The sequence below is a fragment of the Streptomyces sp. NPDC006385 genome (assembly GCF_040612485.1).
GTDB lineage: Bacteria > Actinomycetota > Actinomycetes > Streptomycetales > Streptomycetaceae > Streptomyces.
On the sequence record NZ_JBEXQG010000014.1, the window covers coordinates 1 to 57,671 of the forward strand.

The 57,671-nt window shown below is 71.1% G+C and carries 44 protein-coding genes and 2 pseudogenes (1 of these 46 running past the window's edge); 28 read left to right on the forward strand and 18 right to left on the reverse strand.

Features of this window, described 5'->3' with window-relative positions; translation table 11 throughout:
- Positions 1-804: 804 nt before the first annotated feature.
- The 4 genes from ABZ078_RS13605 to ABZ078_RS13620 form a co-directional block, all read right to left on the reverse strand.
- Positions 805-1,275 carry a DUF6099 family protein gene (locus ABZ078_RS13605; protein ID WP_356574789.1) on the reverse strand — a complete coding sequence of 157 codons (471 nt, stop codon included), beginning with the start codon at positions 1,273-1,275 and terminating at the stop codon, positions 805-807.
- Between the two features lie 208 nt (positions 1,276-1,483).
- Positions 1,484-1,810, reverse strand: a complete 327-nt coding sequence (locus ABZ078_RS13610; protein WP_356574791.1) for a nucleotide pyrophosphohydrolase — start codon at positions 1,808-1,810, stop codon at positions 1,484-1,486.
- Entirely contained in the window at positions 1,807-2,967 is a 1,161-nt protein-coding gene (locus ABZ078_RS13615) for an ATP-binding protein (RefSeq protein WP_356574793.1), read from the reverse strand. The genes ABZ078_RS13610 and ABZ078_RS13615 overlap by 4 nt, the downstream gene beginning before the upstream one ends.
- A gap of 359 nt (positions 2,968-3,326) precedes the next feature.
- The gene (locus tag ABZ078_RS13620; protein ID WP_356574795.1) at positions 3,327-3,716 is read right to left on the reverse strand and encodes a cell division protein SepF; all 390 of its coding nucleotides are present in this window, start codon (positions 3,714-3,716) and stop codon (positions 3,327-3,329) included.
- 231 nt (positions 3,717-3,947) lie between these two features.
- On the opposite strand from ABZ078_RS13620, the gene ABZ078_RS13625 reads away from it, so the two are divergent.
- Together ABZ078_RS13625 and ABZ078_RS13630 are read left to right on the forward strand one after the other, a co-directional pair.
- Positions 3,948-7,982 carry a bifunctional nitrate reductase/sulfite reductase flavoprotein subunit alpha gene (locus tag ABZ078_RS13625; RefSeq protein WP_356574797.1) on the forward strand — a complete coding sequence of 1,345 codons (4,035 nt, stop codon included), beginning with the start codon at positions 3,948-3,950 and terminating at the stop codon, positions 7,980-7,982.
- A gap of 154 nt (positions 7,983-8,136) precedes the next feature.
- Positions 8,137-9,801, forward strand: a complete 1,665-nt coding sequence (locus ABZ078_RS13630) for a hypothetical protein (RefSeq protein ID WP_356575010.1) — start codon at positions 8,137-8,139, stop codon at positions 9,799-9,801.
- 673 nt (positions 9,802-10,474) lie between these two features.
- On the opposite strand, the gene ABZ078_RS13635 is transcribed toward ABZ078_RS13630, so the two are convergent.
- Complete coding sequence (locus ABZ078_RS13635) at positions 10,475-11,248, reverse strand: carbonic anhydrase (RefSeq protein WP_356574799.1); 774 nt, start codon at positions 11,246-11,248, stop codon at positions 10,475-10,477.
- A 232-nt stretch (positions 11,249-11,480) separates the two neighbouring features.
- On the opposite strand from ABZ078_RS13635, the gene ABZ078_RS13640 reads away from it, so the two are divergent.
- Positions 11,481-11,945, forward strand: a complete 465-nt coding sequence (locus tag ABZ078_RS13640) for a DUF6174 domain-containing protein (protein WP_356574801.1) — start codon at positions 11,481-11,483, stop codon at positions 11,943-11,945.
- On the opposite strand, the gene ABZ078_RS13645 is transcribed toward ABZ078_RS13640, so the two are convergent.
- The 5 genes from ABZ078_RS13645 to ABZ078_RS13665 form a co-directional block, all read right to left on the reverse strand.
- Positions 11,942-12,973 (reverse strand): hemolysin family protein, encoded by a 1,032-nt coding sequence (locus tag ABZ078_RS13645; protein ID WP_356574803.1) that lies wholly within the window; start codon positions 12,971-12,973, stop codon positions 11,942-11,944. The genes ABZ078_RS13640 and ABZ078_RS13645 overlap by 4 nt on opposite strands.
- Positions 12,970-14,310 carry a hemolysin family protein gene (locus ABZ078_RS13650; protein ID WP_356574805.1) on the reverse strand — a complete coding sequence of 447 codons (1,341 nt, stop codon included), beginning with the start codon at positions 14,308-14,310 and terminating at the stop codon, positions 12,970-12,972. Before ABZ078_RS13650 ends, ABZ078_RS13645 begins: the two co-directional genes overlap by 4 nt.
- A gap of 137 nt (positions 14,311-14,447) precedes the next feature.
- Positions 14,448-15,581, reverse strand: coding sequence for an acyltransferase family protein (locus tag ABZ078_RS13655; RefSeq protein WP_356574807.1), 1,134 nt, complete (start codon positions 15,579-15,581; stop codon positions 14,448-14,450).
- A gap of 203 nt (positions 15,582-15,784) precedes the next feature.
- Positions 15,785-16,807, reverse strand: coding sequence for a hemolysin family protein (locus tag ABZ078_RS13660; protein WP_356574809.1), 1,023 nt, complete (start codon positions 16,805-16,807; stop codon positions 15,785-15,787).
- Positions 16,804-18,141 (reverse strand): hemolysin family protein, encoded by a 1,338-nt coding sequence (locus ABZ078_RS13665; RefSeq protein WP_356574811.1) that lies wholly within the window; start codon positions 18,139-18,141, stop codon positions 16,804-16,806. The genes ABZ078_RS13660 and ABZ078_RS13665 overlap by 4 nt, the downstream gene beginning before the upstream one ends.
- A gap of 309 nt (positions 18,142-18,450) precedes the next feature.
- Between ABZ078_RS13665 and ABZ078_RS13670 the strand changes: the two genes are divergently transcribed.
- Positions 18,451-18,906 carry a tellurite resistance TerB family protein gene (locus ABZ078_RS13670; protein ID WP_356574813.1) on the forward strand — a complete coding sequence of 152 codons (456 nt, stop codon included), beginning with the start codon at positions 18,451-18,453 and terminating at the stop codon, positions 18,904-18,906.
- Positions 18,907-18,961: 55 nt separating this feature from the next.
- Here ABZ078_RS13670 and ABZ078_RS13675 read toward each other — a convergent pair whose 3' ends face one another.
- From ABZ078_RS13675 to ABZ078_RS13685, 3 genes are all read right to left on the reverse strand, one after another.
- On the reverse strand, positions 18,962-20,347 hold the full coding sequence (locus ABZ078_RS13675) for an LCP family protein (RefSeq protein WP_356574815.1): 1,386 nt from the start codon (positions 20,345-20,347) through the stop codon (positions 18,962-18,964).
- Between the two features lie 210 nt (positions 20,348-20,557).
- Positions 20,558-21,514 (reverse strand): M56 family metallopeptidase, encoded by a 957-nt coding sequence (locus ABZ078_RS13680; protein WP_356574817.1) that lies wholly within the window; start codon positions 21,512-21,514, stop codon positions 20,558-20,560.
- A 6-nt stretch (positions 21,515-21,520) separates the two neighbouring features.
- Entirely contained in the window at positions 21,521-21,910 is a 390-nt protein-coding gene (locus tag ABZ078_RS13685) for a BlaI/MecI/CopY family transcriptional regulator (RefSeq protein WP_356574819.1), read from the reverse strand.
- Positions 21,911-22,070: 160 nt separating this feature from the next.
- Between ABZ078_RS13685 and ABZ078_RS13690 the strand changes: the two genes are divergently transcribed.
- A complete protein-coding gene (locus ABZ078_RS13690; protein ID WP_356574821.1) occupies positions 22,071-22,301 on the forward strand; it encodes a twin-arginine translocase TatA/TatE family subunit in 231 nt (76 codons plus the stop codon).
- A gap of 111 nt (positions 22,302-22,412) precedes the next feature.
- On the opposite strand, the pseudogene ABZ078_RS13695 reads toward ABZ078_RS13690, so the two are convergent.
- A pseudogene (locus tag ABZ078_RS13695) lies at positions 22,413-23,513 on the reverse strand (pectate lyase); the annotation flags it as partial.
- A 251-nt stretch (positions 23,514-23,764) separates the two neighbouring features.
- Positions 23,765-24,274: a MarR family transcriptional regulator gene (locus tag ABZ078_RS13700; RefSeq protein WP_356574823.1), complete on the reverse strand. Its 510-nt coding sequence runs from the start codon at positions 24,272-24,274 to the stop codon at positions 23,765-23,767.
- Between the two features lie 140 nt (positions 24,275-24,414).
- Here ABZ078_RS13700 and ABZ078_RS13705 point away from each other — a divergent pair, with 140 nt between their 5' ends.
- Both ABZ078_RS13705 and ABZ078_RS13710 read left to right on the forward strand, forming a co-directional pair.
- On the forward strand, positions 24,415-24,864 hold the full coding sequence (locus ABZ078_RS13705; protein WP_356574825.1) for a DUF6069 family protein: 450 nt from the start codon (positions 24,415-24,417) through the stop codon (positions 24,862-24,864).
- 656 nt (positions 24,865-25,520) lie between these two features.
- On the forward strand, positions 25,521-26,798 hold the full coding sequence (locus ABZ078_RS13710) for an MFS transporter (protein WP_356574826.1): 1,278 nt from the start codon (positions 25,521-25,523) through the stop codon (positions 26,796-26,798).
- 392 nt (positions 26,799-27,190) lie between these two features.
- Here the strand turns inward: ABZ078_RS13710 and ABZ078_RS13715 are convergent, their stop codons facing one another.
- Entirely contained in the window at positions 27,191-28,111 is a 921-nt protein-coding gene (locus ABZ078_RS13715) for a LysR family transcriptional regulator (protein ID WP_356574828.1), read from the reverse strand.
- A gap of 123 nt (positions 28,112-28,234) precedes the next feature.
- Between ABZ078_RS13715 and ABZ078_RS13720 the strand changes: the two genes are divergently transcribed.
- From ABZ078_RS13720 to ABZ078_RS13765, 10 genes are all read left to right on the forward strand, one after another.
- Positions 28,235-29,221, forward strand: a complete 987-nt coding sequence (locus ABZ078_RS13720; RefSeq protein ID WP_356574830.1) for a fumarylacetoacetate hydrolase family protein — start codon at positions 28,235-28,237, stop codon at positions 29,219-29,221.
- A complete protein-coding gene (locus ABZ078_RS13725; RefSeq protein WP_356574832.1) occupies positions 29,218-30,189 on the forward strand; it encodes a cyclase family protein in 972 nt (323 codons plus the stop codon). The genes ABZ078_RS13720 and ABZ078_RS13725 overlap by 4 nt, the downstream gene beginning before the upstream one ends.
- A gap of 600 nt (positions 30,190-30,789) precedes the next feature.
- Positions 30,790-31,953: an FAD-dependent oxidoreductase gene (locus tag ABZ078_RS13730; protein ID WP_356574834.1), complete on the forward strand. Its 1,164-nt coding sequence runs from the start codon at positions 30,790-30,792 to the stop codon at positions 31,951-31,953.
- A 2-nt stretch (positions 31,954-31,955) separates the two neighbouring features.
- A complete protein-coding gene (locus tag ABZ078_RS13735; RefSeq protein WP_356574836.1) occupies positions 31,956-33,023 on the forward strand; it encodes an amidohydrolase family protein in 1,068 nt (355 codons plus the stop codon).
- A gap of 13 nt (positions 33,024-33,036) precedes the next feature.
- Positions 33,037-33,975, forward strand: coding sequence for a VOC family protein (locus tag ABZ078_RS13740; protein WP_356574837.1), 939 nt, complete (start codon positions 33,037-33,039; stop codon positions 33,973-33,975).
- 105 nt (positions 33,976-34,080) lie between these two features.
- Positions 34,081-35,055 carry a fumarylacetoacetate hydrolase family protein gene (locus tag ABZ078_RS13745; protein ID WP_356574839.1) on the forward strand — a complete coding sequence of 325 codons (975 nt, stop codon included), beginning with the start codon at positions 34,081-34,083 and terminating at the stop codon, positions 35,053-35,055.
- Positions 35,052-35,816 carry an SDR family oxidoreductase gene (locus ABZ078_RS13750; protein ID WP_356574841.1) on the forward strand — a complete coding sequence of 255 codons (765 nt, stop codon included), beginning with the start codon at positions 35,052-35,054 and terminating at the stop codon, positions 35,814-35,816. Before ABZ078_RS13745 ends, ABZ078_RS13750 begins: the two co-directional genes overlap by 4 nt.
- Before the next feature lie 39 nt (positions 35,817-35,855).
- On the forward strand, positions 35,856-36,698 hold the full coding sequence (locus ABZ078_RS13755; protein ID WP_356574843.1) for a CoA transferase subunit A: 843 nt from the start codon (positions 35,856-35,858) through the stop codon (positions 36,696-36,698).
- Positions 36,695-37,357 carry a CoA transferase subunit B gene (locus tag ABZ078_RS13760; RefSeq protein WP_356574844.1) on the forward strand — a complete coding sequence of 221 codons (663 nt, stop codon included), beginning with the start codon at positions 36,695-36,697 and terminating at the stop codon, positions 37,355-37,357. The genes ABZ078_RS13755 and ABZ078_RS13760 overlap by 4 nt, the downstream gene beginning before the upstream one ends.
- A 135-nt stretch (positions 37,358-37,492) precedes the next feature.
- Complete coding sequence (locus ABZ078_RS13765) at positions 37,493-38,794, forward strand: hypothetical protein (protein ID WP_356574846.1); 1,302 nt, start codon at positions 37,493-37,495, stop codon at positions 38,792-38,794.
- Positions 38,795-38,963: 169 nt separating this feature from the next.
- Here ABZ078_RS13765 and ABZ078_RS13770 read toward each other — a convergent pair whose 3' ends face one another.
- Positions 38,964-40,427 (reverse strand): FAD-dependent oxidoreductase, encoded by a 1,464-nt coding sequence (locus tag ABZ078_RS13770; RefSeq protein ID WP_356574848.1) that lies wholly within the window; start codon positions 40,425-40,427, stop codon positions 38,964-38,966.
- Positions 40,428-40,743: 316 nt separating this feature from the next.
- Between ABZ078_RS13770 and ABZ078_RS13775 the strand changes: the two genes are divergently transcribed.
- The 4 genes from ABZ078_RS13775 (at position 40,744) to ABZ078_RS13790 (ending at position 44,911) form a co-directional block, all read left to right on the forward strand.
- The gene (locus ABZ078_RS13775; RefSeq protein WP_356574850.1) at positions 40,744-41,652 is read left to right on the forward strand and encodes a thermonuclease family protein; all 909 of its coding nucleotides are present in this window, start codon (positions 40,744-40,746) and stop codon (positions 41,650-41,652) included.
- Between the two features lie 286 nt (positions 41,653-41,938).
- Positions 41,939-43,807: a DEAD/DEAH box helicase gene (locus ABZ078_RS13780; protein ID WP_356574851.1), complete on the forward strand. Its 1,869-nt coding sequence runs from the start codon at positions 41,939-41,941 to the stop codon at positions 43,805-43,807.
- Position 43,808: 1 nt separating this feature from the next.
- Positions 43,809-44,369 carry a hypothetical protein gene (locus ABZ078_RS13785; RefSeq protein ID WP_356574853.1) on the forward strand — a complete coding sequence of 187 codons (561 nt, stop codon included), beginning with the start codon at positions 43,809-43,811 and terminating at the stop codon, positions 44,367-44,369.
- Between the two features lie 125 nt (positions 44,370-44,494).
- A complete protein-coding gene (locus tag ABZ078_RS13790; RefSeq protein ID WP_356574855.1) occupies positions 44,495-44,911 on the forward strand; it encodes a molybdopterin-dependent oxidoreductase in 417 nt (138 codons plus the stop codon).
- A gap of 387 nt (positions 44,912-45,298) precedes the next feature.
- On the opposite strand, the pseudogene ABZ078_RS13795 reads toward ABZ078_RS13790, so the two are convergent.
- Positions 45,299-45,770, reverse strand: a pseudogene (locus ABZ078_RS13795) (dihydrofolate reductase family protein); the annotation flags it as partial.
- 589 nt (positions 45,771-46,359) lie between these two features.
- On the opposite strand from ABZ078_RS13795, the gene ABZ078_RS13800 reads away from it, so the two are divergent.
- From ABZ078_RS13800 to ABZ078_RS13830, 7 genes are all read left to right on the forward strand, one after another.
- Positions 46,360-47,739, forward strand: coding sequence for an MFS transporter (locus ABZ078_RS13800; protein WP_356574857.1), 1,380 nt, complete (start codon positions 46,360-46,362; stop codon positions 47,737-47,739).
- 14 nt (positions 47,740-47,753) lie between these two features.
- On the forward strand, positions 47,754-49,577 hold the full coding sequence (locus ABZ078_RS13805) for a glycoside hydrolase family 3 C-terminal domain-containing protein (RefSeq protein ID WP_356574858.1): 1,824 nt from the start codon (positions 47,754-47,756) through the stop codon (positions 49,575-49,577).
- A gap of 33 nt (positions 49,578-49,610) precedes the next feature.
- Positions 49,611-52,085 carry a glycoside hydrolase family 2 TIM barrel-domain containing protein gene (locus tag ABZ078_RS13810; RefSeq protein ID WP_356574860.1) on the forward strand — a complete coding sequence of 825 codons (2,475 nt, stop codon included), beginning with the start codon at positions 49,611-49,613 and terminating at the stop codon, positions 52,083-52,085.
- Between the two features lie 46 nt (positions 52,086-52,131).
- A complete protein-coding gene (locus ABZ078_RS13815) occupies positions 52,132-54,243 on the forward strand; it encodes a hypothetical protein (RefSeq protein WP_356574861.1) in 2,112 nt (703 codons plus the stop codon).
- 109 nt (positions 54,244-54,352) lie between these two features.
- Entirely contained in the window at positions 54,353-55,537 is a 1,185-nt protein-coding gene (locus tag ABZ078_RS13820) for a histidine kinase (RefSeq protein ID WP_356574863.1), read from the forward strand.
- Entirely contained in the window at positions 55,525-56,181 is a 657-nt protein-coding gene (locus ABZ078_RS13825) for a response regulator transcription factor (RefSeq protein ID WP_356574865.1), read from the forward strand. The genes ABZ078_RS13820 and ABZ078_RS13825 overlap by 13 nt, the downstream gene beginning before the upstream one ends.
- A gap of 252 nt (positions 56,182-56,433) precedes the next feature.
- Positions 56,434-57,671 carry the 5' portion of an MMPL family transporter gene (locus tag ABZ078_RS13830; RefSeq protein WP_356574867.1) on the forward strand. Its footprint extends 988 nt past the window's final position, so 1,238 of the gene's 2,226 nt are visible here — the first part of the coding sequence; its start codon is at positions 56,434-56,436; its stop codon lies off the right edge, out of view.

The following is a 57,671-nucleotide window of genomic DNA, read 5'->3' on the forward strand; positions in this document are numbered from 1 at the left end:
GTGCAGGACTACATCGACCGCGGGGTGCTCAAGGAGCGCCCGGACGGCACCGGGCGCGGTGGCTGGGCTGGGGCGGAGGGGGGATGGGGGCCGGAGGTGGGTGGGGCCGGGGGCGCGGGCACCCAGCACCGGCGGGCCACCGCCCCCACCCCCACCCAGGCGCACGACCCCACCCGAACGGCCGCCGGCACCCACGGCCAACCGCCCCGCCTGATCCCAACCCGAACGGCCGCAGACATCGCCGCTCAAGCCGCTGCATGCCCCCTCGGTCAAACCGCCGCACGGATCCCCGCTCAAGCCGCCACAGGCATCCCCGGCCCAACCCCCACGCACCCGCGGTCAAACCACCCGCGCACCCCCACTCAAGCCCCACCTCACTCCCCACCGGGCCAACCGCCCGCATGCCCCTCTCCCAACCGCCGCACGCACCCCCGCCCGAGCCGCCACCGGCTTCCCCGGCCCACGCACCCTCGGCAACCGCCCGCACGCACCCCCGCTCAAGCCCCACCCGGTCACCCGTGGCCGCCTCACGCATCCCCGGCCAACTGCCCACACGCACCCGTCCCAACGGCCGCACACACTCCGCTCAAGCCCCGTCCCAACGGCCGCACACACTCCACGCTCAAGCCCCACCCCAGACAGCCGTCGCACACACACCACTCAAACCGTCGCAAGCCGCCCAGCCCACCGCACGCACGCCACCAAGCCGCCGCACACCACCCCGCACGCACCCCACCTGAGCCGCCCCACCCGCTCCCCGCCAAACGCACCCACACGCCCCCGCTCAACCGCCGGAGGCCCCCGCTACCCCGCCTCCCTCTCCGCCAGGACCTGATCCCGGTCCGCCAGTCTTCGCAGCATCTCCAGGACGCGATCCCGGGACTCGTCCGCCGCGTCGATCGCCTCCATGCACTGCCAGTACGTCCTCTCGTCGTCCGCGGCGCTGGCCAGGCCGACGAGGGCGATCCCCACCTCGCCCAGGAGGCTCCCCAGGTGCATCAGCGCCTGCCGGGCATCGCCCAGCTCCGTGAGCTGCGCCGCGCGTAAGGCCCCCTCCGCCAGTTCCGGCGCGTCCAGGACACCGCAGCCACGCCCCGCCAACTCCGTCAACCCCAACGCCTCGCCCCGTAGTTCAGGCGGACCGAAGACGGCGAGCCGGCTCCCTATCGCCTGTGCCAGGGCCTGCGCCTGCCACACCTCGGTCATGATCTCCGGCGCGGCTCCGCCACCGGCCAGCGCACGCCTGCTCGTCACGATGAGTCGCACCGCGTCCATCCGCTGTCCCCGTCTGTCCGACGCGCTGCCCACGCGTCCACCCGAACTCCCGAACCCTCGAACTCCCTTATCCACTACCCAGAGTGAGGGTCCTTGAGACGAAAAGCTAGAGGAAGGCGGAAATCTCTGGACAACTTTTCAGCTACGACCCGCTGAACGAACACGGAGAGTGAAAGCGGACCAGATCCCTCCCGGTCTGCGTCCCTCCCTACGGCGCCGGGAATCTCCGCTCGTTCCGGTCGATCTTCGCGTCCAACGCCGCCAGCGGATCGACCCCGAGCACCTCGCACAGTTGGAGCAGATACGCCAGCACGTCCGCGACCTCGTCCGTCACCCGCTCCGCGGTCTCGGCGTCGTCCATGACCCGCGCCGACTCCTCCGGCGTCAACCACTGGAAGATCTCCACGAGTTCGGACGCCTCCACGCTCAGCGCCGCGACGAGGTTCTTCGGCGTGTGATACGGCTGCCAGTCGCGCGCGGCGGCGAACTCGGCCAGCCTGCGCTGCAGCTTGGCCACGTCAAGAGGTTCGGTCACGGCTCCAGGTGTACCACCGTCACCCCGCCCGCTTCCGCCACCCCAGACGCGTCACTCACCACCCCGAGCACCCGGATGTGCCCCCGCGCGCACATCCGTGCCGCCAGCCGCAGCAACTCCTGCCGCTGCCCCGGATCCAGCCCCCGGTCGAACCCGTCGGCGAGCACGGTGAGCGTCTGCATGGCCGCGGGCACCTCGCCGACCGGGTCGACCTCCAGCACGCCGGGCCCGGTCAGCAGCACCAGTGACAGCGCGAGAAAACGCAGTTCACCGTCGCCCAGCCGAGCCAGTTCCGTCAGGATCCCGTCGCCCCGGTCGAGCTCCGCCCGCACCGTCCCGTCGCCCCGCACCCGCGCGACCACATCCGCCACCGCCCCGGCGCACCCGGCCCGCACCTCGGCCACGAAACGCGCGTGCCGCCGTCCGCACTCGGCTCGCGTCCGCCACAGCACATCGGCGAGGTTGTCGCAGCCGCCGAGCAGCCGCCCGGACCCGACCGGCACCGGCCCCCGCATCCGCTCGGGGCGAGGATCGCAGGCGAACACCGAACGCAGCGCCACCACCATCTGTTCCGCGGCGGCCAGCACCCGGCGCTGCCCGTCCGTCTTCCCCGCCACCCGCAGCGGCAACAGCGTGGTACCGAGCCGGTCGTCGGGCAACGGCGCCCGCGTCACCGGCGACTGCCCGGCCGTGTGCCACGCGGCCTGCACATAGGGCCGGCTCGGATCACGCAGAGCCGTCTCCAGCAGCACCACTCCGCCCGCGCTCAACCGCTCGCCGACGATGCGCAGTTCGGGCTCTGCCTGCACGGCGACATCGAGCCGGACCGGCCCCTCGGGCCCGTCGGCGGTGCAGCCGATACGGAAGCCCCGCCGCCGCTGGGCGTCGGGCCGGGCCCGCTCGGGCACACAGGCGACCGGATCGGGGAAGACCTCACCGACCCCGGCGCCGGCGCCGAGCCGGGCCAGCGCCTCGTACGCCCGCAACGCGGTCGTCTTCCCGCTCCCGCTGGGCCCGGCCAGGAGCGTCAGCGGCCCGAGCGGAAACGCGGCCCGCCGATGCCCGGCGAACGCGGACAACCGCAGCTCGGTCACGCGAGGCCGGCCGGCGCACCCCTCGTCGCCCCCCACGGGGCGCACCCCGGACGACTCCCCCACGGGCCGCGCCGAGGACGGCCCGGAAACCCCGAGGCATCCCTGAGACGGCCTGGAGCCTTCGGGGCCTTCCGAAGACGGCCTGGATACTCCACGCCCGCCCGAAGGCGCCCCGAAGCCCCCGAGACGTTCCGTGGAGGACCCGGAGTCCCCAGGACGCTCCGAGGACGACCCGGAAACCCCGGAAACCCCGGAAACCCTCAGGTGCCCCGAAGCACCCCCAGGGCGTTCCGGAGACGGCAGGGAAGCGGCATCAGACACAGACGACACGGCCATGATCGGACCGTAGGACCCGGCGCCCCAGGCGAACCGTTCAGCCCGACGCCCTTCCTACGATCGAGGTACCGCGCCGACCGGCGCCCTCACGCGCCCGGGGCCCCCGCGCCCTCCATCAACCCGCTCACCTCGGTGCCCGGCGGCGTCAGCAGGAAGATGTTCCGGTCCACCCGATGCATCCCGCTCGCCAGTCCGAAGACGACGCCGGTGCTGAAGTCCAGGACCCGCTTGGCGACCTCGGTCTCCGCGCCGGTCAGATCCAGGAGCACCGGAATCCCGGCCATCAGTGTCTCGGCGACCTCGCGGGCGTCGGCGAAGACGTTGACCCGCAGGACGACGAACCTGCGTCGCGGCTCTGTCACGGCCTCCGGGTGGACGCGATGGTCCACCGCGGACGGCCAGGCGTCACGGCCGCGCAAAGGAACGACCTGGGCGAGCCCCTCCCACTGTTCATCGGTGACGTCGTGGCTGTTCACCGGCTCCCCCCGACCTGACTCGCCTTCAATACCTGCACCGGCCAATTCTTACGCCAAGTCACCCGTTCGGCCCAACAGCGACACGGTGCGCGACCGCGACACACCCCCTCACATCGAGCCCTCGGCGGCTGTGTGGCCGACGTAACTCCTCTTGATCAAGGGATGTGACATCGACGTAACGGGCAATTCGTACGCTCCAGGCACCACCCCGACCGCCGGAAAGGGCAGCGCGTGACCTCGACCACCTCCACGACTCAGGTCCGGACGGTCTGCACGTACTGCGGTGTGGGCTGCGGAATCCTGCTGGACGTCGGGATGGGGCCGGACGGGCGGCGTACGGTCCTGAAGGCGGCCGGTGACAAGGCCCACCCGGCGAACGCGGGCCGGCTGTGCACGAAGGGCGCGACGACGGCCGAGCTGCTCGCCGCGCCCGGGCGGCTGACCACCGCGCTGGTCAGGGACGACCGGGGCGAGGAGCCGGTGCCCTCCCCCATGGCCGACGCGATCGCCGAGACCGCGCGGCGGCTGCGCGCGATCATCGACGAGCACGGGCCGGACGCGGTCGCCTTCTACGTCTCCGGGCAGATGAGCCTGGAGGCCCAGTACCTGGCGAACAAGCTGGCCAAGGGGTTCGTGCGGACGAACCAGATCGAGTCGAACTCCCGGCTGTGCATGGCGAGCGCCGGCATGGGTTACAAGCTGTCGCTCGGCGCCGACGGGCCGCCGGGGTCGTACGAGGACTTCGACAAGGCCGACGTCTTCCTGGTCATCGGTTCGAACATGGCCGACTGTCATCCGATTCTCTTCCTGCGGATGATGGAGCGGGTCAAGGCGGGCGCGAAGCTGATCGTCGTCGATCCGCGACGCACCGCGACCGCCGCCAAGGCCGACCTGTTTCTCCAGGTCAAGCCGGGTACCGACCTCGCGCTCCTCAACGGCCTGCTGCGTCTGCTCGTCGAGAACGGCCACACCGACCCCGACTTCATCGCCGCCCACACCGAGGGCTGGGAGGCGATGCCCGGGTTCCTCGCCGACTACGCGCCGGCCGCCGTCGCGGAGATCACCGGGATCGCCGAGGACGACCTGCGCACGGCCGCCCGGCTGATCGGTGAGGCGGGCGAGTGGATGAGCTGCTGGACGATGGGGCTCAACCAGTCCACGCACGGCACCTGGAACACGAACGCCCTGGTCAACCTGCATCTGGCGACCGGGGCGATCTGCCGCCCGGGTTCCGGCCCCTTCTCGCTCACCGGGCAGCCCAACGCCATGGGCGGGCGCGAGATGGGGTACATGGGGCCGGGGCTGCCGGGGCAGCGGTCCGTCGCCGTGGACGCCGAGCGGACCTTCGTCGAGGAGCTGTGGGAGCTGCCGCCGGGCACCCTGCGCGCCGACGGGGTGGGCAAGGGCACGATCGAGATGTTCCAGAAGATGGCCGACGGGGAGATCAAGGCCTGCTGGATCATCTGCACCAATCCGGTCGCCTCCGTCGCCAACCGCCGTACCGTCATCGAAGGGCTGGAGGCCGCCGAGTTCGTCGTCACCCAGGACGTCTTCGGCGAGACCGAGACCAATGCCTACGCCGATGTCGTGCTGCCCGGCGCGATGTGGACCGAGGGCGAGGGCGTCTTCGTCAACAGCGAGCGCAACCTCACGCTGACCCGGCCGGTGGCCGACCCTCCCGGGGAGGCGATGGCGGACTGGCGGATCATCGCGGCCGTCGCGTGCGCGATGGGGTATGAGAAGGGCTTCTCCTACGACAGCGCCGAGGACGTCTTCGAGGAGATACGGCGGGCCTGGAACCCCGTGACCGGCTGGGATCTGCGCGGGGTGACGTACGAGCGGCTGCGGGCCACGCCCGTGCAGTGGCCGGCCGCCGACCCGGACGGGCCCGCGCGCAATCCGATCCGGTACGTCGACGCCGAGGGCGGGCTGCGGTTCCCCACGGCGAGCGGGCGCGGTGTCTTCCACGCGCGGCCGCACATGCCGGCCGCCGAGATGCCGGACGACGACTACCCCTTCGTGCTGAACACCGGGCGGGTGCAGCACCAGTGGCACACGCTGACGAAGACGGGACGGGTCGCCAAGCTCAACAAGCTCAACCCCGGGCCTTTCGTGGAGGTGCATCCGCAGGACGCGCGTGAGCTGGGGATCGCCGACGGGGACCGGGTGGAGGTCGCCTCGCGGCGGGGGCGGGCGGTGCTGCCGGCGGTGGTGACGGATCGGGTGCGGCCCGGGGGGTGTTTCGCCCCGTTCCATTGGAACGATCTGTTCGGGGAGTACCTGAGCGTCAACGCGGTGACGAGCGACGCGGTCGATCCGATCTCCTTCCAGCCGGAGTTCAAGGTGTGCGCCGTGTCGCTGGCCAAGGTGGCGACTCCCGTGCCGGACAGGCCGGTCGAGGCACTGACGCCGACGGCCGTCACCCCCGGCACGGCCGATCCCTTCGGGCTCGAACCCGCGCCGCCCCCCGTCCTGTCCGCCCAGGAACGTCTCTACCTCACCGGGTTCCTCGCCGGCCTCGACTCCGGCGCGCCCGGTGTCCCCGTACTCCCCGCGGACGCGCCCTTCAGCCCCGAGCACGCGCTGTGGGTGAACGGCGTCCTGGCCGGCATGTACTCGCGCACGTCGGCGCGGCCGCGTGTGCGGGACGACCGTGAGGTCGTCGTGCTGTGGGCCTCGCAGACGGGCAACGCCGAGGAGTTCGCCACCGCCACCGCCGAGCGGCTGGGCGCCGCCGGGCACCGCACCACCCTGGTGGGCATGGACGAGACCGACGTCGGCGCCCTCGCCCGCACGGCCGATCTGCTCTTCATCACCAGCACGTTCGGCGACGGCGACGCACCCGACAACGGGTCGGGCTTCTGGGACACCCTGGCCGACGAGGGGGCGCCACGGCTGGACGGAGTGCGGTACGCCGTACTCGCCTTCGGCGACTCGTCCTACGACGACTTCTGCGGGCACGGGCGGCGCCTCGACGCCCGGCTGGACGAGCTGGGCGCGGTGCGCCTGGCCCCCCGTACGGATTGCGAACCGGACTACGAGCCGTCCGCCGGTGTGTGGCTCGACCAGGTTCTCACGGCGCTGGGCGGCGGCACGGACGTACCCGCGGTCGAGAAGCCGAAGGCCCCGAAGGCTCCGAAGGCCAACCCCAAGCCCGCCCCCATCACCGCCCGCCTCGTCGGCAACCGGCTGCTCAGCCGGCCCGGCGCCGGCAAGGAGGTGCGGCGCTTCACCTTCGAAACGAGCGGGACCTCGCTGACGTACGAGGCGGGCGACGCGCTCGGCGTGCGGCCGGTCAACTCGCCCGCGCTGGTGGAGGAGTGGCTCGCGGTGACGGGTATGGACGGCTCAACCGCCGTGCGGGTGAAGGGGGTTGGCGAGGTCGCCTTCGCGGACGCCCTGCACCGGCACCTCGACATCACGAAGATCACCCCGGACCTGCTCCGCTTCGTCGCCGAACGCGTCCGTGACGACCGGGAGTTGCGTCGGCTGCTGCGGCCCGACAACAAGGACGGCCTGGCGCAGTGGAGTTGGGGGCGGCAGGCCGTGGACGTCATCGCCGAGCACCCCGTGCGGGCGGGCGCCGAGGAGTGGGCCGGGGTGCTCAGGAAGCTCCAGCCGCGCCTGTACTCCATATCGTCCAGTCCGCTCGTCGACCCGCACAGCGTCTCGCTGACGGTCTCCGTCGTGCGGTACGAGAACCTGCGCGGCCGGCCGCGCGGCGGGGTGTGCTCGCCCTTCCTGGCCGACGCCGAGCCGGGCACCGAGGTGCCGGTCTTCGTACAGCGCTCCCCGCACTTCCGGCCGCCCGCGGATTCCTCGACGCCGATGGTGATGGTGGGCCCGGGCACGGGTGTCGCGCCCTTCGTCGGCTTCCTCCAGGAGCGACGCGCCCTCGGGCACAAGGCGCCCAACTGGCTGTTCTTCGGCGAACAGCACCGGGCCAGCGACTTCTACTACGAGGAGGAGCTGACCGGGCTGCTCGACGAGGGCACCCTCGCCCGGCTCGACACCGCGTTCTCGCGCGACCAGCGCAACAAGGTGTACGTCCAGGACCGGATGCGCGAGCACGGCCCGGAGCTGTGGCGCTGGCTGCAGGACGGGGCCCACTTCTACGTCTGCGGCGACGCCTCGCGCATGGCCAAGGACGTGGACCGGGCGCTCAGGGACATCGCGGTCGCGCACGGGGGGCTGGAGGAGGCCGAGGCGTCGGCGTATGTGAAGCAGCTGGCGGCGGCGAAGCGCTACGTCCGGGACGTGTACTGACCGGCACCGGGGCTCGCGGGTGATCTTCTCACCCGCCTCACACCGGACTCTTCCCCACCGTCGGCACCGCGCTCACCAGCGGTGATTACGTTCCGGTGGCGTGCAGTCGGCAGAACAGCAAGTGGTGGCGCCCGTCCGGCGGACGCGGGTGCCGATGTCCTTCGCCCCGGAACCCCCGGCGCAGTGGCACCGCGTCCTGACGCTCCTCGCGGACATCAGCCTCTTCGTCGGCACGCGTGCGATCTGGACGCAGGCGGCCGGGCACCGTCTCGTCGTCGCCGCGGCCATCTCGGTGTGCTACGCCTCGATCCTGGTGTGCGGGGTGCTGGCGCTGGTGGTGCGGCGGGCGAGGACACTGGCGCGGCTGGACCTGTGCGTCCTGGTGACCGCGGTGACGCTGACGCTGTGCGCGTGGGCGGTGAACCACCAGGGCAGCGACGAGGCGCTCCTCACCAGCCAGGCCGCCCGTGAACTGGTCGCCGGGCACCCCGTCTACGGGCAGCCCTGGCCATGGCTGTTCGGCCACGGGGTGGCGCTCACCCCGACGGTGACGGGCGGCTACGACTTCACGTACGGCTATCCGCCCCTGGCCCCGCTGCTGACGGCCCCGCTGTTGTGGCTGGGGCACGGGGGCACGCCGGCGACGGCGGTGAGCACGGCCGCCCTCGTCGCCGGTACCGTCACGCTGTGGCGGATGCTGCCCACGCCGTGGCGGTCAGCGGCGACCATGGCGTGCCTCGGCTTCGGGTTCCTGCCGTCGTACGGCCGCCTCGGCTATCCGGCGATCGTGGCGCTGGCCCTGCTGGTGCCGGTGGTGGTGCGGTGGCCGCGGCTCGGGCGGGGCGGGCGGCTCGGGGCCGGCGGGCTGGCGCGGGCGGCGTGTCTGGGGGCGGCGTGCGCGGCGCAGCAACTGCCGTGGTTCGTCGCGCCGTTCCTGCTGGCCGGGATCTACGCCGTGCGGCGCGGGGAGCTGGGCTCACGGGCGGCGGCGCTGGTCGTGGCGCGGATCGCCGGGGCCGCGGCAGTGGTATGGCTGCTGGTCAACACGTACTTCGTCGTCAGCGAGCCCGGCACGTGGATCCGGGGCATCGCCCTGCCGTTGACGCAGGGCGCGGTGATCCACGGCCAGGGCGCGGTCGGCATCTCTCTGTACTTCACCGACGGCAGCGACCGGCTGGACTGGTACTCCCGGGCGAGCGTGCTGCTGGCGGCGGGGCTGCTCGCGCTGTTCGTGCTGTTCGTGCGGCGGCTGGGGCCCGCGGCGACCGTGCTGCCGTGGTGCGCGTTCTTTCTGGCGACCCGGTCGCAGGACGGCTACTACCTGATGATGACGCCGCTGTGGCTGGCGGCGGCGGTGACCGCGCCGGCGTCGGAGTTCGCCGCCGCCTGGCAGCCGCGTCCGCGGATGCTCTGCCGGCAGGGGGCGCGGGTCGCGGCTGCCGCGTTGCTGCTCCTCCCGGCCCTGGGGAGCGCGGCATGGGCGGCGAGCGGGACACCGCCGCTGCGGATGACGGTGACGTCGGCGCTCCGGGCGACGCCGGCTTCCGTGCGCCGGTTGACCGTTCGGGTCACCAACACGGAGGGCGTCGCCCTCGCTCCCCACTTCACCCTCACCACGGGCCAGGGCATGAAACCGTACTGGACGGTCGTACGGGGCCCGGCGACGCTGCCCGCCCACGCGACGGCGCGCTACGAGCTCCGGCCGCCCCGGGGCCGGTTCGTCCTGCCCCGTGCGGGCGTACGGATCCGGCTGCGGGCCTTCACCGCCGCGCCGCAGACGCTGTCGAGCGCCGACGTCAGGCTGCCGCGGTCCGGGTGAAGCGGAGGGTGCCGACCGCAGCCGTCCGCACCGGTAGTCCACGTGTGAACCACAGGTGGAGCTGTGCGGTGGAGGCGACGCCGGAGTGGTCGCCGGTGCGGTCGCGGGTACCCGGGCGGCGCCCGCGGTGGAACTGCTGGCGCCCGCGGGCCGGCGGGTGACCCTGCCCACCGAGCCGCTGCGCTGCGGGCTGACCTGGATCTCCCCCGGCCAACTCGGCGTCGCCGAACGGGTGTTGACCCGGACCGTCCGCCATCTGGCCGGTCATCTGCGCGCGGGCGGACTGGTGGTCGGTCTCGAAGCGAGCTGTACGGCGGTGTTCCGGTCGGACGCGGGCGAGCTGTTCCCCGGCGACCGGGATGTGCGCGGGCCGGCGGAGCTGCCGTACGCAGATCCACGAGGGGGACAGCGGCGGGCACGAGGGCGTCCACCTGGCGGAACTACTGGCCTCGGCACTGCCGGGGTCCGAGGGGCCGGCAGTGCGTACGGACTCGCCCCGGGCGCGCGGCCGACCGCCCCGGGGCACGGGGGTCGGGCTCTCGCGCTCGCTTCAGCGGGGGTCGCGGCAGGTGGGCCGGCCACGGGGGCGGTTCGGATGGCGCGGGCCGTGCGGCGGTGCGCTCACGCGGGCCGTTGACTCGGCCGCCCTGGAACGGGCGGCCGGTCATCGGCGTCAGGCGGCGGGAGTCCCGCTCAGGACCTCCACGCGGCCCGTCTCCAGCGAGTAGTAGGCGCTGACGATGGCCACGTCGCGCTTCCTCAGCAGCGGAGCGAGGTTGGTGCTCTTGCGCAGGTCGGCGGCGGTCTGCCGGGTGTGGACCCGGATCATGGCGTCCACCGGGTCGGCGTGCTTCTGCTTGGATATCTCCTCGTAGGCCGGGCGCACGGCCTCGACGATCGACTGCAGGTTGCCCGGCAGCGGCGTCTTCTCCTTGAGCGCCTTGTACGCCGCCTTGACCGCGCCGCAGCTCTGGTGCCCGAGGACGACGATCAGCGATGTCCCCGCGGTCAGGGGCCCGTACTCGACGGAGCCGGTCACGACCGGGGAGACCACCTGGCCACCCGTGCGCATCACGAACAGGTCGCCGATGCCGGTGTCGAAGACGAGCTCCGGCGGCACCCGGGAGTCGATGCACGAGAGGATCGCCGCGTAGGGCTTCTGCTCCGCGGCGAGGAGCGTGCGCCGCTCGGGGGTCTGGTCGGGGTGCTGCAGCTTCCCGTCCACCCAGCGCTTGTTGCCCTCCATCAGCCGGTCGAACGCGGTCCGCGGCGAGTCGGGCCGCGCCACCGCGGCGACGGGCGAGGCAGCCGGCGCCGCTCCCGCGGCCGCCTTCTCTGCCGGCGCGGCGGTGTCCGACTTGGACGAACAACCGGTGATCACGGCCGCGGAAGCGGCGAGTCCTCCGACGAGAAAGGCTCTGCGCTGTGGTACCGAGACACTGCCCATGTCTGTGTTCCCTTCTGGTGTCCTGCCTGGTGAGGCGGGTGATGCCACTGTTGCGAAGCGGCGGTTAACGCCCGTACAGGGCTGATGAAGGGCACGAGAAGCACCCGGCCAATTCACCGAGAGTCACCCGACGACTGCGGCAGGCAGGGCAGTTGGGGGCCGGAAGGCCGGTCGAACGTTCCCCGGGCGAGCGGCGTCATAGCGGTAGTCGTTCGTCGAAGGGAGGGCCGCCATGACCGTCGTACCTGCCGCCGCCCGTGCCGGGACCCGTGCCGCACTGATCGGAGGACTGATCTGCGCGGCCGCCGCCTGCGGCACCGGGACGGAGGGCGTGGCGGCGCAGAGCCGGGCCCCGTGGCGGGAGCCCGGCTCGTACAGCTACACGCTCCTGTCGAGCGGTGGGGAGCGGACCTTGCTCGGCACCTTCCGGATCACGGTCCGGGACGGCGCCGTGGTCGAGGCGGTGGGCCTCGACGACAGCGGCCGGGGCGTGGCCGAGCGCGTGCCCGACGCGGTGCCCACCATCGGGGAACTCCTCGACGAGCTGGACCAGGCGCTACGGGACGACGCCGACGAGGCCGAGGCGGAGTACGCGGCCGACGGGCACCCGGTTCGGATCTCCCTGGACTGGGAGGAGAACGCGATCGACGACGAGGCTCTGTACGTCATCAGCGCCTACGAGCCGGCGGAGGACTAGCGCGTCGAACTGCGCCCCTGTGGTTGCAGGAAGCGGGCCAGCAGGTCGTCCAGGCTCACCATGCCGGTGAGCCGGCCCGTGGCGTCGCGGACCACGGCGAGCGAGGCCCGGCGCCTGCGCAGCAGGTCGATCGCGTCGGCGACGGTGGCGTCCTCGGTCAGCTCGGGCACGGGGCGGGCCAGCGAGCGGGCGTCGGCGGGCCGCCCCTGGGCGCGGGCGACCAGCACGTCCCGGGCGTGCAACGAGCCGACGACGGTGCCCCGGTCGCGGACCAGGAGCCGGGTGCGGTCGCTGTCGGCGGCCAGGCGCAGGATCCCGTCGGCGTCCGCGTCCGCGTCGACCGAGGAGATGGCGGCGGCCGGCACCTTGAGGTCGCGCACCGGGGTCTCGGGCTCGGTCAGCGAACGGGTCAGCAGCTGCGAGTCCGTCTCGCTGATCAGGCCCAGCCGCTCGGACTCCGCCACGAGGTGGGTGAGCTGCTCGCGGTTGTGGACCGACGCCAGCTCGTCGCGCGGGGTGACGCGGCACAGCCGTACCAGAGCGTTGCTCATCGTGTTGAGCACCTGGATCAGCGGACGCACGGCCTTCACCACGCCCCGGAAGGAGGGAGCCAGGAGCATGGCGGAGCGCTCGGGATGGGCGATGGCCCAGGACTTGGGCGCCATCTCGCCGACCACCATGTGCAGGAACACCACGACGATCATGGCGACGGCGAACGCCACGCCGTAGCTGAGCGCGCCGGGCAGGCCCAAGTCGTGCAGCAGCGGGTCGAGTTCGTGGGAGATCGCCGGCTTGGAGACCGATCCCAGGCCCAACGTGCACACGGTGATGCCGAGCTGGGCACCGGCCAGCATCAGCGACAGCTCGCGCATCCCCGCCACGGCCGCCTTGGCTCCGCGGCGGCCCTGGGCCGCGGCCTGCTCCATGCGGTGCCGCTTCGCCGCGACCAGCGCGAACTCGGCGGCGACGAAGAACCCGCTGCCGATCAGCAGCAGCACGGTGACGAGGAGTGCCGTCGGGAAACTCATGCCTGCTCCTGCGCCTTCTCGGCCACCAGCCGCTCGACCCGTACCCGTTCGGGCACGTGCCGGTCGAGGGTACGGACGTCGATCACCACGCTGTCGCCGTCGGCGAGCGCGACCGTGAGGCGGTCACCGATGGCGGGGAAGCGGCCGAGCCGGTCGACGATCAGGCCGGCCACGGTGTCGTAGTCCTCCTCCTCGGGCAGCTCGACGCCGGTGGCGTCGGCCACCTCGTCCAGGCGGCGTCCGGCGTCCACCAGCCAGCCGTCGCCGTCCGCGACCGCGATGTCGGTGAGGATGTCGGACTCGTCGGCGATGTCGCCCACGAGTTCCTCGGCGATGTCCTCGTAGGTGACGATGCCGGCGACTCCGCCGTGCTCGTCCAGGACGACGGCGAACTCGTCGTCCCGCTCGCGCATCTGCACCACCGCGTCCGGCAGCGGCAGGGTGTCGGGCAGCAGCAGCGGCCGACGGGCCGCCGCACCGGCCGTGGTCGCCGCCAGCCGGTCCGCGGGCAGGCCCATCAGCTCCCGGACGCCGAGCACGCCCGCGATGTCGTCCGGGTGGTCGCCGAGGACGGGGTAGTTGGAGTGGCCGTGCTCGGCGATCAGGTCGATCGCCTCGGCGGCGGTGGCGTCCTTGCGCACGAAGTAGGCGTCCGCGCGGGGCACCATCACCTCGTCCAGCGTGCGGTCGGAGAACTCCATGGCGTGGTCGAGCAGCTCTGCGGTCCCGCGCGGCAGCCGGCCCTGTTCGTGGGACTCGCCGATCAGATGCCCGAGTTCCTCCAGGGTGGCGCCGTGGTGCAGTTCCTCGACCGGCTCGATGCCGATCCGGCGCAGCAGCCGGTTGGCGGCGCCGTCGAAGATCCGTACCACCGGTCCGACGACCTTCAGGTACGCCAGTGTGGAGGCGGCCAGCGACTTCGCCAGCCGTTCCGGGACGGCGAGGGCGAGGTTCTTCGGGGCCAGCTCGCCGATCACCATCTGCACGACGGTGGCCAGCACGAAGGCGAGCACGACGGAGATGCCGCTCACGGCGGCGTCGGGGACACCGAGGCCGGACAGGGCGGGCCGGAGCAGTGCGGACACTGACGGCTCGGCGATGAAGCCGACGACCAGTCCGGTCACGGTGATGCCGAGCTGGGCGCCCGAGAGCATGAAGGACAGGCGCTCGAGCACCTTCAGGGCGCGGGCTGCCCTCTTGTCGCCGGCCTCGGCCTCTCGGGCGAGGGCGAGGCGGTCGGCGGAGACGTAGGCGAACTCCTGGGCGACGAAGTAGCCGGTGCCGACGGTCAGGACGAAGACGGCCAGCAGGCCCAGCAGGGCGTTGGCGGCACTCAACGGCGTGTCAATCGTGAAGGGGCACCCCGCCGCGTGCCGTGCTCAGGAAGAACCTGGCGGGATGGTCGGGGACGGTGCCCCGGGGGGTCCGTCGGTCTGGCGGACACGTGGTGCTCCTTGGCTAGGTGTTCCTCCGTTCAACGATTCTGGCCGAATCCGCGTTCCCGGTCCCGGAAGGCATACGCCATCCGTGGCTCGGTCACCCGGCGGAAGACCCGCTGTACGGCGGGCGTGCACAGCGCGGTCATGACCGCCGCCGCGACCAGCGTGACCGTGATCTCGCCGAGGGGCTGCCGGATCCAGGTGTGGTCGTACCAGCCCAGGTACTTGGCGCCCTGGGCGACGAAACCGTGCAGCAGGAAGCCGTACAGCGTGCCGGCGCCCAGCGCGGTGAACCACGTCCGGCGGCCGGGCACCCAGGCGAGGAAGCAGGCGACCAGGACGATCGAACAGCCGAAGGCGGCCAGTGTCATCACCGGCCCGTACCAGGCGGGCGCGGCCAGTGCCTCGGCGCTCTCGCTGTGGAAGAACCAGGCGTAGTTCATCCGCGGGACCGCCCAGTACGCCGCCGTGAGGGCGCACACCCAGACCGGCAGGGCCAGGACCCGCGCCGCACGGCGGCGGACCAGCCGGACGTGCTCCGGCCTCAGCAGCAGGCCGAGCACGAAGTACGGCAGGAACTGCAGGACGCGCTGGAGGCCGAGGTCGTCGCCGATGGACGGCGAGAGCGTGGCGAGCATCGCGATGGCGAGTGCGAACGGCAACGGCCAGCGCACGAGCCGCCAGACCGGGCTGGTCAGCCGCCAGAGGAACAGCGCCGCGAGGAACCAGGTCAGGTACAGCGGGTCCAGCAGGCTGACGGGGCGATCGGGATCGTCCCCGGCCCACCGGACGAACAGGGTGTACGCCACCTCGAAGACGACGTAAGGCACGACGACGTGGCGGACGAGGCGCCCGACGCGCGCGGGGCTCGCTTCCCAGCCGCGCGAGAAGTAGCCGCACAGGACGATGAACAGCGGCATGTGGAAGGCGTACACGAGCATGTACAGCGCGGTGACGGCCCGGCTGCCCTCCCGCAGAGGCTCCCAGGCGTGGCCGGCCGCCACCAGCACGATCCCCAGGTACTTGGCGTTGTCGAAGAAGGAAACCCGCTCACCGCCCCGTCTCGGCCCCGCCCCTGCGGACGGCAGCGGCTGCTGCTGTCGCTGCGGTGCGTGTACGCGTGTGACTGCGCGTGTGACTGCGGGTACGGGTGTGGCGTCAGCGGACATCGCAGCACCCTAAGCACACCTACGCACGCCCCCTCAACCACGCCATGTGCGAACGCACACCTTATGAGCCACCGCAGGCACGGTCACGCTCGGAGCGGCCGGGGGCTGCGGGGGGGGCCGGCCCCGGGGCTCACGCGAGCCGCCGGAGCCGGGCTCACGCGGGTCGCCGGAGCCGGGCTCACGCCGTTACCGGCCCCCGGAACTCACGCGGTGGTCGGGGACGGGCCGACCAGTTCGGACAGGACGTCCTCCATCGTCACGAAGCCGATCACCTTTCCGCCCTCGCCGAGGACGCCCGCGAGATGGCTGCCCTCGGCGCGCAGCGCGGTGAGGGTGTCGTCGAGTGGGGTGTCGATGCGGACCCGGGTGACCGGGTGCAGGGTGCCGGGTGGGAAGGGCCGGTCGCGGTCGGCGACGCCGAGGGTGTCCTTGATGTGCAGGTAGCCGAGGAGGGCGCCCGCGGGGCCGGTGACCGGGAAGCGGGAGAAGCCGGCCTCGGCGGCCACGCGTTCCAGCCGGGCCGGGGTGACGGTGTGGTCGACGGTGCGCATACGCTGCACCGGCACGAGGATCTCGCCCACCGGCCGGGTGCCCAGCTCCAGCGCGTCGCGCAGGCGCTCGCCGTCGGCGGGGGTGAGCAGTCCGGCCTCGCTGGAGTCGACGACCATGCGCACCAGTTGGTCGTCGGTGAAGACGGCGTCGACCTCGTCCTTCGGCTCGACGCGCAACAGCTTCAGCAGGGCGTTGGCGAAGGCGTTGATGCCGAACACGAACGGCCGCAGGGCCCGGGTGAGGGCCACCAGGGGCGGGCCGAGCAGCAGGGCGCTGGGGACCGGGGCGGCGAGGGCGATGTTCTTCGGGACCATCTCGCCGAACAGCATGTGCAGATACGTCGCCACGGTCAGCGCGATCACGAAGGCGACCGGGTGCACCAGGGCGTGCGGCAGATGGACCGCCTCGAAACCGGGCTCCAGCAGATGCGCGATGGCCGGTTCGGCGACCGCGCCGAGCACCAGGGAGGAGACGGTGATGCCCAGTTGGGCGGTGGCCATCATCGCGGAGAGGTGCTCCAGGGCCCACAGGGTCATCTTCGCCCGCTTGTCGCCCTCGTGGGCGCGGGGCTCGATCTGGCTGCGGCGCACGGAGACGAGGGCGAACTCGGCGCCGACGAAGAAGGCGTTGGTCAGCAGCGTCAGGGCGCCGATGGCGAGTTGGAGGGCGGTCATCGGGCGTCCTCCGCGAGCTGGACCCGGCGGGCGGCGGCCGGCCCGGTGATGCGGATGCGGTCGGCGCGGTGGTGCTCGACGTCGAGGACGTCCAGTTGCCAGCCGTCCAGGTCGAGCACGTCCCCCTTGTCGGGGATGCGGCCCAGGCGGGTCGCGATGAGTCCGGCGGCCGTCTCGTACGGGCCTTCCGGTGCGGTCAGTCCTATGCCGGCGAGTTCGTCGAGGCGTACGCCGCCGTCCGCCTCCCACACGGAACGTCCGTCCCGTGTCGCCGGGCCGGGCAGCAGGTCGGGGACCTCGACGGGGTCGTGCTCGTCGCGGACCTCGCCGACGACCTCCTCGACGATGTCCTCCATCGTGGCCACACCCGCCGTGCCGCCGTACTCGTCGATGACGACGGCCATGGTGCGGGTGGTGCGCAGCCGCTCCAGCAGCCGGTCGGCGGTGAGGCTGTCGGGGACGAGCAAGGGCGCGGTGGCCAGTTCCGTGACCGGTGTGACGAGCCGCTTCTCCGGGTCCAGGGCGAGGACGTCGCGGATGTGGACGCTGCCGATGACGTCGTCGAGGCTGTCGCGGTACACCGGGAAGCGGGACAGGCCGGTGGCGTGGGTGAGGTTGGCCGCGTCGGCGGCCGTCGCGCGTGCTTCGAGCGCCTTGACGTCGACGCGCGGGGTCATCACGTTCTCGGCGGTCAGCTCGCTCAGGTGCAGGGTGCGCACGAACAGTTCGGCGGAGTCCGGCTCCAGGGCGCCCTGGGCCGCCGAGTGCCGGGCGAGCGCGACGAGTTCCTCGGGGCTGCGGGCGGAGGCCAGTTCCTCGGCGGGCTCCAGGCCGAAGCGGCGTACGAACCGGTTCGCGGTGTTGTTCAGGTGACGGATGAACGGGCCGAAGGCGGCCGTGAAGCCGCGTTGCGGGCCCGCGACGACCTTCGCGACCGCCAGCGGCCGGGAGATCGCCCAGTTCTTCGGCACCAGTTCGCCGACCACCATCAGCACGACGGTGGAGACGACCACGCCCAGCACGGTCGCCACGGACGGGGCGGCCCCGCCCAGGCCGGCCGCCGTCAGCGGGCCGCGCAGCAGCGCGGCCAGCGACGGCTCGGCGAGCATGCCGATCACCAGGGAGGTGACGGTGATGCCGAGTTGGGCGCCGGAGAGCTGGAGGGTCAGGCGGCGTACGGCTTTCAGCGCGCCCTCGGCGCCGCGCTCACCGGACTCGGCGGCGCGCTCCAGTTCGCCGCGCTCGACGGTGGTCAGCGAGAACTCGGCCGCGACGAACAGCGCGCAGGCCAGGACGAGGAGGAGGGCCAGCAGGAGCAGCAGGATCTCGGTCACCGTGCCACCCCCGTTCCCTCATGCGCGTGGGGCGTGCGGGGCATGGCACGGCTGGTACTGGGAGGCTCACCCATCGCGGGCTCGTGTCTCCTTCTCGGTTCGGCGGGCTTCGCGGGTCGGGGCGCCGGGCGTCGACACCTTCCGCCCCATAGTAAAGGACAGGCAAAGCGCGCTGCTCGGCCCTTCGAGTGCGGCGGGCGTCCCGGGCCCCCGCCCGGCGGGAACCACCCCGCTTGCTTCTACATTACTGTAGAACAAGTGGCCGCCACCCTGGCCGGCCACCGAGCCCCGTACTCGTTTGGAGTTCTCATGGCCCTGTGGGACCGCCTCAAGGAGTCCGCGTCGACGATGCAGACCCAGTTGACGGCGAAGAAGAACGACCTCAAGAGCGGCGCCTTCCGCGACGCGAGCATGGCCATGTGCGCGCTCGTCGCCGCCGCCGACGGCACCGTCGACCCCTCCGAGCGGCAGCGTGTGGCCCAACTGATCGCCGCCAACGAGGTGCTGCAGAACTTCCCGGCCGACGACCTGCGCCGGCGCTTCGAGGAGAACCTGAACCGGCTCACCGCCGACTTCGACTTCGGCAAGGTGAGCGTGCTGCAGGAGATCGCCAAGGCGAGGAAGAAGCCCGCCGAGGCGCGGGCCGTCGTCCAGATCGGCATCGTCATCGGCGGTGCCGACGGCGACTTCGACAAGGACGAGCGGGCGGTGGTCCGCGAGGCGTGCTACGCGCTCGATCTGCCGCCGCACGAGTTCGGCCTCTGAACGACCACCGCCCCGGGTGCCGGACGGCCATGAGCGGTCCGCCCGGCGCGCCGCGTCAGCGGATGCCGTCGACGTCGAGGCCCTTGCCGACGACCAGGGTGACCACGCCCGGCGCGGCGGCCGGATCCTGCGCGGTCCGGACGCCGGGCAGGCGGGTGGCCACCGCCTTGGCCTGCTTCTCCAGGCCCGCCGGGTAGGTGACGGTCGTGGTGTCGGTGGTCTGCGGGGCGTTGCCCGTGCCGGCCACGGCGAGACCGGCCTCGCGGAGCTCGTCGGCGACGGTGGCGGCCAGCCCCGAGGTTCCGGTGCCGTTGAGGACCTGGACGCGCACGGAGGAGGCGTACAGGGGTTTCTTCGCGGCCGCGTCCAACTCCTTCTTGTCGACTTCCTTGTCCCTGGCCAGGGCGGCGAACAGGTCGGCGGCCAGCGGGTACTGCCAGACGACGTTGGCCTCGTCGGAGGGCACGTCGGCCTGGCGCGGGTAGTTGGGCACGGTGAGGAACGCCAGGCGGTCGCTCGGGATTCCCTTGAGCTCCGAGGCGAGTCCGTACAGCGGCTTGATGCCGGCCAGTTCGGGATCCGTGGTCAGGGACCCCGTGGCCGACTTCAGGAAGCCGTACAGCGCCTTCGGGCTGGTCAGTTTTGCCTGCGCCTTCTCGGCCAGGGCGTCCATGAACTCCTGCTGGCGTCCGATGCGTCCGATGTCGGAGTTGTCGCCGACGCCGTAGCGGACCCGCACATAGCCGAGGGCCTTCTCCCCGCCGACGTTCTGGCAGCCGGGCTCCATGTCCAGTCGGGCCTTCTTGGAGCGGATGGCCTGCTCGGGGCAGACCTCGATGCCGCCCAGGGCGTCGACCATGCCCTTGAAGCCCTGGAAGTCGACGGACATGAAGTGGTCGATGCGCAAGCCGGTGTTCGCCTCGACCGTCCTGATGGAGCAGGCGGCGGCCCCGGCGACCTCACCGCTGGTGCCGCCGATGGCGAACGCCTCGTTGATCTTGGCGTGATGCGGGTCGGAGGTGCCGCCGTCGCCCCGGTCGCACGCCGGTATCTCCACCCAGGAGTCACGCGGGAACGACACGACCGCGGCCCACTCACGGTTCGCGGGGACGTGCAGCACCATCAGCGTGTCCGACTGCATGGTGGTCAGATCCTTGCCGTACTCGGCGTTGGCGCCGTCGCGGCTGTCGGAGCCGACGACCAGGATGTTCTTCGAACCCGGGCTGAGGTTCTCGGGTCGGCCGCCGCCGATCTTGTCATCGACGTCGGCGGAATTGATGCTGTTGTCGAGGTCCTGGTAGACCCAGGCGCCCACCCCGGCGATGCCGAGGACGACCACCGAGGTCACCCCCGCACTCCAGGCCAGGATCCGCCCCCGCCGCGTCGGCCCGGCCTTCCTCGCACCGCCCGACGCCCGTCGCCGCTTCCCCGAACCGCTCACCCGCGCCCCCTCTGTAGACACACGGCCGGAACCGACGCCCGGCACGCCCCACCAATGAACAGACCACGATCTTCGCAACATCCGTTGCCTGGACCGAACGAGTACGCGAATTTTCTCGGGAGTCGGCGGAACGGGACCGCGACGTCCGTAGGGTCGGCGCGTGCCGCGCGTCGGCCGCTCGTGCCCGACTCCCGGACGGGCGGCCCCCGTTCAGAGCGGCGTCGCCGCGTGCAGGATGAGGACCATCGTCACCGCCGCGTTCGCCGACGACATCGCCGACGCGGCCGTCCCCGCGGCCGCGCACCACGCCGCGAGGCCGACCGACGTGAACAGCGACGGCCAGCGGCGCACCGCCGGAGCGGGCCCGAGCAGCGCGGCCACCCGGCGCGGCACCGGCCCCGGCGCCGGCGCCGCGAAGCCCGCCAGGGTCGCGAAGCCGTCGGGCCTCGCGACCGGAGCGCCCCGGGACACCAGCGCCGCCTTGCCGATCGCACCCGCCACCGTCCGACGGCTGCCGACGGTCCGGGCCGCCTCCTCGTCCGCCCAGCGTTCCGCCGTGTACGACACCGCCGTACGCAGCGGGCGCAGGAACGGGTTGGCCCGCGCGGCCAGGTGGACGGCGAGCAGGAAACGGTGGTGCCGCGCGGCCAGATGGGCCCGCTCATGGGCGAACAGCGCCCGGCGCTCGGCGGGTTCGAGACAGTGCAGCAGCCCCGTGGTCACCACCACGCGGCCCCGGCGGCCACCCGGCAGCGCGTAGGCGTACGGCGCCTCGTCGGGGAGGACGGCCACGCCGGTCCCCGGCAGCCCGGCCAGCGCCCGGTGGGCCCGGCGGCGCAGCCGACCGTGCCGCCACAATGTGCGGCCGCAGGCCACGACCACCGCGCACAGCGCCGGAATCGCCGCCTTGCCGACGACCTCGTCGTACGGCACCGCCGCCCGCACCTCGGGGTCCGACCAGCCGTCGGGCAGCGGGTTGCCGGGCAGTTGGGCGGTGCCGACCACCATCACCAGGCCCAGGCACACCGTGCTGCAGACCGCCATCACCGCGGCGACGCCGGTGAGCAGCCGCGTCGCCGTGCGGGGATGCAGGTGCCGCTCGGCCAGGCGGGCGATCGGCCATGCCGTGAGCGGCAGGACGAGCGGCAGAAGGACGAAGACCCCCATGCGGCGTCAGTCTTCCCCTTCGCTCCGGGACCGACCCAGCAGTTCGCGCAGCAGCCGCTCGTCGTCCGGCCCCAGACCGGTGACGAAACTGGCCAGCACGGCCTCCCGGTCGCTCTCGGCGTCCAGCACCTTGCGCATCCGGTGCGCCGCGAGGCCCGCCTCGTCCGACGCCGGCGTCCACGCGAAGGACCGGCCCGCGCGTTCCCGGGTCACCGCGCCCTTGGCCAGCAGCCGGGTCAGGATCGTGATCACCGTCGTATGGGCGAGGTCGCCGCCGAGCCGCTCCTGGACCCAGCCGGCCGTCGCCGGTCCCTTCGCCTCCCGCAGCGCCGACAGGACCAGCACCTCCAGCTCGCCCTGCCCTCGGCGCCGGGGACGCTGACGGTGATCCGCCATGCCCTGTCTCCCTTCCGGCCGACTCTCCCTTCCGGCCGACCGATTTCTACAGCACTGTAGACCGCAGGGATGACGCCGTCATCTCAGCCACCGCTCGGCCGTGCGATGCTGCTCTCCCCGCGACCCGGCGTCCCGAGCCCCCCGGAAGGACAGGACCCTCATGTTCGGACTGAGCGAACTCGCGATCATCCTCCTCGTCGTCATAGCCGTCCTCTGCGCCAAGAAGCTCCCCGAGCTGACCCGTTCGGCGGGCAAGTCGGCGCGCATCCTCAAGGCCGAGGCCAGGGCCATGAAGGACGAGGGCGATCCGGCGGCACCCCGGGTGATCAAGGGCGAGACCGTCACCCCGCACGAGCCCGCACCCCAGGGCACACAGCCAAACGGCCGGTGACCGGCGGAACCGGGGGCCTCGGACGAACCCGCCGGGCGGCGGGACGACTCCGCCACCCGGCGTGATCCTCGCCCCCGGCCTGCGGCCGGGCTCTGTCGGCGTCCGCCGCTAGCACTTGCCGTCCGACACCTGAAGGCCCTTGTTGGCGCCCGCCGTCCGGCTCACGATGCTCGGTACGCAACTGGCCGCGTCCAGGCTGTGGGAGTACGGGATGCCGACCGTGGTGTTGGACTGCGGGTTCGGGCCCGCCGGGTGGTTCTCGCTGCCGGGGCGGGACCAGGTCACGTTGTCGAAGATGTTGCCGCTGACCTGCCAGTATCCGGCGACGTCGGTGTAGAAGGTGCCCAGGACGTCCTTGGAGTCCTCGAAGTAGTTGTTGTCCACCTTGGCGCGCGCTCCGGCCCGGGAGTTGATGCCGGACTCGTTGAGGCGCACGTAGTGGTTGTTGTACATGTGCGCCACGCCGCCGCGCAGCAGCGGGGCGCGGGAGTCGATGTTCTCGTACCGGTTGTGGTGGTACGTGATGAAGCTGTTCGAACGGTCGCTCTCACTGTTCCCGACGAGGCCACCACGGCCGGAGTTGCGCAGAACGCTGTACGACAGGGTCACGTACTGGGTGTTGTCCTTCAGGTCGAAGAGGCCGTCGTACCCCTCCGACTCCCCGCCCGACGCCTCCAGGACGGTGTGATCGACCCAGACGTTGCGGACGTTGCGCTCCATGCCGATGGCGTCACCGCCGTTGGACGTCGGCGAGCCCGACTTCTTGACGTTGCGGACGGTGACGTTCTGGATGATGACGTTCTTGGCTTCGCGGAGGTGGATGCCCACCTGGTCGAAGAGGGCACCGCTGCCGACCCCGATGATCGTGACGTTGCTGACCTTCTTGAGCTCGATCACGCCGTCGGCGGTGTCGCAGCCGGCACCCGACACCTTCTTGGTGTTGCCGTGGTTGATGGTCCCCTGGACCTCGATGATGATCGGCGTGCTGGTGCTCGCCCGGCCGCACAGGGCCGCGTGGATGGCGGTCCCCGTGGTGGCCCGCACCGTCCGCCCGCCCGCACCGCCGGTGGTCCCCCCGTTCTGGGTCGCGTAGCCGGTGACGCCCCCGGTCGCCGCCGACGCCTCGGACGTCGGCAGTACCGCACCGGTCGCGGCGGCAAGGCCCGTCATGGCCAGCGCCGCGCAGAGTCGCAGTGCGACTGATCGCCTCATCTCGTCTCCCCATTCGCCTTCGCATGCTGGGTGTTGACCTGCCGGCGCCTTCTGTGGCGACGCTTGAGGGCGATGCGGCGGGTTCGAGAGGGTGAACGGCCCGGGTGGCCGGATGTCGCATCGCAGCCTGAAAGCGCTTTCCCGGGAAGGTAGGCTTTTGCTGTGAACGCGTCAAGGGACGCGTACTTGATTCTTATTCATCAGCATGAACGACGCGGTGGATGAGAGGGAGGCAGGAGGCGGGAGATCCGTCAGCGGCGATGCCATGGCAGGGCCGCCGGATAGGCGTCCTCCTCGTCGGCCCGCTTGAGGGCGGTGACGACGGCGCCGGTGATGGCCGCCAGTTGCTCCACCTGCTCCGGGTCGAGTGCGTCGAAGACCGCCCGGCGGACGGCCGCGACATGGCCCGGAGCCGCTCCGGTCAGCAACCGCATTCCCTGGTCCGTGAGTTCCACCAACTGCCCACGCCGGTCGGCCGGGTCGTCCTTGCGCCGCACGTAGCCGGAGTCCTCCAGGCGGATCACCGCGCGCGTGAGGCGACTGCGGGTGAACTTGAGCTGCTCGGCGAGGGACGACATCCCCTGAGTGCGGTCGGGCACGGAGGACAGCCGCGCGAGCAGCTCGTAGTCCGCGTGCGTCAGGCCCGCGTCGCGCCGCAGTTGCTGGTCGAGGTAGTCGCCCAGCAGGGTCGAGCAGTCGATGAAGTTGATCCAGGCTCGCATCTCCTCGGGAGTGAGCCATCGCGCACCGGTACCGGTCATGGTGACCATCCTAACGAAGTGTTTGCCTCATCAAACATCTCGGAGTAGCGTGGCAATTGCTTGATACTTCAAACAGATTTGCCGCTCGGTCCAGGTCGACGCCTCACGTCCTCCTGACCGCCTGTCTCTGGGAGGTCCCCATGTCCGGTTCCGTGTCCGACGCCCTGTCGTCCGCTCCGCCCGTGCGGCGCCCGCGCGCCCTGACCGTGGTCGCGGGCCTGCTCGCGGCCGCTGTCGTGGCCTCGCTCGGCAACGCGGCGATCGCGCTGCTCGCCCTGGCCGCCGGGGCGTCCGACCGGCTCGACGCGCTGCACGCGCCCGCGTATGTCCCGTTGACCGTGATCGGCACGCTTCTCGGCGCCCTCGGCTGGACGGTCGTCCGTCGCGTCGCCGACCGGCCGGAGCGGCTGTTGCGGTGGCTGGTCCCCGTGGTCGTGGTCGTCTCGTTCGTGCCCGACCTGGCCCTGCTCACCGGCGACCAGCCCGGCGCCGGGCCGCTGGCCGTCGTCGCGCTGATGGCGATGCACGTCGTGGTGGCGGCCGTCGCCGTGCCCACTTACCGGCGTGTGCTGCCGTTGCCGGTGCGCTGAGGCTGTTCAGTTCACGTCGCCGGACGACGCCGGCCGATGTTCCCGCTCCGGGGCGGGGGCTTGGGGGCCGTTTGCGCGGGTGCCCGATAGCGGGGGTGGTTCGCTCGGGCGCCCGGGGCTACGAGGTTGGTTCGCTCGGGTGCCTGCGGGTCGAGGGCGGTTCGCTCGGGGGCCGGGAAAACCAGAGCGGTTCGCGAGCGTGGTGGCACACCGAGATCTGCTCGCACGAGCGGGGAGGCGGGGGCCGCTCGCTCGGGTGCCGGGGACACCACGATCCGCCCGCACGAGTGCCGGGGACACGGGATCCACCCACACAAGTGCCCGGGACACCAGGAACCGCCCACACAAGTGCCCGGGACACCGAGATCCGTCGGCACAGTTCTGGGGGCATTCGCCGCCTGTGCCGGCCCGCTCGCAGGGGTGGCCGTACCCGGTGCCACGCCCCGGCCATCCACGGCATGGATGAAGCTGATCCGGGATTCGGATCGTGCGGAGGATGGCGGCGGGCCCCGGAACGCCTCATAGTCGTCGCTAGCCGCACGCCGCTGTCCGGATCCGCCGCCGGCGTGTGGCCTTCCCCCAGCGCTCAGCATGCCGTGCGCCGTAAGCGCCCGTGACGGCATGCGCGCACTCGTACGCCGCCACCTGGAGACGCCATGCCCGGTTCCGTGTCCCTGCCTCCGGCCGAGGTCGAGGAGACCGCCTCGCCACCCGTCGCCGTGTCGGGTCCGGCCCACCTGCTGCGCGTGACCCTGCTGATGGCGGGCAGTTGCCTGCCGATCCTCGGGGCGGTGCTGATAGCCCCGGTGCTACCGAAGATGCAGGACCACTTCGCCTCGACCCCCGGCGCCAAGGCGCTCGTCCCCCTCGCGCTGACCATTCCGGCACTGGCGCTGGCGCTGCTCGCGCCGTTCGCCGGGGTCATCGTGGACCGGCTGGGGCGCAAGCGGCTGTTGATCGTGTCGACGGTCCTGTACGCCGTGTTCGGCACGGCGCCGCTCTGGCTGGAGTCGCTCGGCGCGATCATCGCCAGCCGCGCCCTGGTCGGTGTCACCGAGGCCGCGATCATGACCTGCTGCACCACCTTGATCGGGGACTACTACTCGGGGCAGCGACGGGTGAAATACCTCGCCCTGCAGACGATGTGCGCCTCCGCGTCGGCCACCGCCTTCTTCGCGATCGGCGGGGCCGCCGGTGCCGCGGGCTGGCGCATGCCGTTCTGGATCTATGCCGTGAGTCTGCTGCTCGCGCCCCTGATGGCCGCCGCACTGCCCAGCTTGGCGGCTCGTGCGACGGCCGAGACCTCCGGGACCGCCGAGACCAAGTCGGCCACGACCCGTCGCCCGTTCCCCTGGCGTCGGTTGGCGGGCATCTGCGCCCTCACCTTCTTCGGGGCGATGGTCTTCTACACCGTTCCGGTCGAGATGTCGTATCTCCTCGACGACCTCGGCGTGGAGAACTCCGGTGTGATCGGTCTGGCCACCGCGGCGGCGAGCGCGGCCACCGTGGGCGGAGCGATCGCCTTCGCCCGGCTGAAGCGCTCACCGGACCCGATGCTGCCCGCCGTCTTCGCGCTCTGCGCGGCCGGGTTCGCGGTGATGTTCCTCGCGGGCAACGTCCCGCTGCTGGTCGTGGGAGCGGTGATCAACTGCGTGGGTACGGGCATGCTCCTGCCCGCGCTCCTCACCAGCGCCATGACCCGGCTGGAGTTCGAGGACCGCGGCCGGGGTACGGGGCTGTGGCTCGCGGCGTTCTTCGGGGGCGAGTTCGTCTGCCCGTTGGTGCTGCTCGCGATCGAGCCGGCCGTCGGTTCGCTGGCCGGCGCCGTGGGGGTGCTGGGGCTGGCCACGGCGCTCGTCGCGGCGGGGCTGTGGGCGGCCAACCGCCGTGCCGGCGCCGCGGATCCCCGGCCGCTGCCGGAGCAGTTGGCCTGAGCGGGCTGAGGGCGAAACGCCGGGCTGTGAGCCGCACGGCCCGGCGTTTCGGGTGCCCGGGCCAGTTTCGGGCACCCGGGCCAGTTGACTGCCCGGCACGTATCCGGCGTATCAAGTACCCGGGGCGCGTCTCCAGCCGCGTATCAAGTACCCGCCGAACGTCTGCCGTCGGCGCCGAGCCGCAAGTCGCGCAGCCCACGCCGACGGCGTTCCCGCCCTGCCCAACGACTCCGTTCCCGACGTCGGCCCCGAGCCGTGGGTCGGGCAGCCCGCGCCGGCACCGGCCTCCCCCAGCCGCCGAAGCAGAGTCCCCGGCGCCGACCCGAGCCGCCGCCCCGGCACCCACCCGGGCCGTCCCAGCGGGCACGACCGCGGCGGACCGGCGGATCCGGTCACGCGCTCGTGCCGTTCTCCGTCAGCGCCGCGCCCACCTCCGCCGCCTTCTGCCGCAGCCAGATGTGCGCCGCGTCCTGGGTGTGCACCGGATGCCACCACAGCGCCTGCCGCACCGGTACGGCCTCGAAGGGACAGGGCAGGACGCGGACGGCGGCGGAGCGTACGGCTCTGCGGGCCAGGCGTTCCTGGATCATCGCCACACGGCGGGTGCCCTCGACCATGTGGGGCAGCAACTGGAAGGTCTGGACGGAGACCTCCACGCGGGGGCTGATGCCGAGCATGCTGAGCTGGCGGGCGGCCGGGGCGTCGTAGGGACGCTGGTAGACGACCCAGGGCAGACGGGCCAGGTGGTCGAGGGTGAGTTCGTCGCCCACCTCCGGGTTGTCGTCGGCGACCAGGCACAGCCAGCGGTCGCGGTGCAGGTCGACGACGGGGAAGCCGTCGATGACGCCGTGCGGCATCAGCAACCCGTCGACGGTGCTCAGCACGGTGGCGGTGTTCTCCACGACGGAGGGCGTCGGATGCCGGAAGGTGAGCCGGATGCCGGGCGCCTCCTCGTGCAGGGTACGGGCCAGCTCGGCGCCGAAGACGGCCGTGCCGTAGTCGGCGGCGAGCAGCGTGAACTCGCGGGGCTCGGCGGCCGGATCGAACTCGGCCTGGCTGGAGAAGACGCGTTCCAGCAGGTCGCAGGCGGTGGCGCTGCGGTCCCGCAGGGCCAGGCCCAGGGGGGTCAACTCGTAGGCGTTGCCGGTGCGGGCCAGCAATTCGTCGTCGAAATGACGGCGCAGCCGGGACAGTGCCGCACTCATCGCGGGCTGGCTCAGGCCGATCCGTTCGCCGGCCCGGGTGACATTGCGCTCCTCCAACAGGGCGCGCAAGGCGAGGACCAGATTGAGGTCGAGTCGGGACAGGTTCACCAGGACCGCCTAGAGAGAGCCGAGGGGCATCCATGACATGGATGTGCCTTATTCAAAAGATTGATTTCCGTGATCCGTGGATCACGGGCCAGAGTAGACCGCAACTCAGCGGGAGGAAATCTCATGGCAACGCTCGCGCAACCTGCCGGCCCGTTCGCGCTCGGCACGTTCTCGGCCCCGGACGGGGAACCGTTCCCCGGACTGCTCGCCAAAGGCCGGGTGCTGGACCTGAGCCAGGTCCTGGTCCCCGCGCCGTCCGGGATACGCGGCGTGCTGGAGCGGTGGGAGGAGACCCTGCCGGTCCTGCACACCCTGGCGAACGAAGAGGCTCTCGACTGGCGTCCGTTGGAGGGTCTGCGCGTGCACGCCCCCATCGAGCCGCGCCAGGTCTTCCAGTCCGGCGCCAACTACCGGCAGCACGTGATCGACCTGGAGGTCGCCCACCGCTCCCCCGACGACCCCCGGACCGTCGAGGAGGCGCGAGCCGAGATCGCCGAGATCATGGACCGGCGGGCGGCCGAGGACCTGCCGTACGTCTTCATCGGCCTGCCGAGCGCGATCACCGGCCCGTACGACGACGTCGTCCTTCCCTCCTGGGCCGAACAGCCGGACTGGGAGCTGGAGTTGGCGGCCGTCATCGCCAAGCCGGCCCACCGGGTGTCCGTGGCGGAGGCCCTGGATCACGTGGCCGGGTACACCATCGCCAACGACCTCACCGACCGTGCCACCGTCTTCCGCCGGGACATGAAGGCCATCGGCACCGACTGGCTGCGCAGCAAGAACGCGCCCGGTTTCACCCCGCTCGGGCCGTGGATCGTCCCCGCCGAGTCCATCGCGGACCCGGGCGACCTGCGGGTCACGCTGAAGCTGAACGGCGAGACCATGCAGGACGAGTCCACCAAGGACATGATCTTCGGGGTCGCGCGCATGGTGTCGTACGCCTCGATGACGGCCCGACTCCTGCCCGGCGACCTGGTGTTGACGGGCAGCCCGGCCGGCAACGGGATGCACTGGGGGCGGCTGCTGCGCGACGGCGACGTGATGGAGGGCTCCATCACCGGGCTGGGTGTGCAGCGCACCCGCTGCGTGGCCGAGGAAGCCGCGTCATGACGCTGGACCGCCACGACCCCGAGGGCTCGATCGCGCGGGCCGCCAAGGCGTACTCGAACTGGGGCCGTTGGGGCGAGGACGACGTGCTGGGCACCCTCAACTTCCTCGACGAGGCCAAGCGGCGCGAGGGCGCCGCGCTGGTCCGGCGGGGCGTCAGCTTCTCCCTCTCCCAGCGGTTCGACATGAACGGCCCGCAGAAGGGCTGGCGGCGCCGCACCAATCCGGTGCACACCATGCTCGACACCGGCACCGACGCCGCCCTGGGCAACCAGGGCTTCCCGCACGGCCTCGGCGGCGCCGACGACGTGATCGCCATGCCGCTGCAGTGCTCCACCCAGTGGGACGGCCTCGGTCACATCTTCGATCACGGCAAGGCGTGGAACGGACGGGACGCCCAGAAGGTGGTGACCTCCGACGGCGACCTCGTCACCGGCATCGAGCACATGGCCCCGCATGTCGCCGGGCGCGGCGTGCTGCTGGACGTCGGCCGGGTCATCGGGGACGACGACGGCACGCCGGAGCTGCCGGACGGGTTCGCGATCACCGAGGAGCACCTGACGGCGACCGCCGAGGCGCACGGGGTGACCGTCGGCCGCGGTGACATCGTCGTCGTACGGACCGGGCAGCTGGCCCGGGTCCGCCGCGAGGGCTGGGGCGACTACGCCGGAGGGCCCGCGCCCGGCCTGTCCTTCACCACCGCCGGCTGGCTGCACCGCACCGAGATCGCCGGGATCGCCACCGACACCTGGGGGTTCGAGGTCCGGCCCAACGAGTTCGAGAACGCCTTCCAGCCGCTGCACCAGATCGCCATCCCCAACATCGGGCTGCTCATCGGCGAGATGTGGGACCCGGAGGCGCTCGCCGAGGACTGCGCGGCGGACGGTGTGTACGAGTTCTGGCTCACCGCCGCCCCGCTGCCCATCACCGGAGCCGTCGGCTCCCCCATCAACCCCGTCGCCGTCAAGTAGCCCGGAGAGCCACGGGGCACGCCACGCCCGGCCGCCGCCGGGTGCGCCACCGCCCGGAGGCCGACGGTGCGCCACAACCACCTCGGACACCGAGAGGGTGGGCCACACCCCGGACACCGGCGGGATACCTCACACACGACCACCGGCCGGGCGCAGCCTCCCGGCCACCGACCCCGGGCACGCTCCCCCCGACACCTGGCACGTCATCCCCCGGCACCTGCCGGCACACCGCCCAAACACCCACCCCGCCCCGGCACCTGCCGGCCACACCGCAGCCGCACACCGACCGCGCACCGCCCGGACGCCCGTGCCGCACCCGACCTGCACCCGCACACCGGCCGGACACCCCCACCGCACCGCCCCACCGCCCGCACACACACCGGACACCCCCACCGCACCGCCCCACCGCCCGCACACAGACACCCGCTCCCCCAGCCACTCCGCCCACCCCGACCCACACGCCCACCCACCCCCGACCCGCCACCCACTCGCCCCACCCGCCACCGAGTGCCCCGTGACTGACCCGGCCCGCACCCGCAGCGGACGAGACCCATCCCCGCCGCCCATGCCGTGCGGCCCAACCTCGGGAGGGACCCCGACATGACCGACAGCCCCGCTCTCCCCCAGCCTCCGGCCGGCAGGACCCGTACCGTCCTCGTCATCGGTGGGGGCGCCTCCGGCAACGCCGCCACGATCCTGCTGCGCCGGGCCGGTGTCGCCGTGGACCTGGTCGAGGCCAAACCCGACTGGAACGCGACCACCGGTTCCGGTATCACCCTCCAGGGCAACGCGCTCAGGGTGCTGCGCGAACTCGGCGTGTGGGACCAGGTGGCAGCCTCCGGGTTCGCCTTCGGCACGGTCGGCGTGACCCTGCCCGACGGCACCGTGCTGCACGTGGTGGAGGACATCCAGACCGGTGGCGCGGACCTGCCCGCCACGCTCGGCATGCAGCGGCCCCGGCTCCAGCAGATCCTCATCGAGGCGGTCCGCGCCTCCGGTGCGGGCGTACGCCTGGGCACCACCGTCACGGCACTGGAGCAGGACGCCGACGGCGTCTCGGTCCGCTTCAGCGACGGCAGCGAGGGCCGCTACGACCTGGTCATCGGCGCCGACGGCCTGGGCTCGGCCACCCGCGCCATGATCGGGGTCACCGATAAACCCGAGCCGACCGGCATGGCCATCTGGCGCATCGCCGCGCCACGCCCCGAGGGCCTGGAACGCACCGACCTGGCCTACGGCGGCCCGGCCTACATCGCGGGTTACTGCCCCACCAGCGCGCAGACCATCTACGCCTACGTCGTCGAGGACAGGCGCGACCGTGCCTCGATACCCCCGGAGTCGTACGCCGACGAGATGCGGGCGCTCGCCGAGGGCTACGGCGGCTACTGGCCCGAGATCGTGAAGCACATCGACGATCCGGCCGAGGTCAACTACACCTGGTTCGACCGGCACTTGGTGGAGGGCCCCTGGCATCGCGGCCGGGTCGTGCTCGTCGGCGACGCCGCCCACTGCTGTCCGCCCACCCTCGCCCAGGGCGCGGCGATGTCCCTGGAGGACGCCTCGGTCCTCGCCGAACTGCTGACCACCCGCAGCGACTGGGACGAGCAGCTGTTCACCGACTTCCACGCCCGTCGGCTGCCCCGCGTCCGCATGGTCGTCGACGCCTCCGTCCAGATCGGCCGGTGGCTGCTGGACGGGGTGCGCGACGCGGACGTGCCCGGGCTGATGGGACGCACGATGAGCGCGCTGAAGGAACGGCCGTGACCATGCCCCCATCCACCCCGCCCCCATCCACCCCGCCCACGGCCTCCGCGCCCACGGCCTCCGCGCCGACGATCGACGTCCACGCCCACCTCCTGCTGCCGGAGGTCGAGGACGCGGTGGCGGGCCGGCCCGGCCTGGCTCAGGCCAAGGGCCTCGACGCCCGCCGCAACGGCTCGGCGGCGCTGGCGGTCAACGGCCCCATGGTGGGCGCCCGGGTGCCGCAGCTGACGGACGTCGCCGCACGGCTGGCAGCGATGGACGCGGCCGCCGTGGACGTCCAGCTGGTGAGCCCCTCCCCGTCGCACTACCACTACTGGGCCGACACGCAACTGGCCGAGTCCGTCTGCCGGTTGGCCAACGAGGGCACCGCCGCGCACTGCGCCAAGGCCCCCGACCGGCTGCACGGCCTCGGCCTGGTCCCCCTCCAGCACCCCGACCTCGCGGCGGCACTGCTCGACCACGCCCTGGACCAGGGGCTGCGGGGCGTGGAGATCTCCTCGCACGCCCCGGGGCCGGGCGGGACTCGGGAGGTGGAGCTCTCCGACCCGCGGCTCGCGCCCTTCTGGGCGCGCGCGGAGGAGACCGGCGCGGTGGTCTTCCTGCACCCGTTCGGCTGCACCCTCGACGCCCGCCTCGACCAGTGGTACCTGTCCAACACGGTCGGCCAGCCCACCGAGAACGCCGTCGCGCTCTCCCATCTGATCTTCTCCGGCGTCCTGGACCGCCATCCGGGACTGAAGCTGGTCGCCGCGCACGGGGGCGGCTACCTCCCCACCCACATCGGCCGCTCCGACCACGCCTGGCGGGTCCGCCCCGACGCCCGGGACTGCGCCCGGGAGCCGAGCAGCTACCTGAGGCGGCTGTACTTCGACTCGCTCGTCCACGATCCGCACGTCCTGCGGGAGCTGATCCGGGTGGCCGGCGCCGACCGCGTCCTGCTCGGCTCCGACTTCCCCTTCGACATGGGCACCGACGACCCGCTGGGCGCACTGCGCGCAGCCCGCCTGCCCGACGCCGACTTCCACGCCGTACGCGGCGCGAACGCGGCCGCCCTGCTCGCCCTCACCTGAGAGGAATCCCCCCATGAGCAACCGCCTGCTCACTCACCTGCGGCACGTCGACCTTGCCGTGCCCGACTACGACAAGCAACTCGACTTCTACGCCGGCGTCTGGGGACTGACCAAGGTCGCCGAGGACTCCGGCATCTCCTTCCTGGCCGCCGAAGGCTCCCCGGAGCAGTACGTCGTACGGCTCCGCAAGGCCGACGAGAAGCGCCTCGACCTCGTCTCCTACGGGGCTTCGTCCCCCGAGGACGTGGACACGCTCGCCGAGCGACTCCTCGCGGGCGGCGTCCAGTTGGTCTCCCAGCCGGGCAAGATCGACACCCCCGGCGGCGGCTACGGCTTCCGCTTCTTCGACGTCGACGGCCGCACCATCGAGGTCTCCGCCGACGTGGAGGTACGGCGGCACCGCAAGATCGAGGAGAAGGAGTCCATCCCGGTCAAGCTGTCGCACGTCGTCCTCAACTCCCCCGACCTGGACCGGACCCGGCAGTGGTACGAGCGCCACCTCGGCTTCCGCCTGTCCGACACGCTCAGCTCGCCGCACATGGGCGAGGTCATGCACTTCATGCGGATCAGCAACCAGCACCACTCCATGGCCATCGCGAAGTGCCCGCACACCTCCTTGCACCACATCTCCTTCGAGATGCGCGGCATCGACGAGTACATGCGCGGCTCCGGGCGCGTGATGCGGGCCGGGTTCCGCAAGATCTGGGGGCCGGGCCGCCACATGGCGGGCGACAACACCTTCACGTACTTCCTCGACCCGCACGGCAACACCGTCGAGTACACCACCGAGCTGGAGGAGCTGGACGAGGACACCTGGCACCCCCATGTCTACGACTTCTCCCAGCCCGAGGTCACCGACCAGTGGGGCACGGCGAATCCGATGAACGAGCTGGTCGCCAAGGAGTCCTTCAACGACCCCGACCGCGGCTGCTTCGTCGCTCCGCCGGTCTGACCACCCCATGGTTCCCGGGGGTGCGGCGACTCCCTGTCACCGCCCTGACTGCCCGCCGCGCCCCCGGGCCGACGTACCCGCCCGCCGACAGGACGGACCCCTGACATGCGCTTCGCCACGTACGAACACCGCGACCGACACCATGTGGCCGTCGTCGACGAGGACGGCACGCTCCGCCCCGTGCCCGGTGCCCGCTCCCTGACCGACCTGCTCGCCGACGGCGCCGGCGGCCTGTCCGCACTGCTCGAAGCGGGCGCCGCCACACTCGACGTCCCCGCCGGCCCGCACGTATCCGAGGTGCGGCTGCTGCCGCCGCTCCAGCCGCCCACCGTCCGGGACTTCGTCACCTTCGAGGAGCATGTCGAAGGCGTACGGCGCTCCGTGGACGGGGCGGCGGGGGTGCCGCAGCGGTGGTACGCGGCGCCGACGTTCTACTTCACCAACCCCTACGCGATACACGGCCCGTACGACGACATCCCCGTGCCACCGGGGTCGGCCGTGCTGGACTTCGAACTCGAGGTCGCCGCCGTCATCGGCCGCGAGGGCCGCGACCTCACCCCGGAGGAGGCCCGTGACCACATCGTCGGCTACACGATCTTCAACGACTGGTCCGCCCGCGACCTTCAGTCCGCCGAGATGAAGGTCGGTCTCGGCCCCTGCAAGGGCAAGGACACCGCCACCACTCTCGGCCCCTTCCTGGTGACCGCCGACGAGCTGGCGAAGTACCGCGACGCCGACGGCTTCCTGCGTCTCGCCCTGACCGCCGAGGTCAACGGCGAGGTGGTGGGCAAGGACCTGCTGTCCAACATGAGCTGGACCTTCGAGGAGATGGTCGCCTACGCCTCGCGCGGCACCTGGGTGCGCCCCGGGGACGTCCTCGGCTCCGGCACCTGCGGCAACGGCGGCTGCCTCGCCGAGCTGTGGGGCGTACGCGGCACCCAGGACCCGCCGCCGCTGAAGCCCGGTGACACCGTCACCCTCACCGTCGAGGGCATCGGCACGGTCTCCAACACCGTGGTCGCCGGGGCGGATCCGGTGCCGTTGCCGTCGGGCCGGCGCCGCTCCCGGGAGCGGCCGTGACCGACCTGCGCCCCAAGCGGCTGCTCGGCAAGGTCGTCGTGGTCACGGGAGCGGCCCGTGGCCAGGGCGCGGCCGAGGCCGAGGCACTGACCCGGGAGGGCGCCCGCGTCATCGCCACCGACATCGAACCGGCGGACGGCTGCCGCCGGCTCGACGTCACCAGCGACGAGCAGTGGGCCGAACTCGCCGCCGAGCTGCGGGAGTCGTACGGCCGGGTCCACGGCCTGGTGAACAACGCCGGCATCACCTGGCGGGCCCGCCTCGGCGAGGTCCGCCCGGAGGACTTCGCCCGTGTGCACGCCGTCAACGTCACCGGGCCGCTGCTCGGTATCCAACATCTGGCCCCGCTGATGCCGCCCGGCTCCGCGGTCGTCAACGTCGGCTCGTCCGCCGCGCTCACCGCCCACTACCCGGTGGCGTACACCGCGAGCAAGTGGGCGCTGCGGGGCCTGTCGAAGACCGCCGCGCTGGAGCTCGGCCCGCGCGGCATCCGCGTCAACACCGTGCACCCCGGCTTCATCGAGACCGAGATGACCGCGTCCGCCCCGCCGGCCTTCCGCGAGGCGAACGTGCGCGAGACGCCGCTCGGCCGTACCGGCACGGTGGACGAGATCACCCCGCTGGTCGTCTTCCTCCTCTCCGACGAGGCGTCCTTCCTCACGGGTGCCGAGATCCCCGTCGACGGCGGCCTCACCGCCCACGGCGGTGTGAAGGCGATCTCGGACGCCCTGCGCCCGGACGCCCTGCGCTCGGACGTCTGAGCCGGCGCGGCAACAGAAGAAAGAAAGGGACCTCCTGTCATGGACAAGGTCTGCGCGAGCGCCGCCGAGGCGGTCGCCGACATCCCCGACGGCGCGTCACTCGCCGTCGGCGGCTTCGGTCTCAGCGGCATTCCGGCCGCGCTCATCGAGGCCCTGTACGACCAGGGCGCCACCGGCCTGAAGGTCGTGTCGAACAACTGCGGAGTGGACGGGAAGGGGCTGGGCGTCCTGCTGGCCGCGCACCGCATCGCCCGTGTCACCGGCTCCTACGTGGGCGAGAACAAGGAGTTCGCCCGCCAGTACCTGTCCGGGGAACTGGAGGTGGAGCTGGTCCCGCAGGGCACACTGGCGGAACGGCTGCGGGCGGGCGGCGCGGGCATCCCCGCCTTCTACACGCCCGCCGGCGTCGGCACCCAGGTCGCCCGCGGCGGCCTGCCCTGGCGGTACGCCCCCGACGGCAGCGTCGCGCTCGCGTCGCCGCCCAAGGAGACCCGCGACTTCGACGGCCGTACCCACGTCCTGGAACACGGTGTCACCACCGACTTCGCCCTGGTACGGGCCTGGCGCGGTGACCGGCACGGCAACCTGGTCTTCCGCAAGGCGTCGGCCAACTTCAACCCGCTCGCGGCGATGGCCGGGCGGATCACGGTCGCCGAGGTCGAAACACTCGTCGAACCGGGCGAGTTGGACCCCGACGCGGTGCATCTTCCGGGTGTGTTCGTCCAGCGGGTGGTGGAGCTGACCGGCGAACAGGCCGCGGACAAGCACATCGAACGCCTTTCCGTTTCCGCGTCTTCTTCCGCGTCTTCTTCCGCAGCTTCTTCCGCAGCTCCTTCCGCAGCTTCTTCCGCGTCTTCGACACGAGGGACCGTACGCGCATGACCACCCCGACCGGCTGGAGCCGGGACCAGATGGCCGCCCGCGCCGCCGCCGAACTCACCGACGGCTCCTACGTCAACCTCGGCATCGGCCTGCCCACGCTCATCCCCGGGCATCTGCCGCCCGGTGTGCACGTGGTGCTGCACTCCGAGAACGGCATCCTGGGCACCGGACCGTATCCGCACGAGGACGAGGTCGACGCGGACCTGATCAACGCGGGCAAGGAGACGGTCACCGTGCTGCCCGGCGCCTCCTTCTTCGACTCCGCTCTGTCCTTCGGCATGATCCGCGGCGGCCACATCGACATCGCCGTCCTCGGCGCCATGCAGGTCTCCGAGCACGGCGACCTCGCCAACTGGACGATCCCCGGCAAGATGATCAAGGGCATGGGCGGCGCCATGGACCTCGTGCACGGCGCGCGTCGGGTCATCGTCCTCATGGAGCACTCCGCGAAGGACGGCACCCCGAAGATCGTCAAGGAGTGCACCCTGCCGCTCACCGGGGAGCGGTGCGTCCACCGGATCATCACCGACCTCGGTGTCCTCGACGTCACCGAGGACGGCCTCACCCTGGTCGAGACGGCCCCCGGCGTCACCGCCGAGGACATCGCGGCCCGCACCGACGCGCCCCTGCGCGCGGGCCCCGTCCGGGCGGCCCGCTGAACTCCCGCGCCTCCAGGGTCCGTCGCGGCAACCCTTCCGGTCGCCGGCTGCGACAACAGGCCGGGACAACCGAGCCTGGAGCCGGGAAGCCGGCCTCCGGCAACCGGCAACCGGCAACCGGCAGGAAGAGGCCTCATGTCACGCACGTGGAGGAACACCCTGGCGATGGTCGCCCTCGTCGCCGTGTCGGGTCCGCTGACGCCGAGTGCGGCCGGGGGCGCCGCGGAGGCGGTCGCGGCGGGTGGTGCGGCCGCCGCGCCTGCCGCGTTTCCCGGGGCGGAGGGGTTCGGGGCGCGGGCGACCGGGGGGCGGGGCGGCGAGGTGTATCACGTCACCAACCTCGACGACTCCGGTTCCGGCTCCTTCCGTGACGCGGTGAGCCGCGGTCCCCGTATCGTCGTCTTCGACGTCGGGGGCTACATCACGCTCAAGTCGCCGCTCCACGTCGCGAGCGACATCACCATCGCCGGGCAGACCGCTCCGGGCGACGGGGTGGCCACCCGGGGATACCAGGTCTCCTTCTCGAACTCCGACAACGTCATCGTCCGCTACATGCGGTTCCGCCACGGCCTGACGCCCAACCAGAACCGCGACGCCGTCGGTATCGACAAGGGCAGCAACATGATCTTCGATCACGTCTCCACCTCGTGGGGCCGTGACGAGACGTTCTCCATCAACTCGAGCACCGGCATCACCGTGCAGTACTCGATCATCGCCGAGGGCCTGTCACCGCACTCCTGCGGCGGCCTCGTGCAGAGCGACGGAGTGACGCTCAGCCGCAACCTGTACATCCACAACAAGACCCGCAACCCCAAGTCGAAGGGGCGACTCCAGCACGTCAACAACGTGGTCTACAACTGGGGGTCGGACGCCTACATCCTGGGTGACTCGGCGGGCATCAGCAACGCCAACTCGATGGGGAACTACTTCGTCAAGGGCCCCTCGTCCAGCGGCGGCCCGTACTCCCGCGCCAACGCCAACTACCACATCCACGCGGCCGGCAACTTCTACGACCCCGACGTCGACGGCCGCCTGGACGGCCGGGAGACCACGGCAGCCGACCTCGGCCCCGCCACCGTCGAGGACAAGCCCTTCGCGTTCCCGCCGATCACCGTGGAGACGGCCCAACAGGCGTACGCCACCGTGCTCTCCGAGGCCGGCGCCTCACGTACCCGCGACGCCATCGACACCCGCCTGGTGAACGACGTGACCCGCCAGACCGGAGCCATCATCAGCGACCCACAGAGCGTCGGCGGGTTCGGCACCCTCCGCGGCGGCACCCCACCCCCGGACACCGACCGCGACGGCATGCCGGACACCTGGGAGCGCGCGCGAGGCCTCGACCCCGACGACGCGTCCGACGCCGACGACACCCACGCGAGCGGCTACACCAACATCGAGAGGTACGTCAACGAACGTGCGGGTGACGCCGCCTGACACGCCCTCCCGCACAGGCTCTACAGCGGACCGGACGAGGTGACCGAGCCGCGGTGACACCGCGGTCGGCAGACGGCGCGGGGCCTCTCCTCTCGCCGACCGCCGACCGCCGACCGCCGACCGGCCTGGATGCGGGTTGGTTTTCGCGGTGTGGCCCGCACAGGCGCATTCATTTCGCCGAACTCGATCGAGTCAGGCCCGCGTAGCGGTGTGCGACCCCGCCGGGAAGCAGGTATTCGGCCAGCAGGTTGCCGACGCGTCGGGACGGCAATCCCATGTCGTGCAGGAGTTCGTCCGCGCAGTGGATGTCGTAGGGGCCGAAATCGTAGCCACCGGAGCCCGGCAGCACCTGCTCCTGCCAGGCCAGGCGAGCGTCGACGGCCTCCCGCATCTCCTGCTCGCTCGGGGTGGTGCGCAGCGCCGCCCGGAAGTAACCGGTCAGCCAATGCGCGGTGAGTTCCACGCCCATGATGTTGTTGAAGACCTGCCGGAAACCGACGAACCCCAGCCGGTCGGCGCCAGGTGGCACGATGCCTCGGTAGAGCCGTAGCCGCCCGGCGGAATCGTGCACGCGCACGCTCGGATCCAGGAACGGAAAGACTTTGTGGTGCCCCGTGGCGAACACGAGGACATCCGCCGCCACTTGCTCACCGGTCGCCAGTCGCAGCCCCTTGTCGGTATACGCCTCGACAGCGCTGACCTTGGGGGCGATCAGACCGCGGCGGACGGCCCGCACGTAGCCGCGTGGCATCACTCCCGCGTGGGCCAGATGGAAGGGGAGCGCGTGAGCGGGCCGCAGTTCCCTCGGCAGCCGGTACAGCCCGGTGGACAGCAGCATGTCGCGGGTGATGAGCCACCACAGGGCTCGCTTGACCCGGTCGTCGATGCGGTCGATCGGACGGACGCAGGCCGGATCGTGGTAGCGGGGCAGGAGCGCCTCACCGAGCCGGGTGAACAGGATCCACTTGTAGCCGACCAGACCGAGCAGGAACCGCTCGGGGACCATCCAGTTCACCTTGCGCTGCACGAGGGTGGCCGAGGTCGCCTCGTGTGCGGCGCGGGTGACCAGGTCCAGTGCGGACTTGCCGCCGCCCACGACGACCACCCGTCGGCCGGCGAACGTGCCGGCCCGCACCTCGTTGGAGTGCAGCACGGTCCCACGGAACAACTCGCGCCCGGGTAACTCGGGTACCTGGACGTGATGATGAGCCCCACTGGCGACCACGACGTAGTCGAACGCCTCGCGATGAACCTCCGCCGTCTCCTCCCCAGTGGGCCGGGAGTCGACCAACCAGCCGGCGGCGCCGACCCGCCCAGGCCCGTCCACCGGCCGGACGGAGACCACCTCGGTGCCGAGTCGTACCCGGTCCAACACACCGAAGGCCTGGGCGTAGTTCTCCAGGTAGCGTTGCGTGTCCGCCGCGCCGGCGAAGTGCAGGCGGTTGGGCAGGTCCGCGAACTCGAAGATGCGGAGCGCGGACTGGTTGGCCAGCCCGTCGTAGCAGCCTCCCGATGCCCAGATCCCGCCGACCTGCCGGTACTTGTCGAGGACCGTGACGTCGAAGCCGTTCTCCAGCAGCACCTTGGCGGTGACGATTCCCCCGGGGCCGGCCCCGACAACACACGCTCGCATCAGCTGCCACTCTCCTTGCGGGATCGGCGAATCCGGCTCGCTCATCATCCCGGTTGCGGGCCCCCATGCCCAGCGCGCATGCCCGGGTGGACCACGGTCGCCTTCACGACCTTGTGCCCGTCCGGTTGGAGGTGTCGCGTTGCGCTGGGTGGTCTGAAAGCCGGCACGTTGCTCTGCACATGCTCGCCACACGCATCCCCTTCAAGACCGCCTCTTGCCTCCTTCAAGAAAGGGCGATCAAAAAATGCACCTTGTGTCTTAATTCAAGCGAATCTAGCGTTAATAACGCTTATGCGCTTCACTTAAGGACACTTCCATGCCTCAGGACCCGCAGGCGCCTCAGTGGGGCGAGGCCGCCTCTTCCGCACCAAAGAAAATGCATCGCTTCACCAAGATCCTCTTTTGGATCGGCGCGGCACTCATCCTCATCATCATTGCCGCAGCAATCGGGTCTTCCGGCGGAGGCGGTGGAGACGCCAAGCCGCCTCCGGTCAGCGAGGCCCCCGAGGAGACCTCTCCGCCGAACGAACCAGCCCCGCAGGGGGAAGGGACGGACAGGGAAGAAATCGAGACAGAGACCCCGAGCGACACTCCTCCAGTCCCAGGCGACACCCCTCCACCCACGGACAGTCCGATCACCTCGGGCAACGTGGTCGATCGCATTGTCGACGGTGACACCATCGAAGTCCGCGGCGACGGCGAAATCCTCCCAGCGGGCCAGACCTCCACAGTGCGCCTCCTGCAAATCGACGCTCCCGAGGTCGGGACGTGCTACAGCGATGAATCGACAGCGCGTATCGCGGAACTACTGCCCGTCGGCTCCAGCGTGCGCGTCGAACGCGACAAGGACCTCAAAGACCCGTACGACCGCTACCTGCTGTACGTCTGGAACGACCAAGAGGAGTTCGTGAACCACTCCCTGGTGAGTACGGGGCATGCCGAGGCTGTTCTCTACCAGCCCAACGACAAGTACTGGCAGACGATCTCCCAGGCCGGCAGTGAAGCCGAGGGCACTGGCGCAGGGCTGTGGACCGCCTGCGACCAGGAGACAGCGACTCCGGCACCCCCCGCCGTTCCGGAGCCGACCGCTCCGCAGGACTCCTATCTCCCAGCGCCTCCACCCGACCTGGACTGCTCCGACCTTGACGGACCTGTCCTGGTCGGCCCCGGCGACCCCCACCGTCTCGACCGCGACGGTGACGGCATCGGCTGCGAGAGCAACTAGAACCCGGAAGGCTGAACCACGAGCCTTTCCATCAAGATCGCACCTGGTCTTCCCGTGAGCGCCTCCTCGCGGAATCCGCACGATCGAGCGCATTCCGCGATGGAAAGCGCGGGACCGATCCACTCGCCAGAGGGCACAAAATTACTCAGTCCACAAATCCACCAGAGGGCATATATTCCGCTCGGCCGCAACAGTCTTGGCAAGAAAATTCTAAGCTTGACGGCGTGGTGGAGTTTACTTATGGTCCAGTCGTTCAGGTCCCGCCGATCGATATCCGAAGGTGTTCATGACCGCGCCTCCAATGTTGCCGAAGCCCGGCGGCAAATACGTCGTCGCCCCTCGCGGCTACCCCTCGGTGACCACCGATAGCCAACCCGCATATGGGGGCCAAGCCACGTACCTCCTCGACCGCCATATGTTCGCCCTATGGACGTGGTCCTGCCGCGCGGTGGGAGCCGCCCCGCCCGTTGGTGACGTCCAGACGGTTGCCTTGGTTGTCCCGACGCCGGACCTTTCCAAGTTCGAGGTGTCCGACGTCGACTGCGCGCTGATCGAGCCGGACAAGCTCGCTGGCGCGCTCCTCGACTCGCCCGGTCCGTCGGTCGAGGCTTGGCGGGCGCGGATTGCGGGCGGCGATGCGGCCCTCCCGATCGCCGGGCATGCCGTTCCCGATGCCACTGGTGTCGCCGTGACATCGGCGGAGCATGCCGTGGCCGTCTTTCGTCACACCAGTGCTGTTGCGGCCGAACTGCGCACAGCACTGGCCGCCGAGCTGCGGCCGTATCAGGTCCGCGGTGTGAGCTGGCTGCGCGAGGCTGTCGACGCACACGGCGGAGCGGTACTTGCCGACGAGATGGGACTCGGTAAGACGCTGCAGGCAATCGGCTATCTCGTCGGGCGCGCCGACGAGGGGCCACAGGTGGTGGTATGTCCCACGTCGCTGGTCGGGAACTGGGCACACGAGATCGCGCGGTTTGCACCTGATCTACGGACGATGATCTGGCGTGGCGGGCCGCTGGAGGCGATGGATGACAGGACGGTATTACTCACCGGCTATCCGACGCTACGCATACATAGCCCAGTCCTGATGGAGCACCATTGGGCCACTGCGGTTTTCGACGAGGCGCAGGCGCTGAAGAACCCCCGCACACAAGTATCGAAGGCCGCGCGGACCATAGCGGCCGACGCGAGAATCGCGTTGACCGGAACGCCCGTCGAGAATCACCTTGAGGAACTCTGGTCACTGCTCAATCTGGTCGCACCGCAGCTGTTCGGCCATAAGGCGCAGTTCCGTCGTCGCTTTATCCGGCCGATCGCGGACGGTTCCCTCGCCGCCGCTACCCGACTGCGCGGGGCGATCGACCCAGTTGTGTTGATGCGGAAGAAGTCCCAGGTCGCGGGATCACTCCCGCCCAAGATCCACGCCAACCTGATCTGCGACCTCACCGTAGAACAGCAGCGACTGTACGACCAAGTGCTGGAGCAGGCGATCAACGACGGCTTCGGCAGCGGCGCACAGCGCCAGGCCCGGGTGCTGGCGGCTTTGACCGCGCTCAAGCAGGTCTGCAACCACCCGAGACTGGTCACCGACGACTCCGACGACTCCGACGAACTATCGGGGAGGTCGGGAAAGCTCGACCTGTGCACCGACATTGTGGCCAATAACCTCGAAACCGATTCGCCGACACTGGTTTTCACCCAATACCGGAAGACCGGTGAGCTGCTCGTGCGGCATTTCGGCGAGCAGTTCCGTGTGTCTGTCCCGTTCTTCCACGGCGGCTTGAACCAGAAACAGCGGGCCGACATCGTCCGCCGCTTCCAGACCGACCATGGTCCGAAAGTGCTGGTGCTCAGCCTGAAAGCCGGGGGCACCGGGCTCACCCTCACCCGCGCAGCCGACGTCATTCACTTCGACCGATGGTGGAACCCGGCCGTGGAAGCGCAGGCCTCCGATCGAGTCCATCGGATCGGTCAAACCCGCACCGTGACCGTCACCACCCTGACCACCAATACCACCGTTGAGGAGCACATCGCGGCCATGCATTCACGCAAATCCGCGCTATCCGATATCACCGATATGTCCGGCGTCACCGAATTGGCTCGATTGGATGACGACCGCCTCATTGCGACCCTGCGCCGGAAGCGAGCCAGTTGATATGGCCGACGACGACTTCGGATGCACGGCGTGGGGGCGGGACTGGGTTCGGCTCGCCCAGCCGTTACGCCAGACCCGACCCGACCCGCTGTTGCCGCGCGCCCGCAAGCTGGCGCGCGCGGAAGGAGTGCAGGTCACGATCGACGGCCGCATCGTGCGCGGCGTTGTCCAGCGTGGCCGCAACACATCGGTGGCCTGCATCGAGGTGGCGCCGATGTCCCGGGAGACGATCGTGGGGATCACCGGCCAGTTGTACGGTGCTCGGCCCATCCTCACCGATGAGGTGCACCGCGCGATCACCGAGGCGGGCCACCCGCCCGCACCGATACTCGCAGACGTCGACTGCTCCTGCTCGGATGGCACCGGGCGTTGTATCCACGTGCTGGCCGTCTATTACGAAATGGCACGACGTGTCGATGACGATCCTCGAATCGCGCTCGATGTCCAGGACTTCTTCCGCGTCACATCGGATAGCACTCGAGTATCCACCCCGGCATTACCGCAGCGATGGATCGCGCTCAATGCCCTTGATCCGGCCGACTACTTCACGGTGTCGAAGTAGTCGTACTCACACGACATATCGACGACTGTTGTACGGCTCGGTACTCGACGAACGGTTCATACGGTTCCGGCAGATGCCGCCTCCGTACGCCAGGGCTCCGCTCCCCAGCCAGGACCACGCTCAGCTTGATCACCGCGACCACCGCTGTCCAACACGGCCAACTCGAGGACGAACCGGAGGATCTGGAGGGCGTCGCCCGGCGCAGGGAGACGGTGGTGGTGCCGATCTGGCATCAAGAAACGGCAGCGCCGGCGGCACGGCCGGCGGCCCACCCGGCGCCGCGGGTGGCGACCCTGCTGGCGCTCGCCCCTCCCGCGCCGGACGTCACCCACGTCATGACACCGGAGCACGGATTCCCGGTCCGGCTGGTGGTACCTCCGCTGTACGGCTGGAAGGGCCCCAAGTGGGCCCGGGGCATCGAGTACATGACGCGTGACCGCCGGGGGTTCTGGGAGGAGCGCGGCTACCACAACATCGGCGAGGTCCGGCGCGAGCAGCGCTACAGCTATCAGGAGGAGCCGGGTGAAGGGCCGGTCCCATAAGGGCGCCTCACCCCACCGTCAGCACCGCGTTCCCCCGCACTCCTCAGCACACCGGCGCTCGTGGGCAGGTTCAGTAATTGCCCCTCGTACGAGGTCCCGACGCGCCTCGATCGATGCCCCTTCCCCTATGTTGGCGACCCGTCGGGTGGTGCTGGAGTGGTGAAATACGCAGTGTCCGCACCGCAGGCCGACTGGCTGCGCGAGATCGCGGCGGCTTCCGATGCCGCGCATATCCCACCCGCCCATACACTCGTAATCGCGCACGCGCTGGTCGACCGTCTCGCGCAGGTCACAGGCGAGGGCGTTGATGTTGACCATGGCGGCCAAAGAGACCGGCAGCGGGCCCTGTCCGATCTCGACGGCCTGGACAGCCTCTGCGCCGGCCTGCCTCAGTCCGGAGCCGAGCTTCACCGGTGAGACCGCCACATGCACGGCGTCGACGAGGTCGGCGTCGAGGAACTGCCGGATGGTGGTGACCCCGCCGCCGAGTCGGACGTCCTCGCCCTGAGCCGCCTCTCGCGCCTGCTCAAGGACCGTGGCCGGGTCGCCGGCGGCGAAGTGGAACGTGGTGTCGGAGAGCCTGAACGAAGGACGCTTGTGGTGGGTCATGACGAACACCGGAGTGACGAACACCGGAGTGCGGAACGGGGGCTTGTCACCCCACCAGCCGCACCACTCATGGTCCTGCCAGGGCCCGCGCTGGGGCCCGAACTTGTTGCGGCCCATGATCTCGGCGCCGATGTTGCGTGCGTAGTCCCGCGCAAAGTAGTCGTCGCGGCCCCGGCTGCCCCCGGGGGTCGGTACGCATGGGCCAGCTGGCCGTGGCACCGGCCCACGCGAACAGCCTCGCGGGATCGACGCCGCCCATGACGGCCAGGATTCCGCCGTCCGGCCACCCGGCCACCCGGCAGCCCGGCAGCCCGGCAGCCCGGCAGCCCGGCAGCCCAGCTTGGCCCTGATACTCCTCAACCGCCCGTCGGTCTCATCGACCGCATAGTCCACCCGCCGAGCTATTCACGGCCTCCCTGACCGCCGGGTGGAGCCAGATCAACTTCTTACGCCGCGGAGCCAATTCCGATCCGTGTGGTGGAGCCCAATCAGGTGCCCATAGACACCCCTCCGCCTCACTGCCACTTGCAGAAGACCGCGACGCCGAAGCCTCCGAGCGCGAGCCGGTGTCATCTACCCACAACACAAGGGGATCTCCGTGGACCCCCTCCCTCCAGGAAACCGCACATAGGGGGACGACAAACCCTACGCAGACCCTGGACTGACGAACCGACACACCGCGGACGCCCCCTGGATCGGCCGCCGCGGCGAGAACGGGCCGCCCTCCACTTCGTTACCAGCCCGTTACATCCCCGCCTCTTGTCACTCCCTGGCCCCTGCCGTTGAGTACTAACGCGCATTGGTAACGCGCATTAGCGGTGCCGTGAGTCACTCCCGTCATGCACACGCACACCGCTCACCCCGAAGGCGAGGTCACCATGGCGCTCACTCCCCCTGAACCGCCGCCGGCCGGCGGACCACTCCTCGACAGCGCCCGCACGACCGCCGGTGAGCCGGCCGCGGCGGCGGGCTCGGGTGACCTGCCGGAGGTGAAGGGCTCCTTCATCTGGCTGCTGGTCATGGCGATCTTCGGCGTCTACGTCGCGTTCGTGACGCCGATCGCGATCTCCCTGGCGATCCGGGTCGAGCAGTTGGCCCCCGGGCACGAGGAGTACCTCGGTTACATCACCGGCGCGGGCGGTCTCGCCGCCCTGCTGACGACGCCGGTGTGCGGGATGCTCAGCGACCGCACCCGCAGCCGGCTGGGCCGCCGCAGTCCGTTCCTGCTGGCCGGGACGGTCGTCGGCATCGTCGCCCTGCTGGTGATGGCGGCGGCGCCCGGCACCCTGGTCCTGGGTCTCGGATGGGTGCTGGCGCAGATGGGCTGGGGAACGGTCGTGTCGCTCCTGATCGCCCTGCAGGCCGACCGCCTGCCCGAGTCGCAGCGCGGCAAAGTCTCGGGGCTCTCCGGCGTCGTCCAGCAGGTCGCGCCCATCGCCGGCGTCCTCATGGCGGGTGGCCTCACCGGGAACAACCTCCTGCTGTTCCTCGTCCCGGGGGTGTTCGGGGCGGTGGCCGTGATCCTGTTCGTCTGCCTCATGCGCGAGCCGGACAGCCGCGGGATGGCCGTGACAGCCGAGACGCTGGACCTGAAGGCCCTGGCCCGCACCTACGTCTTCGATCCGCGTCGCTGCCCCGACTTCGCCTGGAACTGGCTCGGCAAATTCCTGTTCATGTTCGGCGTCATCTTCAACACGACGTTCACCGCGTTCTTCCTGGCCGCCAGGTTGGACATGACCGTCAAGGAAGTGTCGGGCACGGTCGCGGTCCTGGCAGGCGGCGGCGTCGTGGCCACGATGCTCGGCGCCGTCGGCGGCGGTCTCCTGTCCGACCGGCTGCGCCGCCGCCGGGTCTTCGTGCTGACCGGTGGCTGCGTGTACGCCTTCGGTGCCGTCGTCATGGCGCTGGCACCCGGACTGCCACTGATCATCGTCGGCGCGGCGCTGGCCAACCTCGGCCTCGGCCTGTTCGCCGCCGTGGACCAGGCGGTCATGCTCGACGTGCTGCCCGAGCGGGAGACCGACGCCGGCCGCTTCACCGCCATCTACGGCTTCTCCACCTCGCTCCCGCAAGGGCTCGCCCCTCTCGTCGCGCCGGTCTTCCTGGCGATCGGCACGACCGCGGGTGAGAAGAACTACACGCTCCTGTACTTCATCGCGGCGGCCTTCAGCCTGCTCGGCGGCCTGGCGGTCGCGCTGCGGGTCAAGTCCGTCCGCTGAAGGGGCCCGCGACCATGACTGACAGCACCACCGAGGCCCGCGGTGGCAAGCGACGCCAGAACGGCGAGGACCGCGCGGCCGGTGAAGTGCGCACGGAGGGCAAGGCCATGGACATTCCCAGCACCCTTGCCGCCCTCACTCCGGAGGAGAAGGCCGCGCTGCTCTCCGGCGGGGGCTCGTGGGAGACGACAGAGGTCGAACGTCTCGGCATCTCCTCGATGGTGCTGACCGACGGCCCACACGGTCTGCGCCTGCAGGACCCGTCCGCCGAACACTTCGGCTTCGAAGCGAGCCTCCCGGCCACGTGCTTCCCCACGGCGGCGGCTCTCGCGTCGTCCTGGGACACCGAACTGCTCACCGAGGTCGGGCAGGTGCTCGGGGCGGAGAGCCGGGCGGCCGGTGTGGCGGTGCTGCTCGGTCCGGGGATCAACATCAAACGATCGCCCCTGTGCGGGCGCGACTTCGAGTACCTCTCCGAAGACCCGCATCTCAGCGGCCGCCTGGGAGCGGCACTGGTGCGCGGCATGCAGAGCAGGGGCGTGGGCGCCTCGGTCAAGCACTTCGCCGCCACCAACCAGGAGACCGAGCGCATGCGGGTCAGCGCCCAGGTCGACGAGCGCACCCTGCGCGAAATCTGCTTGGCCGCCTTCGAGCACGTCGTGACCGCCGCCGAGCCGTGGACGGTGATGGCCGCCTACAAAAGGATCAACGGCGTCCACGCCGCGCAGGATCCCTGGCTGCTGACCGAGGTGCTGCGTGAGGAGTGGGGTTTCGCCGGGCTGGTGGTGTCGGACCGGGGCGCCGTTTCCGACCCGGTGGCCGCCCTCGCCGCGGGCCTGGACCTGGAGATGCCGTCCACGAACGGCGCCGGCGCGGCACGGCTCGTCGAGGCCGTCAGGGCCAGGCGTGCCGCCACCGAGTCGGCGGTCCTGCTGCAGAACGAGGGCGCGCTGCTTCCGCTGGACCCCGACGCCCCTGCGACCGTGGCGGTGATCGGAGAGTTCACCCGCACACCGAGGTTCCAGGGGGCCGGCAGCTCCCGGGTCGAGCCCGGCCGGGTCGACAACGCCTGGGAGGCCCTGAACGCAGGGGCAGGCGAGCACCTACCCCTGTCGTTCTCGCCCGGCTTCACCCTCACCGGTGAAGAGAACGAGACACTGCTGTCCGAAGCGGTCGAAGCCGCCACGGCAGCCGATGTGTCTGTCATGTTCCTGGGGCTGCCCGAAGGTGAGGAATCGGAGGGCTTCGACCGCACGCACCTCGACCTGCCGGACGTCCAGCACGACCTGCTGGAGGCAGTGGCACAGGTCAACGACAACGTGGTGGTCGTCCTGGGCGACGGCCCAGTGGTCCGGACCTCCCCCTGGGAGCACAACTGCCGGGCCGCCCTCGAAGGATGGCTGACCGGACAGGCCGGCGGCGGCGCCATCGCCGACCTCCTGCCGGGACGGACCAACCCGTGCGGCCGACTGGCCGAGACGATCCCCCTGCCGCTGGAGGACAACCCCTCCTACCTCGACTTCTCCGGCGCCGAGGGCGTCGTCCCCTACGGCGAGCGCCTCTACGTCGGCTACCGCTCCTACGACGCCAGGGACATGGAGGTCGGCCACCCCTTCGGGCACGGCCTGTCCTACACCACCTTCGCCTACTCCGACCTGCACACCGAGGTGGAACGACAGGGCGAGAACGTCGCCGTACGGCTGCGGCTCAGCCCCCTCCATGGCCGCTGGGTGCTGGAGAGCGGCGACGAGTCGCTGCCGCTGAACCGGCTGGTGGCGATGAGCGGCGACCGCCTGGACACCACGCGCCTCGGCCCGCTCCTCGACCCAACCCCTTGAGCAGCGGCTCACCCCTCACAGAGAGAAAGCCTCGTGATCCGAGTTACCTTCAACGACGGCTGGCGGTACCGGCCCAAGGTCAACCCGTTCGCCGAACTGTCCGGCCCTGCTGCCCCGTACACGGACGTGACACTCCCCCACGACGCGATGATCGGGCAGGACCGCGTCGCGCCGCACGGCGAGGCCACCAGGGAGGGCGGCGCCGGGGCCTACTTCCCCGGCGGCGTCTTCGAGTACCGCAAGACGTTCTTCGTCCCCGAGGAGCATCGTGGCCGGCGGATCCTCATCGAGTTCGAGGGCGTCTACCGCGACGCGACCGTGCACATCAACGGCGACTACGCCGGCCAACGCCCCTACGGGTACTCGCGCTTCCGCGTCGACGCCGACCGTTTCCTGCGCTACGGCCAGGACAACGAGATCCGCGTCGAGGCCCGGGCGCACGAGGACTCCCGCTGGTACACCGGCGCGGGCATCTACCGCGACACCTGGATGCTGACCGGCGAGGTGGTCCGCATCGCGCCCGACGGCGTCCGTGTCACCACCCCGGACATCGATGCCGAACGGGCGGTGGTCGAGGTCGCCACGACCGTGGAGAACGACTCGATCGCGATCCGCACGGTCGATGTCGTGACCGAGGTCCGTGACGCCGCCGGGACGGTGCTCGCCTCCGCCACGTCGAAGGTGACGGTGATGCCGGGCGAGCCCGCGACCGCCCGGCCGCGCCTGTACGTGCGCGATCCGGCGCTGTGGAGCACCGCCTCCCCCGCTCTGCACACCGCCGAGGTGGCCCTGAGGGAAGCAGGCGCCGAGGTGGACACCGAGACTGTCACCTTCGGCATCCGCTCCCTGCGGCTCGATCCACGGCACGGTCTGCGCGTGAACGGCGAGACCGTCAAGCTGCGCGGCGCCTGCGTGCACCACGACAACGGCCCCCTGGGAGCGGCCACTTTCGCCCGCGCGGAGGAACGCCGGGTGCAACTCCTCAAGGACGCCGGCTTCAACGCGATCCGCATGTCCCACCACCCGATGAGCAAGGCGATGCTGGACGCCTGCGACCGCGTCGGCATGCTCGTCGTGGACGAGGCGTTCGACATGTGGACGTCCGCCAAGAGCGGCTTCGACTACAGCCTGCACTTCCCGGAGTGGTGGGAGCGCGACATCGAGGCCATGGTCGCCAAGGATTTCAACCACCCCAGCGTGATCATGTACTCGATCGGCAACGAGATCCCCGAGGCCGGTACGGCCGTCGGGGCTGTGTGGGGGCGCAGGCTCGCCGAGAAGGTCCGTTCGCTGGACGGCACCCGCTACGTCACCAACGCCGTCAACAACATGCTGGCCGTCATGTCCGAACTCCCCGCCCTCATGCGGAAGGCGCGGGAGGCCAGCGGCGAGGCCACTGGTGGGGCCACCGGCGAGGGCGCCGGTATCAACACGCTCATGGCCGACGTGGGCGAGGCGATGAACGCCATCAGCGCCTCCCAGCTGGTCACCCACCGCACGGCAGAGTCGTACGGCGTGCTGGACGTCGCCGGCATGAACTACTCCGACAGCCGCTACGCCCTGGACCGCGACCTGTTCCCGGACCGGATCATCCTCGGCACCGAGACCTTCCCCACCCGCATCGACACCTACTGGCGTCTGGTCCGCCAACACGACCATGTCATCGGAGACTTCACCTGGACCGGCTGGGACTACCTGGGCGAGGTCGGCATCGGCCGCCCCCAGTACCTCACCCCCGAGAACCCCAAGCCCGCCCACGTGGCGGACCACCCCCACCTGACGGCCGACTGCGGCGACCTCGACATCACCGGCCACCGCCGCCCCGCCTCCTACTACCGGGAGATCGTCTTCGGCCTGCGTACGCAGCCCTACCTGGCCGTTCAGCGACCCCAGCACCACGGCAAGACCTTCGCGGGCATGCCGTGGGCCTGGACCGACAGCGTCGCCGGCTGGACCTGGCCCGGCCACGAGGGCCAACCGGTCACCGTCGAGGTCTACAGCGCCGCCGACGAGGTCGAACTGCTCGTCAACGGCCGCTCCGCGGGCCGGCTTCCAGTGGGTGAGGAGCACCGGTACCGTGCCGAGTTCGACACCGTCTACGAGCCGGGCGAACTGCTCGCGATCGCCTACCGCGGCGGCGTCGAGACCGGCCGCCACCTCCTGCGGTCCGCGACCGGCCCGGTGCAGCTGCGCGCACAGGCCGACCGGCCGGTCATCACCCCCGCCCACGGCGACCTGGCGTACGTCGCCCTCACCCTGACGGACGCGGACGGTACCCCGCACACCTCGGCCGACCGGGAAGTGACGGTGGAAGTCACGGGCGACGGCGTCCTGCAGGGCTTCGGCAGCGCCGCCCCCGCCACCGAGGAGCGGTTCGACACGACCGTACGCCGCACCTACCAGGGTCGCGCCCTGGCTGTTCTCCGTCCGACCGGTATCGGCAAGATCCACCTTCGTGCCACCGCCCCGGGCTGCGAACCGGTCGAGACAGTGATCGGCGTCGAGTGAAACCCCACCGGAACACCCCGCGCAAGGGCGACAGGAGCAACAACCGATGATCGACCGAAAGTCCGTGGTCCGGCGCCACACCGTCGAACTGACCCGCCCCGACCCTTCGCACGCCCTGACGGTCGGCAACGGCGACTTCGCCTACACCGCCGACATCACCGGCATGCAGACCTTCACCGCCTACCACGACCAGGCCACCGCCCGGTCCGAGGGCCGGCTGGCCGTCAACACCGCGACGATGTCGACATGGGGCTGGCACGCGATGCCCAACCCCGAGGGCTTCGAGCTCGCCGACGCGATGTCCACCTACGACACGGCCCGCGGGCCCGTCCAGTACCCCGACAAGTTCGACATGATGGCCGCGTTCGGCGGTCAGGTGGCCGACGAGTACCGGGCCGGCACCTGGCTCAACGGCAACCCCCACCGTCTCGATCTCGGCAGCATCGGGCTTCTCCTCCGCCCGAGCGCGGACGCCGCCGCAGAGACCGACCCCGCCGTGCTCACGAACCCCCGACAGCGTCTCGACCTGTGGACGGGCGTGCTCACCAGCGTCTTCGAGTACGCCGGACACGAGGTGCGGGTCACCACGGTCGCCGACCCGCACCACTCCCGGGTCGCCTTCCGCATCGAGTCCGACCTGCTCACGGACGGCCGGGCGGCCGTCGCCATCCGCTTCCCCTACGCCAGCGACGGCTTCTTCCAGACCTCCGACTGGACCGCACCCGACCGGCACCGCACGACCCTGGACGTCCTAGACGAGCGGACCTGCACCTTCCACCGAGCACTCGACGACACGTCGTACGGCATACGGCTCGACTGGTCGACGCGCGGCCGGGTGGTGGCGACCGGTGCACCGCACGAGTACGTCCTGTCGGCCCCCGTCGGCACCCTGGAACTCGTGGCCGGCTTCTCTCCGGGCGACGCAGGAGAGTGCGGACGGGGCTCATTCGACTCGATCCGCGCCGCGGCGGAGGTGTGGTGGCGCTCCTTGTGGACCTCGGGCGCGGCGATCGACCTCTCGGGCAGCACGGATGTGAGGGCGCAGGAGCTGGAACGCCGGGTAGTGCTCTCGCAGTACCTGACCGCGGTGAACTGCTCCGGCACGCTGCCGCCCCAGGAAACGGGTCTGGTCACCAACTCCTGGCACGGCAAGTTCCACTTGGAGATGCATTTCTGGCACGCCGCGCACTTCGCCGTGTGGGGGCGCCCCGAACTCCTCGAACGCAGCCTGGAGTGGTACCTGTCCGTCCTCGACACGGCACGTGACACCGCGCGGCGGCAGCAGTACGAGGGGGCCCGCTGGCCCAAGCAGGTCGGGCCGGACGGCCGCGAGAGCCCGTCCGAGATCGGATCCCTGCTCGTCTGGCAACAGCCGCACCCCCTCTACCTGCTCGAACTCCTCCACCGTGGCCGTGACGAAGAATCGCGCGAGGAACTGGTCGAGCGCTTCGCCGAGCTGGTCGAGGAGACTGCCCGCTTCATGGCCTCGTTCGTCGAGGACCGCGGCGGCAGCTACCACCTGCCCGCCCCGCTCGTGCCGGCGCAGGAGTTCTACGACGCCAAGTCCACGGAGGACCCCACGTTCGAGCTGGCCTACTGGTGGTGGGGCCTGGAGATCGCCCAGCGGTGGCGCGAACGCCTGGGGCTGCCGCGGCACGACGAGTGGGGACGCGTTCAGGACCACTTGGCGCGGCCTCACACGTCTGACGGTGTCTACACGGCGATCGCGACGCAGCCGTACCTCCGGCGCGATGACCATCCCTCGATGCTGTGCGCTCTCGGCGTCGTCCCTGCGAACCCGCTCATCGATGCGGCGACCATGGAGCGGACTCTTCTCGACGTCCGCGAGGACTGGGACTGGAACAGCGCCTGGGGCTGGGACTTCCCCGTCATGGCGATGACCGCGACCCGACTCGGCCGTCCCGACCTGGCCGTCGACATGTTGCTCATGAACATGCCGAAAAACCAGTACGCACCGACCGGCCACACGCCGCAGCTCGGCAGCCTCCTGCCCATCTACCTTCCCTCCAACGGCGCCCTCCTCGCCGCCGTGTCCCTCATGGTCGCGGGCTGGGACGGCGCCGAGGACGACGTGCCCGGCTTCCCGAGGGACGGCAGCTGGACGATCCGGCACGAGGGCTTCACCGCCTGGCCGTGACCGGAGCAGAGTCCCACTCACGAACACCCTCATGGTGTAGCCGGCTCCACCATGAGGGCGGTGGCCTGCTCTCCCGTATGTCCGGAAAGGGCCGCCTAGGGTGAGTGGCATGTGCAAGACGTCGGCCAGAGCTGCCCTGGCCACCGTGCAGCTGGCCAGGTCGGTGGCCATGACCTTCGGGCTGTATCTCTTCGTCTGCGTGCTGCAGATCGCGGTGATCGGCACGCTGGTGGTGGTCGGTGCCTGGCTGTTGCCCGAGACCGTGCTGCTGATCCGCCGGATCGCCGGCGCCAAGCGCAAGCAGGCCGCCCGCTGGAGCGGCCGGGAGATCCCGGAGGCGTACCGGCCCATCACCGGCAGCCTGCGCGAGCGCCTGCGGGCCGCGGTGCGCGACCCCGGCACGCTGGTCGACCTGCGCTGGATGGCCGCTTGTTACGTCTACGGCTGGCTCGGCCTGCTGGCCGTGCCACTGTGGGCGGTCGGTGTCGTCGTCGACGGCGTCTGGTGCGGCCTGCTGCGCCGGGAGGCGGTCGTACTGCCGCTGATCGTGCGGCTGGCCGACCTGGACGCACGGTGGTCGGCGGCACTGCTCCGGCCCGCCCCCAACGCGCTGCTCGCGGCACGGGTCGAGGAGCTGACCCAGACCCGGGCGGGTGCCATCGCGGCACACGAGGCGGAACTGCGCCGCATCGAGCGGGACCTGCACGACGGCGCGCAGGCCCGCCTGGTCGCTCTGTCCATGCGGATCGGCCTCGCCAAACGGGCCTACGACCAGCGGCCCGAGGTCGCCCGCGGACTCCTCGACGACGCGCAGGAGCAGGCCGAGGCCGCACTGACCGAGCTGCGGCAGGTGGTGCGCGGCATCCACCCGCCGATCCTGTCCGACCGCGGCCTGGTCGGTGCCGTCCGGGCTCTCGCGGCCGGCAGCGGTCTCGATGTGACGGTACGGGTGGACGGACTGGATGACGGTGGGCCCAGGGCCCCGGCCGCGGTCGAGTCCGCCGCGTACTTCGCCGTCGCCGAGGCCCTGACCAACGCCGCCAAACACAGCGGTTCACCGCGGGCGACCGTCCGCCTCGAACGTCTGCGCACCGGCCTGCGGGCCGTCGTCCAGGACGAGGGGCTGGGCGGCGCTGGGGGCACCGCCCAGGCATTCGGCTCTGGGGGAGATGCCGGCGGCACTGGACTGCTCGGCATCCGCCGCCGGGTCGCCGCACTGGACGGCACGGTGACGGTGACCAGCCCTGTGGGGGGACCTACCATGATCGTCGTGGAGTTGCCGTGCGTGTGGTGATCGCTGAAGACAATGCCCTGTTGCGCGAGGGTCTCGTGCTGCTGCTCACTTCGTCGGGCCACGACGTCGTGGCCGTGGCCGCCGCGGAGCCGGAGATCCTGCCCGCGCTCCTTGAGCACCGCCCGGACGTGGCCGTACTCGATGTGCGCATGCCGCCTGGGTTCCGCGACGAGGGCCTGCGTGCCGCCCTCGCCGCCCGTGAACGGATCCCCGGGCTGCCGGTGCTGGTGCTGTCGCAGTACGTCGAGGAGTCCTACGCGGCCGAGCTGCTGAGCGGTGGCGGCAGCGGAATCGGCTATCTGCTCAAGGACCGGGTGGGCCGGGTGGAGGAGTTCCTCGACGCGCTGGAGCGGGTGGCGGCCGGTGGCACGGCCCTCGATCCCGAGGTGGTGACCGAACTGCTCACCAAGCGCCGGAACTCGCCGCTCGACTCGCTCACCCCCCGGGAACGCGAGGTGCTGAAGCTCATGGCCGAGGGGCACGACAACACGACCATCGCCGAGACGCTCGTGGTGACGGAACGGTCCGTCAGCAAGCACATCGGCAACGTCTTCCTCAAACTGGGCCTGCCACCCAGCGACATTGGTCACCGCCGGGTCCTGGCCGTCCTGACGTACCTGAAAGCCCTGCCGACCGTCGACTGAACACTCCTCCCCACGCACGACCGCCGCCTGCCGCACCCCGGCAGGCGGCGGTCGTGCGCTGCGCCACCGGCGCGGCTCAGCTGGTGTAGCGGGCTACACCATCGATTCGGGAGTGCACTCCCTCGTGAGGACCGGCCGCGAACGGGATCGTGGAACACATCGAGGCACGCCTCCGGATCCGCCCGCGGCGGAACGGAGAGACGCCTCGCGTCCCCCGTGTTCCGCACCTCTATGTGGAGGCTCTCTCCCGCCATGGCAACTTTCCTGTACAACCTGGGCCGCGCGGCCTTCCGGTGGCGAAAGCTCGTCACCCTCGCGTGGATCGCGATCATGGTCGCCGTCGGCCTGGCCGCGGCCAAGGCGCCGGCGGCACCCGACGACGGGTTCGCCATGCCGGGCATCGAGTCGCAGAAGGCGCTCGACCTGCTGGAGGAGCGGTTCCCCGACTCCGGTGCCGACGGTGCCACCGCTCGCGTCGTGTTCGTCGCCCCGAACGGCGACAAGGTCACGGCGAGCGAGAACAAGAAGACGATCGAAGCGTTCGTCCACGAGGCGGCCGACGGCTCACAGATAGCTTCCGTCGCGGACCCCTTCACGACGAAGGCGGTCAGCGAGGACGGCTCCGTCGCCTACGCGACCGTGACCTTCACCGCGGACTCCGGCGACCTCACCGACGCCGGCAAGAAGCACCTGGAAACGGCGATCGACCACGCCAAGGACGGCTCGCTGACGGTCGAGGTCGGCGGAAACGCGCTGGAGACCCAGCCGTCCGCGGGCGGCTCGGCCGAGGCGATCGGCATCGGCATCGCCGCCGTCGTGCTGCTGATCACCTTCGGCTCCCTCGCCGCCGCCGGGCTGCCCCTGCTGACCGCGATCATCGGCGTCGGCATCAGCATGGCCGCCATCATCGCGCTGGGCAGCACGTTCGGCCTGTCCCTCACCTCCGGCACCCTCGCCTCGATGCTGGGGCTGGCCTGCGGTATCGACTACGCCCTGTTCGTCGTCTCCCGCTTCCGGGAGGAACGCGCCAAGGGCCACACCCCCGCCGAGGCCGCCGGGCTCGCCGTCGGCACCGCCGGGTCGGCCGTCGTCTTCGCCGGCCTGACCGTCGTCATCGCCCTGGCCGGCCTGTCGGTGGTGGGCATCCCGATGCTGGCCAAGATGGGACTGACCGCGGCCGGCGCGGTGCTCATCGCCGTCCTCATCTGCCTGACCCTGGTACCCGCCCTCCTCGGGTTCTGGCCCAACGCCGTCCTCTCCCGCGCCTTCCGCAAGAACACCCGCAAGGCCAAGCGCACCGACGCAACAACCACCGAGGACAACCACGGCACCCGCTGGGCCCGGCTCGTCGTACGCCGCCCCCTGCCTGTGCTCCTGCTGGGCGTAGTGGGCCTGGGAGCGCTCGCGGTCCCGGCGGCGGACCTCCAACTGGGCATGCCCGGCGCCGAGTCCAAGCCCACCTCGACGACCGAGCGGCGCGCCTACGACGC

What these genes read in the sequence shown, in the direction of transcription:
- ABZ078_RS13605 (WP_356574789.1), bottom strand. Translation starts at nt 1,275, where the DNA reads ATGGACGCGGTGCGACTCATCGTGACGAGCAGGCGTGCGCTGGCCGGT.
- ABZ078_RS13630 (WP_356575010.1), top strand. Translation starts at nt 8,137, where the DNA reads ATGTCCTTCGCCCCGGAACCCCCGGCGCAGTGGCACCGCGTCCTGACG.
- ABZ078_RS13635 (WP_356574799.1), bottom strand. Translation starts at nt 11,248, where the DNA reads ATGGGCAGTGTCTCGGTACCACAGCGCAGAGCCTTTCTCGTCGGAGGA.
- ABZ078_RS13640 (WP_356574801.1), top strand. Translation starts at nt 11,481, where the DNA reads ATGACCGTCGTACCTGCCGCCGCCCGTGCCGGGACCCGTGCCGCACTG.
- ABZ078_RS13645 (WP_356574803.1), bottom strand. Translation starts at nt 12,973, where the DNA reads ATGAGTTTCCCGACGGCACTCCTCGTCACCGTGCTGCTGCTGATCGGC.
- ABZ078_RS13655 (WP_356574807.1), bottom strand. Translation starts at nt 15,581, where the DNA reads ATGTCCGCTGACGCCACACCCGTACCCGCAGTCACACGCGCAGTCACA.
- ABZ078_RS13660 (WP_356574809.1), bottom strand. Translation starts at nt 16,807, where the DNA reads ATGACCGCCCTCCAACTCGCCATCGGCGCCCTGACGCTGCTGACCAAC.
- ABZ078_RS13670 (WP_356574813.1), top strand. Translation starts at nt 18,451, where the DNA reads ATGGCCCTGTGGGACCGCCTCAAGGAGTCCGCGTCGACGATGCAGACC.
- ABZ078_RS13680 (WP_356574817.1), bottom strand. Translation starts at nt 21,514, where the DNA reads ATGGGGGTCTTCGTCCTTCTGCCGCTCGTCCTGCCGCTCACGGCATGG.
- ABZ078_RS13685 (WP_356574819.1), bottom strand. Translation starts at nt 21,910, where the DNA reads ATGGCGGATCACCGTCAGCGTCCCCGGCGCCGAGGGCAGGGCGAGCTG.
- ABZ078_RS13690 (WP_356574821.1), top strand. Translation starts at nt 22,071, where the DNA reads ATGTTCGGACTGAGCGAACTCGCGATCATCCTCCTCGTCGTCATAGCC.
- ABZ078_RS13700 (WP_356574823.1), bottom strand. Translation starts at nt 24,274, where the DNA reads ATGACCGGTACCGGTGCGCGATGGCTCACTCCCGAGGAGATGCGAGCC.
- ABZ078_RS13705 (WP_356574825.1), top strand. Translation starts at nt 24,415, where the DNA reads ATGTCCGGTTCCGTGTCCGACGCCCTGTCGTCCGCTCCGCCCGTGCGG.
- ABZ078_RS13710 (WP_356574826.1), top strand. Translation starts at nt 25,521, where the DNA reads ATGCCCGGTTCCGTGTCCCTGCCTCCGGCCGAGGTCGAGGAGACCGCC.
- ABZ078_RS13720 (WP_356574830.1), top strand. Translation starts at nt 28,235, where the DNA reads ATGGCAACGCTCGCGCAACCTGCCGGCCCGTTCGCGCTCGGCACGTTC.
- ABZ078_RS13725 (WP_356574832.1), top strand. Translation starts at nt 29,218, where the DNA reads ATGACGCTGGACCGCCACGACCCCGAGGGCTCGATCGCGCGGGCCGCC.
- ABZ078_RS13730 (WP_356574834.1), top strand. Translation starts at nt 30,790, where the DNA reads ATGACCGACAGCCCCGCTCTCCCCCAGCCTCCGGCCGGCAGGACCCGT.
- ABZ078_RS13735 (WP_356574836.1), top strand. Translation starts at nt 31,956, where the DNA reads ATGCCCCCATCCACCCCGCCCCCATCCACCCCGCCCACGGCCTCCGCG.
- ABZ078_RS13740 (WP_356574837.1), top strand. Translation starts at nt 33,037, where the DNA reads ATGAGCAACCGCCTGCTCACTCACCTGCGGCACGTCGACCTTGCCGTG.
- ABZ078_RS13745 (WP_356574839.1), top strand. Translation starts at nt 34,081, where the DNA reads ATGCGCTTCGCCACGTACGAACACCGCGACCGACACCATGTGGCCGTC.
- ABZ078_RS13755 (WP_356574843.1), top strand. Translation starts at nt 35,856, where the DNA reads ATGGACAAGGTCTGCGCGAGCGCCGCCGAGGCGGTCGCCGACATCCCC.
- ABZ078_RS13760 (WP_356574844.1), top strand. Translation starts at nt 36,695, where the DNA reads ATGACCACCCCGACCGGCTGGAGCCGGGACCAGATGGCCGCCCGCGCC.
- ABZ078_RS13765 (WP_356574846.1), top strand. Translation starts at nt 37,493, where the DNA reads ATGTCACGCACGTGGAGGAACACCCTGGCGATGGTCGCCCTCGTCGCC.
- ABZ078_RS13770 (WP_356574848.1), bottom strand. Translation starts at nt 40,427, where the DNA reads ATGCGAGCGTGTGTTGTCGGGGCCGGCCCCGGGGGAATCGTCACCGCC.
- ABZ078_RS13775 (WP_356574850.1), top strand. Translation starts at nt 40,744, where the DNA reads ATGCCTCAGGACCCGCAGGCGCCTCAGTGGGGCGAGGCCGCCTCTTCC.
- ABZ078_RS13780 (WP_356574851.1), top strand. Translation starts at nt 41,939, where the DNA reads ATGACCGCGCCTCCAATGTTGCCGAAGCCCGGCGGCAAATACGTCGTC.
- ABZ078_RS13785 (WP_356574853.1), top strand. Translation starts at nt 43,809, where the DNA reads ATGGCCGACGACGACTTCGGATGCACGGCGTGGGGGCGGGACTGGGTT.
- ABZ078_RS13800 (WP_356574857.1), top strand. Translation starts at nt 46,360, where the DNA reads ATGCACACGCACACCGCTCACCCCGAAGGCGAGGTCACCATGGCGCTC.
- ABZ078_RS13805 (WP_356574858.1), top strand. Translation starts at nt 47,754, where the DNA reads ATGACTGACAGCACCACCGAGGCCCGCGGTGGCAAGCGACGCCAGAAC.
- ABZ078_RS13815 (WP_356574861.1), top strand. Translation starts at nt 52,132, where the DNA reads ATGATCGACCGAAAGTCCGTGGTCCGGCGCCACACCGTCGAACTGACC.
- ABZ078_RS13820 (WP_356574863.1), top strand. Translation starts at nt 54,353, where the DNA reads ATGTGCAAGACGTCGGCCAGAGCTGCCCTGGCCACCGTGCAGCTGGCC.